Genomic DNA, 56792 nt, shown 5'->3' with positions numbered 1-56792 from the left:
AGACCACTGCCCATCGGTACCAAAGAAATCATCATACTCGCCATCATCATCCAAGTCCCAAGCAAAGCTGAGAAGATCGTTGATACCCGGATCAGTTGCGGTAGCACCAAAATCAAACAACTCACCTTCTAAAACACTAATAGCCTTGGTGATGCTGGTAATTGTCGGCGCAACGTTCTCCACTGTGACGTTAAAAGAACCGAAATCAAAACCACCATCGCCATCGGCGACTCGCAACCCCACGGAATTGACACCTACATCTGTATAGGCATATTTTCCAGTTTGACCCCTGTAGTCATCATACCTACCGTCGCCATCCAAATCCCAGCGATATCTGAGAATATCGTAGATTCCCGGATCGGTAGCAGTAGCGGCAAAATCGAAGGATTCGCCTTGTTTAATAGTTAAATTTTGGGTGAGGCGGGTAATTGTGGGAGCAACGTTCTCCACTGTCACGTTAAAAGAACCGTAATCATACCCACCATCGCCATCGGAAACTTGCAGTTTGATGGGATTAGAACCCTCATCCGCAAAGGAATGTCTGCCCCTAATGCCAGTGCGATTATCATACTGACCGTTATTATCCAAGTCCCAATTGTAGGTGAGAATATCATTGATACCCGGATCGGTGGCTCTAGCAGCAAAATTGAAGCGATCGCCTTCTTTGATCGTGATATTTCGGGTGAGTCTATTGATGGTAGGAGCGACATTTAAAACAGTTAATGTCCTCGTGACAACACTTGCTTCACCTTTATCGTCCTGTACTTGCGCCGTTAAAGCATGGGTTCCTTCATCAGCATAAGTTCCTAAAGGCACAGTCACAGAACTGCTTCCAGCAGTATTTACCGCACTGCCAATAACATTGCCGTTCAGCCAGAAAGTAAGCGGATCGTTATTCGCATCACTGCCATATACAATTGGCGATACCGATTGACCCTCATTGATCGTGTAATTGTCCAAACTCACTATCGGTGCGACGTTTGGTGGTGGTGGCGGTGGTGGCGGGATGACGGGTGGCGGTGGTGGTGGGATGACGGGTGGCGGTGGCGGTGGCGTGATAGGTGGTGCTGGCTCTCGCGGCTTAACCGGATCGTTTGTGGTGCCGCTATCAGTATCGGCGATAAATGTCATTGTCCCGTTAAATCCGCTGTTCCATACCATTGCGAGACGTCCAAACAAGTCTCCCCGCGAAATATCAATCGGTACAGAGTAAGCGTAGTTATCGGGCCTTTTTCCAGATAACACCTCGAAGTTCCAACCATCTGCTGAGTTCGGCGTATATTCGCTATCTCTACTTCTGATCTGATCGAAAACAGCATTTCCAGAAATAGCATCAATCAGTAAAGAGTTAAGCGAGTTGCCACCAGAGTACGAAAACGTCCAGCCGTAGGCGTTATTATCGGAACTATAACCGTATGTATCGCCACGTTGGGTGAGTGACCAGCCAGTACCAAACGCTCCTCCTGAATTAGAGCCTGTGGCACCCCAGGTTGCAATTTCGTAGCTTCCATCAAGGAAGCCAACCTTAACTTGCATCCCACTCATCATATTTCCGGTAGTTTTATAGCCAGTGAGAGTTGTTGCCTGGGAGGGTGTGGCTGTGGTTCCTATGACAATAAAACTTGCCCCAACAATAGCAGTTGCTAGATTCCTCAAAGAGATATTCATAAACCCGGTTGCTCCTTAATGGTAGATTTTTGAAATTGTTAAGATGCGGCTGATTTTATAAATAAAAATCTACCTCCTTTTTTTCTAAAAAAGCTTAGTACAACAGGCTGAGCCAAGGCTTATTATTAGTAATATTCTAATAAATTTTTTAGCCAGCCAAAGCCTCGGAAAGAGTAAACACCCTTTTCTAGACGTAATAAGAAATATTGAAGTTCCGGAAAATTTATAAATTTCGTTATATTTTTTAGAGACCTAACGTAATTTTTTATATGCAAAAATTAGAGCTGTTAGGCTCTAATAAAAAGCAAAACTTTTTGCTTTTTTACTTTTAATGTCTTACCTTTTATAAATGTTGAAAATCTTCTGACTTCCAACTTTATTTATTTGCATGAGCGATGTACTCAACGCCAGAAATGCAGTCTCTATATAAGCTGCAAAGTTAACCTATTTGTTGTTTGTAGCGCAGGCGTCTCCCCGACAAAAGGCTCTTTTGCCTGTCTTACATACAAATGAAATAGGGCTGCTATAATGCAGCTTTTTTTATTTATGATCTTTATCTCCGATAGAGCTCGCAACTTAGAAAAGTGTTGCATACCTTATCTGGAAAAAACCAGTAGTTCTCGGTAATCTTTATAAAAAAAATATATTTAACTTGGTAAAACTCAGGTTAAAACATACAATAAATCAGCCAGATAGCTGAGCTTACATGATTTGTAAGCATCCTACCCCTAAGTGATTGTACTGAGATGATGTGAAGCTTCAGTAAAGGCTGACGTGAAGTGCGGGATGTATGGATACCTTACGGGTATCTACGCCATAAACCACGCGATCGCAACAACTCTACTACTTCCTAAAATGACAGAGAAATGATCGCTACTCAGACTCAGCCTTAACGCGGCGGATGGGCAAATTAGCAATTAACGCCGTCGCCCGTTGATTACTTTCTAAAGAAAATTCTAATCCGTCTGTCTCAATTTCAACGTAGCGAGAGACGACCTCCATAATTTCTTTCCGCATTGACTCAACCATCTCTGGCGTTAAGTCAGCGCGGTCGTGAGCGATTACCAATTGCAGACGGCGCTTGACTTCCGCACGGCTGTTGTCAGCACCCATGCGAGGAAAAAGTCGTTCTAAAAGTTCATTGATCATCGAACTGGCAGAAGTGAAGGTTAGATAATCTTAGACCACAATAATTTTCGGATGCGAGAAAAGACGTTTTCCTTCGCAGCATCCAAATCAATAAACTCGATTGGCTCACCTTCCAGGCGGCGTGCAATATTATAAAACGCCATTCCCGGTCGGGAGAGATTTTCAGCCAATACCAGAGGTTCGCCTCGGTTGGTGGAGACAATTACCCGCTCGTCGTCAGGGACAACGCCAATTAGAGGAATCGAGAGAATTTCTTGAACGTCTTCCACTGACATCATGTCATTGGCTTGCACCATTGCGGGCCGAATGCGGTTGACAATCAGGCGGGTGCTTTTGATAGTGTGTGCTTCCAGTAAGCCAACAACGCGGTCAGCGTCGCGCACGGCGGCAATTTCTGGCGTAGTGACGATCAAGGCTTCTTGGGCGGCTGCGATCGCATTCTGGAAGCCCATCTCAATACCCGCCGGAGAGTCAATCAAAACATAATCGTACTTTGCCGCTAACTCATTGACCAACTTCTTCATCTGGTCTGGAGTAACTGAATCCTTAGTTCGATTTTGGGCAGCTGGTAGTAGCACCAGTCCCGGTTGGCGCTTATCTTTCACCAAAGCTTGATCCAGCCGACACTCACCAGCCAGAACTTCAACAGCAGTGTAGACAATCCGATTTTCCAACCCCAGCAACAGATCCAAATTTCTCAGACCGAAATCCGCATCCACCAAGGCAACTTGCCGCCCCAATCGAGCTAGAGCCATGCCCAAATTTGCCGTTACAGTGGTTTTTCCTACCCCTCCTTTGCCGGAGGAAATTACAATAATGCGACTCATGTTGAAAGATTTGTTTTTTGACTTCTGATTTTGTTCTAGGCGCGGTTTATTGCGGCTTTGTTTTTGCCTTTTAAATTATGTTAATGGCTTAGCTATTGAGTTTTGTAGTTGTGATATATAGTTATCACTCAAAAATAATAACTCCTTAACCGAAAACTAGCGCAAAACTTGGTGAGAGTGGGAGAGCGGGAGAGGGGGAGAATGTGGCTAGTTCCCCCTCAGAGACAGGCAACTAGCCATTATTTTTTTGCCTTTTAAGTTTTGCCTGTTTATCCCCTAGCCCCCAGTGATAAAAATTGGGTTTTGGGAAAATCAGCAGCTTTAGCGATGCGAATTCCTTCCGGCGTTACATAAGCAACCTCCGGGTAAAATTGAGCAGGTGGCGTTTCCGGCGATCTGGCTAAATAATCGCCTATTCGCAGCTGAGTAGGTTCCATCTGTAGCGCCATAATCAGACATTGAGAATTCCCCTCAGCACCAGCATGAGCAATTCCCCGCAAGCGTCCCCATACTAAAATATCGCCTGCCGCTATAACGCTACCGCCCGGATTTACTTCTCCCAGGATAACGACGGTGCCGGGATGACGAATTTCCATGCCAGAACGTACAGTAGTTTGCAGATACAAAGGTTCTGTTAATAAAGGTGCTGGCCCCGAAGGCTTTTCATTGAGGGAGGAAACTGGGGGCGACTGTTCCACCGAGTACCCAGCAGTAGCAGCAGCGACAGCAGTTTGACGGCGTGAAGTGTAAACGCGCTTAAGTTTTAGCTGGTCTTCAGAAAGAGCATCAGCGATCGCTTGCAGCTGGCGTGCATCCAACAAGCGATCTTTCGCCACCAAATGCACCGCTGTATTTGGTTGCCAGAAGCGATCGCCTCCATTCAGGCGCTGCTTTAGCTGTTGCCAAAGATCAGACCCGCTGCTAGTAGCAGGTGTCTCCGCTTCTGGGGGCAAAATTAACATTATCCCCCCATCCTCATTTTTGATGCGAACTTGCTCGTGGCAATTCACCTCCCTCGGATTATCGGGAACAACTGAAACAGCTATAGGAACGGAGGAATCAGAAGTCATGGGCGAAAAGTCTGACCTGGGCGGAATTGACTAATTATCCATAATAGAGGCAAGCGGCTTCTGCTGTAGAAATACTGCTGTCGCTTATCCTAGAAACGCCGGAAGCATCTATCTGGGCTGACGATTTTCTAAAGATTCTTAGTCAAACGTCGATAAACCGTGGCTAACGCATCGGCATCTCCTACATTGCCAGGAAACAGCACCACTGGCAAATTAGGAAACTGAGGATGACTCTCTGGAGTCCGCACCATCGAACATCCAGCCAAAATTTGACCGAGTAACCGCGCCGAAGTCAGCGCCAAACCCGTACTCAAGACATCATTGGAAGTAATCCCGCCCTTGCTAATCAGAAAGCCGATATCTGTCGGTAAACCGCGCACGATATCCATCAACAAGGCGGAAACATCTGCCCCAAACTGCAACCTTGTCTGCACATCCTTGAAGCTGAGTTCCTGGCGGCTAGTGTAAACTACTGGCGTTTTACCTGAATTATGCGCCGCTTGAACTTTGGTATGAGTTTCCTTGAGGAGTGTTGCCGACTGATTGATAGAATCATCAACTAAACGCGCCACCTCAACCTCAATGCCCAATATACCCGGTTCTTGCAATAGCTTTTCCAGCTGTTGCGTCGTCTTTTTGACGTGGGAACCGACGATTACCGCGCCCGGTTTGCCACCTCGCACATATTGCGCCATATCCTCGGCGGCGACGGGTTGAGGAGGTAAGGCAGCTAAGGCGGTTAAAATACTGGCAGCACTGCGAAATAAGAAACGTTTCCCTTGACTTGCTGCTTTGAGAATATCCTGGGCAAACTTGTTCAAGTCGTCTTGGGTTTCCCCATCCACAACACCGCACTGATTACCCGTCAGGTTCATCAATCGTTGCCAACTTCCGGCGCGAATATCTGATAATAAAAATCTTTCAACGGTGTTAGCTGAAATCCTGCCTTTCGTCTTTTCTTGGACATAATCGGGCAGGTAGGAATGATGGTAGCCAAAGACAGAATCGCGGGCAAACTCTGTTTCATGAACTGGTGTGGGAACACCATCGATAATCAGATAATGTACGCTATCGCGGGTAATTCGTCCCCCCTCGAAGAAAGCTGGAACCAAAAAATGAGCATCAAAGGGGCCAATTTCTTCAGCAATGATATCCGTTTCGACTGGGTAATGTCCGCGCAGGGTGGAGTCGGAACGACTGACAATTAGAAAATCTTGGATGTCACAGACGGCGGAGTCCTCAGACTGAAGCGAAGCGATCGCTTCCTTCAAGTTATGGCAAACTTCTCTAGTAACAGCCATTGCTTCTTGTGGTGTCAGCGCCCTAGTATTTGTCAGCACAAAGAAAATCGGCGACTCATCAGCTAACCCCAATCGCAAGGTTTCCACGTCCCAGCGCGTCAGCAGCAGGCAGCTGTGGACAGTTTGAGAACCAGTGGGGTCATCATCTAGGACAATAATTTTTGGGTTGGTTGTCATCAGAAAAATGGGAGAAACCCCGTCATGACCGCGAAGCACAGGACGGCTTTACAAGAACTATCAAGCCACAATCAACCCGTTTGAACGACGAATCAATTGCACTTTGCTAGAAGATATTTGTCCTAACCGTTTCCAGTTAGCAACGCTTACAGACACCTGTTTTTCGGTGTCGCCACTGACGTAACCAATCCCTTTCGGGGAGCTGACTAAATCACCTTTACGAACGCCGTGACGAGTTGTAGACCCGCCATACTTCCGACGAATCCCACCTTTACCTGGAACCATCAAATGAAGTTGGCGACGCGAAATTGGAGGACGACGAATCACCTTAAAGGGGGCAACCGTTACCGATACTTCACCCGTCCATTGATGCCCGTAAGCCTTGGCAGTGTGGAAAGATTCGTACTTAATGAAAGCAGAACAAGCCAGTGCAATTCCGTCTACTGCATGAGTTGCGGGAATTGCATCACCTTTTTGATGCTTCTGTTTGTGCAAGCCTAGCTGTGTTCGTAGCTGGGAAGTTTCCCAACCTTTACGAGTTTCAACTGGAGCAAATTCGGCTAGTTGAGTCAGCGCCCATTTTTGACCGACCATCACCGGAGAGAAGGATTTAGAGCCTTTCGCCTCTACAATTTCGTAAACGATGCCAGTGATAGGTAGAACTTTGCACAACTCTTTTACTACTCGCAATTCAAGCTGTCTATTGGCTCGAATGCTAGGAGGTAATTTGCGCTGCTTGCGGTTGCTGAACCTTTTTTGACGATGAGCACGTTGGGAATAGGCAACCTGGCGATTGATTCGCCTATTCCGTCGCCCCCGTCGCATCATGGCGCGTTGCTCCATCCGGTCTTTTACCTTTTGGAATGGCAGAATTAAATGAGCTGTAAACAACGAGACTTTAGAGGATTGGACACCAATGCCCGAATAAAGTTTACCAGAGTCAATGCCAATCACAATCGGTTGAGTTTCAGAGCCAGATGGTTCGTCTACCAATTGGACATAGAACTGTCCTAAGTCGTTAAACTTGGCGACTGCAAAACCCTCTCGAATCCACTTCCTAGCCCGCCTCGGTTTTGTCGGCATAAGTGGCTGATGATTGACTGAGACAACTGGAATACGCATTTAAGAGATAATCCTGTGCGTGAGTTTAAGTCCCTTCGCTCAACTTGATTAAGATGTCTTGGCTTGCCCAACGCCTGAACCAATCAGGCTTAGAGTGAATCAGAACTAGGGAAGCATTCGGAGGTCTGTACCAAATCAAGTCTCATTGAGCTATTCACCGCTTGCGTTGTCCGAATTGGTTCGGTCAATCCTCGTCCCTTCTAGGGCGAGGTTGGTGAACTCTTCTTGTACGCTGACACCAATCTGCAAAGCTTCATTCAATAATTGTCCATATTCACTCGCCTCTTGACTGACTTGCAACGCTCTGACTGCTGCTAAATTATTGTTAAACAGTTCGCAATTTTTAGCAATCAGGTCTTTGTTATCTCGCAAAATCCTTTCGGTTCTCAAAGCCCTAACTAAATCTTCTCTTGTCAGTTGTAGTCCGGCAATTACGTTTTCTCGTTCGCTGAGACTTTCTGACATACTTCCCGCATTTTCCAGCTGATCGTGAATATGTATGGCTTTAATAACGGAATTATATTTATCAACTTCATCAAGCAGATTTATCAGTAATTTTGGACTTCTTTTCTTTACCCAAATCCATCGGCAGATAGATACTAAAATTGGCGTTATTATCAATAAAATAATTACAGCAATAATTGAGTAACCAAGAGTAGGTAAAATAATAAAGGTATAAACAAAGCCACAAATAATAGGAGTAAGCGCTAGTCCGATTAGTAGCTCATTAAATAAAAAATTAAACCGATTTTCAGGTTTTTGGAAAAGTGAGGGTCTGAAGACCTCATCTGTATCAACTCCAGTCAAATGTTTCAGTTCTCCCTTAGTAATTTCCAAACCTTGCAAATCTGGCTGCACAGATTAATACTCCTGGGATATTGAGTTGGCTATTTATGGTATTTTACTCGCGTTTTGCGGAATAAAGGCTATGCGATCGCTTCCGGGAGATTAAGACCGATTGTGTAACTTTTATGGAGAGCAGCCAGGGACACATACCACCATAATCTGAGCGGAAGCGATCGCTTGGCAGAATTGAAACTACAACTGTTCGGGCGTTTGTTATAAGGAGCAACGGCATGAATGATGAGCGATCTAATCGGCGGGGTGGCAACAACTACGAGCATCTAACGAGAAACCTGCTACTAATGACCACAGGGGGTATTTTGCTGGCGACGCTGTTCGTACTGATTGGTATCTGGCGCACGGGTACTCGCTTTGTGGGCGAACTCAATTCTATGTTTAACCCTTCACCTGCCACACCCCAGGTTGATGTACGCTCAGTAGTTGTCCGTCAAGTGAAGAATGCCAGCGAACTAACCACCGCCGTCTTTACAATGGAAGCAGTCGTGCCCACCAGTCAAGATAGAAAATTAGGTGAATATGTTATTGGCACAACCAGACTGCTCTACATTGCTTATGGCGAGGTGAAAGCTGGGGTAGACTTGAGCCAGCTAAAAGCTGACAACGTGCAAATCGTCAACGATACTATTCTGCTGCGTCTTCCGCCACCCCGCATCCTCGACAGCAAAATTGACGTAAATCGCTCTAAAGTATATGACTACGACCGAGGGTTTTTAGGCTTGGGGCCAGACGTAGCACCCCAGTTGCAGACCCTAGCCCAGCAAGAAACGCTCTTGAAAATTATCACCGCCGCTTGTAGTCAGGGGTTGTTAAAGCAGGCAAACGACAGAGCAGAGCTAGTTGTTTCCCAGCTTTTGAATGTAGCAGGTTACAAAGAAGTTTTGGTGGAAACTACTTCGCCCCCACCAGAAAGCTGTAAGTGAAGCGACTGGGGAGGATACACAGGCGTAGAAAATATACAATATAAGCCAAACCCTGAAGGTATCTAGCCACGAACACTGGTTTATAAACTACACATTTATGACAAACCCGTCAATACCTTCACTAATGCCTGACTTTCAGACTTTGTTTGAGTCAATCCCAGGCTTCTATCTGGTATTGATGCCAAATTTTACTATCGTGGCGGTTAGCGATGCTTACTTGCGTGCCACGATGACAAAGCGGGAGGAAATTCTGGGACGCAGAATGTTTGATGTTTTCCCCGATAATCCAGACGATCCCAGCGCTACGGGGGTTCGGAATCTGAAAGCTTCCTTGGAGAGCGTGCTACAAAATCGGGTGGCGGATACGATGGCGGTGCAGAAGTACGACATTCGCCGCCCGGAATCAGAGGGAGGTGGATTTGAGGAGAAATATTGGAGTCTGATTAATTCGCCAATCTTTGGGGAAAACGAAGAGATTGCCTATATCATCCATCGTGCCGAAGATGTAACAGAATTTGTCCGCCTCAAGCAGTTGGAAATTGAGCAGCACAAGCTCACCGAAGAACTGCAAGCACGAACCCAGCAGATGGAAGCTGAGATTTTCTTGAGAGCGCAAGAGTTACAGGATGTAAACAAACAGTTAAGAGCAGCCAATGAGGAACTGGCAAAGGCGCGTGACCAAGCGCTGGCAAAGGCGCGTGACCAAGCGCTGATGGCGCAAGAGGAAGTCACAAGCATTTTGGAAAGCGTGACCGAGGCGTTTGTTGGCTTAGATAGGGAGTGGCGAATTACCTATGTGAACCAACAGACGGCGAGGCTTAACGGTAAACAGCCGGAGGACTTCATTGGCAAAACCCACTGGGAGGTTTGGCCCTGGTCAGTAGGGACTCGCGTTGAGAGGGAATATCGTCGAGCAGTTAGTGAGCAGGTGGCTGTTCATTTTGAAGAGTTGTACGAGCCGTTGAATATGTGGTTGGAAATTGCTGCTTATCCTACCAAAGACGGACTCGGCATTTATTTTCGGGACATTAGCGATCGCAAAGCTGGGGAGAAACAGCGCGAACACTTGCTCTTCCAAGAGCAGCAACACACAACCCGCTTACAAAAACTGGCTGAGGCAACGTTAGCTATTAACTCGGCTTTGTCAATAGAAGAGGTGTTACAAGTAATTACAGAACAGGCACGTTCTGTCATCGATGCACACCAGTCAGTCACCAGTTTGACGGTCGATCAAAACTGGACTCAGGCGATTAATTCGGTTTCGCTTTCAGATAAGTATGCTGCATGGCGAGATTATGATGAAAAGACTGATGGTTCTGGGATTTACGCCTGTGTCTGCCACATGAATCGCCCGATGCGGATGACTCAGGCTCAACTGGAAGCTCATCCCCGATGGCGAGGGTTTGGGGATGCGGCTGACAAGCATCCACCGATGCGGGGTTGGTTGGCGGCACCTCTGACGGGACGGGATGGACGTAATATTGGTTTGCTCCAGTTATCAGATAAGTACGAGGGCGAGTTTACCGAAGAAGACGAAGCGATTGTTGTGCAGCTGGCGCAGATGGCATCGGTGGCGATTGAGAATGCGCGGTTGTACGAAGCCCAACAGAATGCACGTACTCAGGCGGAAGCCGCCAACCGAGTTAAGGATGAATTTCTGGCTGTGCTGTCTCATGAATTGCGATCGCCTCTGAATGCCATACTGGGTTGGGCGCAAATGTTGCGATCGCGCTCTTTTGACCAGAAAACTACATTTCGCGCGTTGGATACAATTGAGCGCAATGCCAAGTTGCAAACTCAACTAATTGATGATTTGCTGGATATTTCCCGGATTATTCAGGGTAAGCTAAGTTTGAATGTCTCCCAGGTGGATCTAGTTTCACCGATTGAGGCAGCAATTGAAACTATGCGTTTAGCTGCTGAAGCTAAGTCGATTAATGTTAAATTTTTGATTTTAGATTCTGAATTTCAGGTAAACAAAAATCCCAAATCCCAAATCCCAAATCCCAAATTTCTAGTTGCAGGTGATCGCAATCGATTACAACAAGTTATCTGGAATCTACTCTCCAATGCCATCAAGTTTACATCTTCTGGGGGAATTGTAGAAATTAAACTTGAGGCTATAGGTTCAAACGCGCAAATTAAAGTCAAAGATACAGGTGTTGGAATAAGTGCTGATTTTCTGCCTCATGTCTTTGATTACTTCCGCCAAGCTGATAGCAAAATTACCAGATCGTTTGGTGGCTTGGGATTGGGATTGGCGATCGTGCGTCAGCTGATAGAATTGCATGGCGGAACTGTTAGCGCCGAAAGTCTTGGAGTTGGGCTTGGGGCAACGTTTATCGTGCAATTACCGCTTATTAAAGATGAAAGCATAAGTAAGGATGAATTTAATTCATCCCCCATCCCTGATTCCTCATCTTTACCTCTTGAGGGCGTGCGGATACTTGTTGTGGATGATGAAGCCGACACCCGCGAATTTTTGACCTTTGCGCTGGAAGAATATGGTGCGGAAACGATGGTAGCTGCATCAGCAGCAGAAGCGCTAAAAGCATTGGAATTGTATCATCCAGATGTGTTATTAAGCGACATCGGAATGCCAGAAGAAGACGGCTATAGTTTGATCCGCAAAGTGCGATCGCTTTCTTTAGAACGTGGCGGAAGCATAAAGGCTGTAGCACTGACAGCTTACGCTAGAGAGGAAGACCAGGAACGGGCTATCTCTGCCGGGTTCCAGATGCACGTAGCTAAGCCGGTCGAACCAGCAGAGTTGGTGGCGGCGGTGTCAAGTTTGGCGTTTGGTTCTTGAAAGTCATCTATCATCGCAATGGCACTTCAGCTGAGGGGAAAAAATAGTCGCAAGTAAGTGGATAAAATTTCTTTCCCCCAAAAAGCTGTTAAAACCGCTCCCAGTGCCAGAAATGGGCCAAAAGGTATCGCTTGACGGCGCTTTAGTAAACCGAGTGCTAAAGCCCCTCCGCCACCAAATGCACCCACCACACACGCTAAAAACCCAGCTAGAAGCAAATACTTCCAACCCAACCAGGCTCCCATCATCGCCGCCAGTTTAGCATCTCCGCCACCCATCGCTGCTTGCCCAAAAACTAATGCTCCGACAATGGTAATGATGTCAAATAACCATATTCCGACAACTGCACCAAAAATACTCGATGACAAATAATTTACCAATCCTACCCAACTTGCCTCTGGGAGAAAACCTGCGATCGCTTGAAACACTAATCCCAAAATTAATCCCGACTGAGTAAGTGGATTTGGCAACGTCATTGTGTCTAAATCTATCAAAGATAGTGCCAAAAGCCAGCTGAAAAAAGCCCAATACCCTAGCGTTTGCCAGGACATTCCAAAAACCAAGAATACCAGCAAAAATAGCGCCCCAGTTGCTGCCTCAACCATTGGGTAACGCAGGGAAATCTTACTTCTACAGTGGCGACATCGCCCCCGCAGCAACAGCCACCCGAAAATTGGTACATTCTCGCGCTTACCCAGCCGATGCAAGCAATGGGGACACCGAGAAGGAGGCCAAAGAATAGACAAACCCGCTGGTAGCCGATAAACAACTACATTCAGAAAGCTGCCTATTGCGGCACCCAAGGCAAAGACAATGAAAACAGCAGGCAACGCCAATAGGGTATCCATAATTGGGGATTGGGGGCTGGGGATTGGGGATTGGGGAAGATAGGAAAGCAAATTCTTAATCCCTAATCCCCAATTATCAGGTTCTTCGTGAAATTAGTTTAAATATTTTCAAAAGAATGATACTTTTTCTGGTATTCTTATAATATGATTAATTACTTTTAAATGATTTTCTTCATAATCTAAATCTAACCAAAAATTCAAAAAATGCACAGATTTCCATTGTTTAAGTATACATTAATAGGTCAACCAGTAGAGCAAAACTGGATACAAAAAAGTTTTTTTGCCTTTTTCAAATTTTCGCGGCAATATCAATAAATTTCAGATTCAATCTGACTAAGAGGTACAAAACACTCTTGTGGCAGGAGAATTGGTTTATTGTAAAAAATCAACTTTCCGCGACAAGTGTATCGGTCAATTGCCACACCCAAAGGGCGCTGTACGCGGTCTGGATGAACTTCCGAGTAAGTGCGATAGATTTGTCTGGCTGCTCTGATGATACTGGGATCTAGCAACACGGGAATCTCTATCCTTTCAGTCCAAGTTTCTGTTCGTTGCTGTGAAGCGTAAACCACTTTTAACCCCTATTGTTTTTTGTTAGCTGTTAATCAAGAGCGTGCAATGGCATCAATCAAGCATGGCAATTTTAAGTTTTGGGAAAAGTTTAATTAGGACTCCTCCAGTGCTTGAATCAAACTATCACCCATTGCGCGGCACCCTAAAAGATTCATTCCTTCGGACATGATATCGCCTGTACGATCGCCTTTATCGAGAACTTGCAATACCGCTTGTTCAATTTTATCTGCGGCAACAGGCTGATTTAAGCCGTAGCGTAGCATCATTGCGGCACTGAGAACCTGGGCTAGAGGATTTGCCTTATCTTGCCCAGCGATATCGGGGGCAGAACCGTGAACGGGTTCAAAGACACCGGGGCCAGACGCACCTAAACTGGCAGAAGGTAACATACCAATACTGCCTGTAAGCATAGCGGCAGCATCAGAAAGGATATCACCAAAAAGGTTGCCTGTAACAATTGTGTCGAATTGTTTAGGTCTACGGACAAGTTCCATAGCGGCGGCATCGACATAGAGGTGAGAAAGCTCCACATCAGGATATTCTTTAGAGAGGAGAGTAATGCGATCGCGCCAAAGTTGCGACACCTCCAGCACATTCGCCTTATCCACAGAGCATAGCTTACCGCCGCGTTTTTGCGCTGTTTCAAAAGCTACTCGCCCAATTCTGTCAATTTCCGCCTCAGTGTAAGCCATCGTATTTACACCGCGTTTTTCCCCAGTTTCCGTCTCAAAAACGCCCTTTGGTTGCCCGAAATAAATTCCCCCAGTAAGTTCGCGTACCACCATCATATCGACACCCTCGACAACTTCCCGCTTCAATGACGAGGCATCAACTAGCTGAGGTAATATTTTAGCGGGACGCAAATTAGCAAATAAACCCAATCCCGCCCGAAGTCCCAATAATCCGGTTTCTGGGCGTTGATGGCGAGGTAAATTATCCCACTTGTAACCGCCAATTGCTGCCAGTAAAACAGCATCGCTATTGCGGCAAGTTGAGAGAGTTTCGTCGGGTAGTGGTGAGGAGGTAGCATCAATCGCTGCACCGCCGAGGAGTGCTTCTGTGAATTCAAAGCTTAAATCGAGTTGCTTCCCTACGACTTTTAAAACATCTACCGCCACTGCCATAATTTCAGGGCCAATGCCATCGCCGGGTAAAAGAGTAATGCGGTAGTTCTGTGCCATAGCTCGTTATGGGTAAATGTTTAATCTGCTGAAAGTGGTTGCAGAGTAAATATAATACACAGCAACTGTACCGATGGAGTTTTTAATCTACTTAGATTTAGATGTTTTGTTTAAATTTCGGAAACGCTGATGGCAAATGCTGTAGGTAAAGGCTACGCTATGGTCAATCTAGCGGTCTGTAAAGTCAACCCCCAGCAGCTATGGCAAAAGAACTGGCAATACGTACTTGTGGACTCACCAAGCAATTTGATCGGCATATTGCAGTTAATGATATAGATTTACAGGTAAAAGCCGGGGAAGTCTACGGACTAATTGGGCCGAATGGTGCCGGAAAAACTACGCTGTTGCGGATGTTGGCGGCAGCTGAAGAACCAACAACGGGTGAAATTTATATTAATGGCGATCGCTTGCAAAGAGATCACTCTAACCCAACCCTGAAGCGGCGACTCGGCTATCTTCCCGACGATTTTCCCCTGTATGACGATTTGACAGTCTGGGACTACTTAGACTATTTTGGACGACTTTATCGCTTGCGAGAGCCACATCGCAGCCAGCGCCTGCGAGAAGTTTTGGAACTGGTGCAACTCACCAATAAGCGCAATAGCATTATTTCCACCCTCTCGCGGGGGATGAAACAGCGCCTGAGTCTTGCCCGGACGATTATTCACGAGCCAATTTTGCTACTGTTAGATGAACCAGTTTCCGGCTTAGACCCAATTGCCAGGATGCAATTCCGGGAAATCATCAAAGTCTTGCAGGAAGCTGGGATGACAATTGTGATTTCTTCCCATGTCCTTAGCGACTTAGCGGAACTTTGTACCTCAGTCGGCATCATGGAACTAGGTTTTTTAGTGGAAAGTGCGCCGCTAAAAGAACTTTATCGCCGTTTGTCGCGACAGCAGATTTTCCTGTCAACATTGGGTAAGCTAGAAGCACTTATTACCCAACTGAAAAACCATCCTTTAGTCGAAGAATGGGAGGTGGTGCCGGGACAAGAGCGAGTACGTCTTTATTTTACCGGGAGTCAGGAAGAGTGTGCTAAGTTATTGCGATCGCTCGTAGAATCCGGCATTGAGTTGACCGAATTCCACTGCACTCAAGAAGACCTGGAAACTATCTTTCTCAAACTGGGACACCAGCAAGCCTCATAGATTTTGGATTTTAGATTTTGGATTTGATTGGAAATTTAAACTCTAAAATTCCGTTGATTCTGGAGAATTTTTTACTCATGAAAGTTAATTGGACAGATCGGCTGGGAGACTTAAACCCCCAGTTATTGCGAGAATTCAAAGGGCGTTTAAAACCCCGTAACGTACTGATTGCAGTAGGTATATCCCTGCTGGGGCAGATGCTACTGCTAATGAGTTATAGCACCATGTTGCCTCTTGATACTGGTAACACCGACATTTACAACAGATATTGCAGAGGAAAACTTGGCGATACCAAATGCTTGCGGGATGCCCTTGGCAATATTGACATTAACTGGCAACTGTGGTGGCTAGATGTATTCGTCTCGCTGAGTGTTATTGGTTTCTTAACCGTGTTAGTGGTTGGCACCTATATGCTGATCAGCGACCTGGCGCGGGAAGAAAATCGCGGTACGCTTAACTTCATTCGTCTGAGTCCCCAGTCTACTACCAGCCTTTTCAGCGGCAAACTTTTGGGTGTGCCGATTGTCATGTATCTTTTGGTAGGTTTGGCGATTCCTTTGCATTTATTCGCGGGACTGTCGGCAGAAATTCCTTTAGCCCTTCTTTTGGGCTTTTACGGGGTCGTCGTTGCTAGTGCCGCTTGCTTCTACAGTGCGGCGCTACTCTATGGCTTAGTCAGCGGTGGACTAGGTGGATTCCAAGCTTGGTTCGGCGGCGGCATCGTGTTAGCTTTTCTGAGCATGATGACTGCCATGAACCTTCACAACGGTTCAGTAGCCGGTAATAATGCACTAGACTGGCTGCAAGTATTTTCTCCTTCAGTTGTACTGCCATATCTAATAGATGCCAGTCCTCTAGGGAAAATGTATTCTTTGGGAATGGAGCAGCGACAAGCGTGGCAATGGTTTGGCTTACCATTGGGTGCCAGTCTTTGGAACATGGCCAGCTTTAGCTTACTGAACTATGCTCTGGGAACCTTCTGGTTTTGGCAAGGGCTGAAACGTTGCTTCCACAACTCCGGTGCTACTCTACTGAGCAAGCGTCAAAGTTACTTGATCACAGCTTGTTGTGAAGTTGCGCTAATCGGATTTTCTCTGCAACTACCAAAATGGTTCGAGAATCCAGACGCTATACCAGCAAGACTGTTCGAGAATTTTGGCGCTTTACTGCTGTTGAATCTGCCGCTGTTTTTGTGTCTAATGGCAGCTTTGTCACCGCACCGCCAAGTCTTGCAAGATTGGGCGCGTTACCGCCGCGAGGGGACATCTTCTCGTGGTAAGAAACTCGTTCAAGATTTGGTTTGGGGTGAGAAAAGCCCCTCACTGGTGGCAGTGGCGCTGAATTTGCTGATTGCCTCACTAATAGTCGTACCCTGGATATTGGTTTGGCCTGATAGCGACTATAAGCTATCAGCACTAATGACTGTAGTGCTGAGCGTGAATCTAATCTTGATTTATGCAGGCGTAGCGCAGCTGATGCTGTTTATGAAAACACCGAAGCGATCGCTATGGGCTGCCAGTACAGTAGCTGCATTGATTATATTGCCGCCTGTCACCTTCGGCTTGCTGTCCATCGAACCTAATGAAATTCCTGGTTTGTGGCTGTTTTCCGCCTTCTCTTGGTATGCGGCAAAAGACGCTGCGATAACGACCGTTTGTTTATCAGTGCTGGGACAGTGGTTGGCGTTCAGCTTATTGAGTATTCAGACAGCCCGACAACTGCGGTTGGCTGGTGAGTCTGCCTCGAAAGCTCTGATGTCCGGGCGTTCTGCTTTACCTAGCTAATCCTTCTCATTCCCAGGCTTAGCCTGGGAATGACTATCGGAGGCTCTAGGAGGCTCTGCCTCCCGAATGCGTTCCCAGGACGCAGCCTGGGAACGAGATTAAATAATAAAGGAAAAAGGCAATGAATCTACCTTGGATAGAGCGGTTAGGCGACTGGAATCCGCAGCTGTTGCGAGAACTAAAAGGACACCTAAAAAACCGTAATTTACTAATAGCAGTTAGCATATCTCTGCTAACACAGTTTTTACTACTGACCTATCTCTACGAACAGGCGCATTATTCTTTTTGGGAGAGCTTATTCTCTACTCTCAACTGGATTTTGCCGCTTATTCTTTTGCTGGCAGGTGTCTATATGTTAATCACTGACCTCGGCAAAGAAGAACGTCGAGGCACCCTAAATTTTATTCGGTTGAGTCCCCAATCTAGCCAAAGTATTTTGATTGGCAAGATGTTAGGAGTTCCAATTATAGTTTATTTGGGTGTAGCTCTTGCAGTGCCGTTGCATTTGTGGACTGCTATTAGTGCAGGTGTTCCTTTTATTTTTATTCTCAGCTTTTATCTCCTCATAGGCGCAGGTTGCTGTTTCTTTTACACTGCTGCTCTGCTCTATGCTTTTTTAGGAGGATTTCAAGCTTGGGCAGGCACTTTTTTGAGCTTTGTATTTGCTTGGCCTTTGCTACAAATACTAAATTTTGCTATGGACTTGGTGAGGAGTAAGGATTTCGATTTAACCAGCATCAATATTTACAGTTTGCAATGGTTCCACTTACCACTTGGTAGTGTAGTGTTGGCCGAAGGTTTTATAATGCTGAATTTTGGTTTGTGGACTTACTGGATTTGGCAAGCATTAAACCGACGTTTTTCTAATGCGAATGCTACTTTAATCAGCAAAAAACAAAGTTATTGGATAACGGGTTGTTTTGAAGTTCTGCTTATAGGATTCTGTCTGCAAAACAATGTTTTGAACCCAGCAAGAACCTCTGATTACGGGTTTTTGTCACTATTGACCTTAGTTTTTGAAATAATAAACTTGCTTTGGTTTGTAGGGTTAATTGCTGCTTTGTCACCTCACCGTCAATCGTTGCAGACTTGGGCGCGTTACCGCCGAGAAAGGGTTTCTAAACGCCGAGGGTTCTGGAAGAGTGATTTAGTTCAGGATTTGATTTGGGGTGAAAAAAGCCCAGCTGTTGTAGCAGTGGCGATTAATTTGGGAATTAAAACAGCAGTTTGGGGGGCTTGGATTTTATCTTGGCCGGCAAATTCTGAGAAGATGCAAGCAATTTTAGGTTTGATACTAAGTCTAAACTGGATTTTGATTTACGCAGTTATAGTTCAGAGTCTGTTGTTTATGAAAACAGATAAGCGATCGCTCTGGGCTAGCATGACTGTAACAGCTTTGATTGCATTCCCCCCGGTCTTTTTCGGCTTGCTGTCGATGCCATTTTATAAAAATCCTGGTGTTTGGCTGCTTACCGCTTTTCCTTTGATGGCTGTAAAAGAAGCCTCCGTGATTACTGTTTTTATGGTGATCTTGGGGCAATGGAGCGCTATGACATTGTTAAGCTTACAATTGAGGAGACAGATGCGGCTGGCTGGTGTATCTGCATCAAAAGCGCTGTTTGCTAAATAATCTGTTGTTGATTGGCTGACCATGATTGATAGCGATCGCTCTTTGCAAATAAAGACGCGATCGCTATATAGTAATCCGGGGTAAACGCATCTAAATTAACTTGACAATAGAAAGTAGATGTGTTACCTAAAAAGCTCACTGCTGGCGAATGACATCAATGGCACTCTTGAGCGAATCAATATAAGTTTGTTCTCTTCGCATTACCAACTCCAGTACCAGGCGTTGCATAATCTGTTCGCGACTAGCAGCTTTGTCGCCCAGAGTTGGTAAATCAATATTCTCACACTCAGCCAGCTTTTCGCGACGTGCAGCTAGCTGCTGTTCTAGCAGATTAATAATCGCATCATTTGATAGCTGTGCAGCGAAATACATTTGAATGAGTAACGGTTCTCTTACCGTTGCTAAAGGCTGAGGACATTGAAGCCACCGGATTAATTCAGCTAGTCCTGCCTCTGTCAAACTGTAAACTTTGCGATTGGGGCGATCGCTCTGAATTTCTACAGTACAGGTAATCCAACCTTGCTCAACCAGTTTATCCAGGGTTCTGTAGATTTGTGCTTGGTCTGCGGGCCACAAGTGAGCAATACATCCATCGAAGCAGCCTGTTTTCAGGTCGTAACCCGTCCTCTCTTGTTGCTGAAGTAAACCCAGAATTGCGTGTGCCAGAGACATAGACGGTTTTCCGAAGAATGAAGTAGTGGAAGCTCTATTGGTTACTTATGATCTTATGCTAATATATGAGTAATCACATATAGGAGCAATCAAAGTAAACGAAATGAATGATGTGCTCCGACAAAGAACCTAAAGGCATCAGCTTCTTGCCGTCTGGGGTTTATGACCTAATTTAGATAGGCTTTCATACTCTGCAAGTGCTGGTTATCCGCATATTCTTCGCCAGGGTTCTGATTAAACTGAAAACTAAGGCATCAAGGAGACAGTTGATGACGACTCAAATACGAACGATGCGAACGGTTGCAGGCATCATTAACAGTGTCGAAACGCTGGAGGGTGAAGGGATGCTTGTGCGTCGCCCATTCCCCAAAAGCAGCTTTTCCCACTTCGACCCCTTCCTCCTCCTTGATGAATTAGGGCCGGTTGATTTTGAGCCAGGTCAAGCAAAAGGAGCGCCGGATCATCCCCATCGGGGCTTTGAGACGGTTTCCTATGTCCTTGAGGGGCGCTTGGAACACAAAGATTCACAGGGTCATGCAGGACAGTTAGGTTCCGGTGATGTGCAGTGGATGACAGCAGGAGCGGGTGTTGTGCATTCAGAAATGCCAGAGCGGGAATTTGCCCGGACTGGCGGACGGCTTCACGGACTGCAACTTTGGGTGAATCTGCCTCAGCGGGACAAGATGATGAAACCTCGTTATCAGGAAATCTCGGCGGAGCAAATTCCCACGGCTCAGACTGATGATGGCTTGGTAACGGTAAAAGCGATCGCTGGAGAAGCGCTGGGAGTGAAGTCAGCGATCGCAACGCAGACTCCGATAATGTACCTGCACTTCACGCTCCAACCAGGCGGAACAGTGGTTCAGCCGGTGCCAAAAGAATACAATGCCTTTACATACGTGCTAGATGGAGAAGGTTTGTTTGGTGCAGACAAGGAACGTGCAGGAGATGGGCAGATGGTGTTGTTTGCACAAGATGGTGGGGAAGTAGCGATCGCCAATCCATCAAATGCGCGATCGCCATTGGATGTGCTGCTCATTGCAGGCGTACCGCTAAACGAGCCAGTTGTCCGCTACGGGCCATTCGTGATGAATACCGAAGCAGAAATTGTTCAAGCGATTGAAGATTATCGTAACGGGAGGATGGGTTCAATTGACTTCTAACACACTTTTACAACGAATACATCAACATCAATATCTGCGCGATCTGCGGAACAAATTGCTGCACCTCCACCGGATGTTGCTTGACACAGAACGCATCACCTACGAACAGGTGCGCGGACGAGTCTCAAACACAGAACTTCTTCAACTCGTCATTGAGCATGAGCAATTTGCTTGGCTGCATCGCATTTCGGAGCTAGTTGTGCAGATTGATGAAATGCTCCAAGCTGATGAACCCGTATCCCTGGAGGATGTCCAGAATTTGATTGGATATGCTCGCACGCTGCTAACTCCCTCAGAGATAGGCAATGGGTTTGCCCGGAAATACTACAACGCTTTCCAGCGCGAACCTGGTGTTGTGTTGGCACACGCAGCGGTATCAGAGCTTCTTGCATCTGATAAATAAGGACAAGTGAACGAAAAGCACCGCGAAGTAACTTCGCGGTGCTTTTCTATGGGTACGGAAATCTTTGAGAGTCCTTTAGTGCAAGCAAGGATCTAGGCTTCATTTGAGAGAAGTATGCGATCGCTTGAGCAGCTTTTGGCATCTCTTCAGACAGGCGCTGGGCTTTACCCAATCGCACTTACCGTTACAAAACAGAAAATCTGCTTTCGCTAAATCGCTGCTTCAGGTTTCCACTACTCCGCATTTGCCAAATTCAGCTAAGCAGGTTAATCTACAAGATTAGGATAAAACTACATGAATTTATATTAAAAATATGAGAAAGCGCTGCCTCGGCTGCATTTGCAGTAATGTAGGCTATTCCAGTAGTTATTGTTATAAAAATGCTAAGTAACCTTCTTAAATAAAATCGAACTTTATCTTATAACTTTTGCATAAACTCCACTTAACCTAAATTAAACTTATAGCTTTATTAGTATAAAGGATATCCAGTATTTCTGCGGCTCTTCGCTCAACGAAGTGGGTGTATGCCTAAAGGTACAGACAAATTATTAGAATACCCTTTATAGTTGTTAACAAGAGACAAAAAACTAGGTAAAAAACTTGGCTAATATCGTAGATACCGCCGTTCAGGCTGGTTCATTTAACACCCTAGTTGCTGCCGTCAAAGCTGCTGGTTTGGTTGATACACTACAAGGCGCTGGTCCCTTCACTGTGTTTGCGCCTACTGATGAAGCTTTCGCTAAACTTCCCGCAGGTACAGTAGATTCCTTGCTTCAAGATATTCCGAAGCTTAAGCAAATCCTGACCTATCATGTCGTTTCCGGCAAAGTGATGGCAGCTGACGTAGCTAAGCTAAAGTCAGCTACTACAGTTCAGGGTTCAGATGTGAAAATTGATGCTTCCAATGGTGGCGTCAAGGTGAATGATGCAACAGTTGCAACAGCCGATGTTGCTGCTGATAATGGTGTCATCCACGTCATTGATACAGTATTGCTTCCTGCGTAAGTAACGCAAGAAATAGTTAATACTCTGTGTGGGGCAGCGATTATTTATAATCGCTGCCCCACAACTATTTGAATAGGTTTACTCTATGGGAAAGTTGCGAGTACATTTCTCAAGCGATTCTTAGGGTTAATATGCGATCGCGTTACGCTGACTCGTCAGTTCGCATAGGCGAATATTGACCTGATACAACTTACGAGAAGAACCGCTCATAATCGTCGTGGCTACCGATCCAGAACCATGTAACTGTATCGCCTTCTAATACTCCAAGCGCCCGATAACCTCGCGTCACTCTAACAGACCAAATATCCTCTTGGCTATTGATGCACTTGAAATGCAAAGATGGGTGAAATGGATTCTTTGCCCACAGACGATAAGCTTTCCTGGCACTCTGCCTGAGATCATTACTTAACTGCCGATATTCAACCCAAAAGGAGGGAAGGGCTGCCGACTTCATAGTTGGTCGTAGTCCATCACAGTAGCTTGCCCTTCAGCAATCTCCTGTTTGGCACGTTTTGCAGCAGCAATAAGGTTTTGTTCTGTTCTCTGGAACGATTCATTCCATTGAATTTCATCTTGCAAGTCGTCAATATACTCTCGAAGATGCTCTGCAACTTTCTCCTGTACATCAACAGGCAAAAACTCCATCATCTTTACTACTGTAGCGATCGCTGCTGATGACATAGTGTGCTGCTCTCACTTGACATTCTGTATTCTAGTATGAGCGATCGCGCTTCTACGTGCAGCGAAAATTTAGCAAGGATGCGATCGCGTTGCGCTGACTTGTCAGTTCGCGCAAGTTTATTTGAAGTTGCGATCGCTTTGGCTGGAGATGGAGGCGATCGCTGTTGAAGGGAACTGAGAAGTCATGCTGAGTGTCATACAGGTTAAAGCATCGCACACTCCAATCTTTTTTCCTTTTATTAATAGAAACCGACCATGAAGACTCTGCTACTCGCCGGTGTATTCACTTCTTTTTTGGCGTCTAATCCCTTGAATGTGTCCTCAACGAATACCCCTTCTCAAGCAGACTGGTTTCGTTTCATCGTTCAACCCGGTACGCCTGGACAACAGTTAAACCGTCCTTTGGTGAGTGCAAGAGGCGGCGCGGGAAATATTACGGTTCGTGCAGACCTATCTACATCAACTCCTTGTCAGAAGCTCAGCGGTGCGGCGGAACGGAAAGGCAATAAAGTGACGATGCGCGTTACCATCCGTCCACCTGAGACTGGTGGATGTATCCTCATGGTCGGCAATTTCCGCTATGAAGCTACTCTTAACAAGCTTACCCCTGGCAAGTACCAGGTTGAAGTAATCCACGAATATCCGGATAGGGGTTCGTTAAGTGAGACAGTATTCAAGCGTAAGGTGAGCGTAAGATAAGACAGAAAATCTTCCACGAAGAGCGATCGCTTGCGTTTGTTTGAGGATGCGATCGCGCTTCTACGTGCAGCGAAAACTTAGCAAGAATGCGATCGCGTTGCGCTGACTTGTCAGTTCACATAGCGTACTATAGTCTAGTCATGCGGCTTATGACCTATTAAGTCATGCCTCAACGAGATGCGATCCATAACATCATCAGGCAAGCTCTCATCAAAGAGGGTTGGGAAATCACGGACGATCCCTATGTCATATCTTATGGTGAGAGATTTCTGTTTATTGACTTAGCAGCCAAATTAGATGCCGTCAGCGGTATTGTAGGGCGATTTATTGGTGCGAGACGCGGTAGTAGTCGAATTGCAGTTGAAATCAAGGAATTTCGAGGCAATTCGGCAATTGCTGATTTGGAGCAAGCGATTGGTCAATACGTTCTTTATCGACTTCTACTTGAACAGGTCGATCCAGATCGTGAATTATATCTTGCTATTGCAGACACAACCTTCGACGGGATTTTCAGCGAACCGATTGGAGAGTTGGTGAAGCGTGAGTTACCGATGAAATTGCTTATTGTAAATATAGCGGTGCAAGAGGTGAAGCAATGGATACCACCACTCAAGAACGGGACATTGTAAAGCAAGTAATTCAACGATATGCTCAGTTTAAGCCTTCTCACGGTGATATTCGGCTCGATACGGTATTTGACGACACGCAAAACCGCTATGTGCTGATGCAGGTGGGTTGGGATAGAGGACGACGAGTTAGAGGCAATTTAATTTATGTGACTCTGAGTGAGGGTAAGGTTTGGGTGGAATATGACGGAATGGAACAGGGAATCACCAAAGACTTAATCGCCGCAGGCATTCCAAAAGAGCGAATCGTTCTTGCATTTCTGCCTGAAGAGCAAACTGCCGCAACGGCTTAAACTCAAAGTATGGCCAGGTAGCGATCGCGCTTCTATGTGCAGCGAAAACTTAGCAAGGATGCGATCTCTCTGTTTGTTCGGGTTTGCGATCACGTAGCATAGTGGAGGCGATCATCGCTTCATCCAAGTTGAGTCTTTTTTCATCACCAGCGAATTTGCTAAGTGGATTAATCATGCATTCTACCTAGCTTTGTATTGCTGTCCATACAATAGTTGTGTTAAAACTAACATAGGATTTTAGTACAAAAAGCTCTGATGTCATAAAAATCAAGCTGATAAGAACTATACAAATTATTTTTTGTTTAGATTCTACACGCTCAAATCTATGATTTTCGCTCATTTATTCTATCTGAGACCTAAAACATCTACCTACGATAATTATGCTTTTAGAAACTTTAGCAGCTAAATCTGTGGAGTACTTTATATTGCAAGTTACAGGAGGTGCCTTGCAAAAGCTGGGAGCTGATTCAAAAGATTACCTTCAAAAATTAGTAGGTGTTATATATACATACTTTGCTGCTAGGAAAGAAGTTCAGGAGGCTACACAAAATCCGGAAGCACTAAAAGCAGCAATTATACGAGAAGCTCCAAACAATATTGTTTTTCGAGAAGAATTAGAGAGTCTAGTCAGTAAGCTCATTCAAATAGAAGAAACTCAAAATAGTGGGACGGTTAACCAAGTCTCTAGTGGTTTCGGAGCAAATATTAATGCTCCACAAAATCAAGGTTATATAGCAGGGGAAAACCAGTACTTTCGTTGAAAAACTGCATGTCCATCTTACTCCCAGCGCCGAACCACCGAGTACAGAAATCCCTGAACACTTGAGGTTTAAATCTTTTGGGAGAAAGTTATGTAATTATGTAACAACTTTATTATTCTTATTCATAGCGTTAATTGCTTGGTTTTTCCTTGGATTTGCTGCAAATCATGCTTTTCCCTTATGGCTTAGTGAATCTTTAATAAGCTATCTGTTCAGTGGTTTTAAGGTGCATAAATGGACACTAGACAAGGCACTTGATCAATCCCTGAACGATGTTTGGCAAGGAATTAAAACACAGCTTAGTAATATTCCTACTTCTAAATCAGTTATTGCAACAGGCAATAGGGGAGAAGCTAGAGAACTAAATAGGCTTGATTCTGGATACTGGCTACTCATAGCAGCGATCAAATTACTTTCAACAGGCATTGAGCCTTCTGACAAAAGCTTAATTGATTGGAAGTTAAGTGAATTAGATGAACAACGAGATGTCATTCTTGATAGGTTGCGGCCTCTCAAGAGTAAACATTATCGATGGTTGAGTCAGCTTCAAACCATCTGGAACTCATGTTATGAGGTTTTTACTCTTAAAGCTGTAAGACGAGAAAGAGAATTAAAGAAAATTGAAAAAATATTTAATGATTTAGTTGGTTTATATCTTCAACAGGAACCTTCTTCAAGAGAGGTTATACAAGAAATGCTAGAAGTATTGGATGAAAAAGTGACAAATAATCCAAAAATTAAAACCCTATACAAGGCGTGGCGTTTAATTAATTGGGTTTACTCGTATATAGAAAAATCAACCGCAGTAATTACTGAAGATCCAATTTACAAAAAGTATCCAGTTAGGGCTTTACGGGGGAGACCTCGTTACCATCTTCCGAATGGTTGTAGGCTTTATCCTCGTGTTGAAAAACCTGAAAATAGTGAAGGAATTAGGTTCTTTAAAACTGTTGAAGAAGCTAGATCCGAAAATTTAGATTTATGTGGAAGATGCAAAAGTATTCTCAGGAATGAATAATCTTTTTTGTAGTTGTTAATCAACTTAAAGAAGAATTTTATAAAATTAAACAATACTTTTAGAGACTAATAGGAGACGCTAGCAAAGTAAAATGTCCTTCCATCTGGCGGCATTACACTCCCTGTTAAACCCGTGTCTTACGACTATTTGGTACAAGTTCAGGCTACTTTCGTGTACGATGTTGACCAGGAATCGCTCCTGAAATATACCCCAAATCTGTCTGTGCGGCTGAACAATAAACTTATGCTCATGCGAGAGGATATGCAATCAGTCTTTACCTTCAAGCTGCGGACTGCTAACAACTAGCATGATTTTAGTTTTTGATTACTCTAGCTACTTTGAGCCGCTGATGTAACTGGAGCAGATAGCAACCCTGACATCTCTAACACGCGGTCTGACCAAATTTTAGCTTGTTGGGCAACTTTCGTTCGTTGTACATCATCTGCCCAAATGTTTGACCAGTTTAGTTGCCAACGAGCCAATTGCACTTGTAATTCAACTAACTCTGCTGCAATATCTATTCCAGCATCGATTGCTGTCCACTCGATAAAAAACTTGCTTTCCTCTATCAAATGGGCAACGGCATCGCGGTTGAGGTCGTTATTAGAAAATGACTGAATTCGAGCTAAGTTTGCAGCGAGTTCTCCTAAACGAGTGGGTACAGATTCACGCAAATAACGCTCTCGCTTTGTAGTCCAATCTTTCATACGCCTCCTAATAACTCCTGAGTAATTTGGGCAACTTGCTCTCGAATGCCTGAGTCAAGAATCTCCATTGAGCGATTATTTTGACGAGGGCGGATATTAATCAGCGATTCATAGAATACTTCCTGCGTCAATGGGTTCCAACTCGCTCCCCATATATTTTCCTGCCTACTCCCATCTTCCAGCAACACGGCTTCGCAATCTGCATGAAGCTCCCCACCACCTGCAAGAATGCCACGCTCGATATCTACTGCTAGTTTAATGTAGAAACGATGAGCATCCAGCATTTCATCAATTTGCGCCTTTGTAGCGCGATCGCGGATGATGAGAATCATTCAAAGTCCATCTGAGTAAATCGCTCCATAGTTTATCAGGGGTGGGGACGTGGAAGCGATCGCGCACTCTGGATGTAGACAATGAACAGTGAGAGCGATCGCTCAAGATTGAAACTGGAACAATAACCAAACATTCAGTTTGTCATAATTTATTTACCGACTTAGCCAAAAGGTCTATCCCAATAGTGTAATTTGCGAACCTAGAAACAATGATTATGCAAGCTGAAGATAAAAAACTTTACACAGATGAAGAATACCTTGAGTTTGAGGTTAACTCAGAAGAACGGCATGAATATATTAATGGTGAAATTGTCCTGATGACTGGTGGAACCCCAAATCACAATCAAATTACTGGCAACTTTTACGCGGCGTTGAATTTTGCGCTCAAGCATCAACCTTATCGAGCATTCGTCACCGATCAGCGTCTTTGGATTCCTAGAAAACGCATCTATACTTATCCTGATGTCATGGTAGTTCAGGGTGAATTGCAATTACAAGAAGGACGGCGAGACACAATTACTAACCCCTTGATGATTGCTGAAGTGTTGTCAGCATCTACTAGAAGCTATGACAAAGATGCAAAATTTACCGCCTATCGTACCATTCCCGGTTTTCAAGAATATCTCTTAATTGACCAATACACTATGCACATTGAGCAATACTTCAAAACCGAGCAAAAACGCTGGACATTTATTGAGTATGACGATGCCAATGAAATAGTATCTCTAAACTCCCTTTCGTTCCAAATATCGCTGGCAGATATATATGACAAAATTGAGTTTGAGTCATTAGAAGTAAGCACCTGAAGATATTATTGCTGAACTTATTTCAATGTCTTGATTTTTGCTAATAGCGATCGCGCACTCTGGATGTAGAGGATGAACAATAAGAGCGATCGCACTTCTACTTGTAGTTAAAATCAACCAAAATGAGCGTTATCCTCATTCACGCTGGCGATCGCAATATCACCCGAATCGCTTAGGGAGTAGAAACAAAGCAGTCGAGAAGTTTTCGGGCAATGCTTAGTTTAGGAGGAATCAGCGGTAGACTGTCTTTACTAAACCAAGCAGCATCTTCCAATTCTTGCGGGTCGATGACGATATCTCCACTCGCATAGGTAGCTGTGAATCCAATCATCAGCGAGTTTGGAAAAGGCCAAGGTTGCGAACCAAAATAGCGAATATCCTTGACTTCTATCCCAACTTCCTCTCGGACTTCGCGCATGATGGTTTCTTCGAGTGATTCTCCCGGTTCCACAAATCCAGCAATCAAACCGTACATTCCTGCTGGAAACCGAGAAGCGCGAGCTAACAATATCTCATCACCACGGGAGATGAGTACAATCACCGCAGGCGAGAGACGAGGATAATTGACTAATCTACACTTAGGACAACGCTTGGCACGTTCGTTGGGTAATTGGGTTGTCGGAGTCGCACATTGTCCGCAATACTGATGGGTGCGATCCCATTCCATAATCTGAATCGCACGACTGCTGAGCGCATACAAGTCTTCGTCTAAAGTGCCGTACAATTCGCGCAGTCCTTGCAAAGTCATGCCATCGGCTATCACCGCATCTTTGGGTAGTTCCGCCGAGTAACAAGGTCTATCATCTAAGGTGCCGAGAAATTGCGATCGCACGGGTATCAAGCCAATCTCGGTTAGGCTGATTAGATTGGGAATATAGCTCACCGTTCCTTCAACGCGAACCAGCAACTTATTTCCCGCAAATGCAAACCACCAAGCGGGTTGAGATTGTACTTCCGGTGGAGCAATGCCAGGGATGAAGGTTCGATGCATATTTAATCAAGTGCGATCGCATAGTGTGCCGCAGGCGATCGCTTTTATCGTATCACCGCCATTCAGCACCTAGCCGATCATTGTGACCGCGGGCGTTGAACAATAGCAGTCACAATGCCGATGCCGAATGCTCCGAGGATTGCAAAGCCTAATAGTAACTGACTACCTTCAAAGATTCCAGCACCAGCAGCGACCCAAAGCGGTTTGGCAATCACAATGCTGACGATGAGGGCTAAGAAATAGCTTTGCCAACGCATTGTAGTCATTCCGGCGGCATAAGCGACGAAATCAAATAGTCCAGTCATCAAAAGACCCGTCATTAGGAAAAAGTTGCCTTCTAAATGTTGTTGAGCCAAACGATCGACTTTTTCCATAAATTGCTGACCGACAAATCGCTCTACTAAACTCCGTCCATAACGACGAGCAATATAGAAATTGAACGTACAAGAGGCTAAATCTGCCAACGCAACCACTAGCAATCCTTGCGCGAACCCAAAAAGACCTCCGGCTAAAATTGCGTAAGCCGTACCTGGAAGCACTGGCACGATGATACTGGTAAAGCGCAGCCCAAACACGATTGCGGGTGCCCAGATGCCAAACCGATCCACCTGTTCTCGAACTTGCTCAATCCCAAATTTGTTGAGCAGCCAGATTGCTAAAGTAATGAGAATTCCAATCGCAAACCAGCGCAGAATTTTTATCCAGTTGTATTTCATACGGCTCAACTACTCGAATCCTCTCTGGTATGGTTGCATGAAAGCGATCGCACCGTGATAGAGCGATCGCAGTTGAAGGGAACTGAGAAGTTATGGTGAGTGTCATTCACAGTAAAGTATTGCGCTCCAATCTCTTTGCTTTTATCATCGGAAACCGACAATGAACACTTTGCTACTTGCCAGTGTATTCGCTTCTGTTTTGGCATCCAATCCCTTGAATGTGGTCTCAGCTGACACATCCTCTCAAGCAGACTGGTTTCGTTTCGTAGCTCAACCGGGCCCCCTTGGGGAACAGTTAGAACGTCCTTTGATGAGTGCAACAGGTGGAGCGGGTAGTATGGCGATTCGTGCAGAGGGGTTATCTACCCCCTATCCTTGCCAGAAACTAAGCGGTGCGGCGGAACGGAAGGGCAAAAAAGTGACGGTGCGCGTTACCATCCATCCACTTGAGGGTGGATGTATCGCTACAGAGGGTAATTTTCGGTATGTAGCTACTGTTAACAAGCTTACCCCTGGCAAGTATCAGGTTGAAGTAATCCACAAATACCCAGGAACTGGTAGGTCAGGTGGAACGGTATTCAAGCGTAAGGTGAATGTAAGGTAAAAGGCAATCGTCATACTGACCTGGGATAAAGCGCTACATCTGGTACTTCCCTTTAATCAGCAAAGAAGTCTATCACCGCATCTTTCGCCAGTTCCGCCGAGTAAAAAGGTTTATCGTCCAGGGTGCCGAGAAATTGCGATCGCACGGCTTATCGAGCCAATCTCTCCTAAACTGATAAGATTGGGAATTGTGCTGAGTGTCCCTTCTAGTCGAACCAACAGCTTATTGCCGACAAATGCGAACCACCACGCAGGTTCAGATTGTACTGGAGGTGGAGCGATGCCGGGGATGAAGGTTCGATACATATTCAGTAGAATGCCGCAAAGCCTATGCGCCTAGGGTGCCGTAGGCAGTCGCCTTCATCGTATCATTGCGATCGGAACATCATTTCCCTTAGCAACGGAACATGGCGTTGCTATATCGCCGTGAATATCTTGGCATCATGATGAATTATTGTTGTTTAAAGCAGGGGGAACTTAAATAATGCGATGTGTAATTAGTAGTCGTGCGGGGCAAGTTTTGGCAAGGGGCCGCCTGATTCTTCACAAGAGCGATGATGGGGAATTGCGATTGAATTTGGAAACCGAGGGAGGGAGGTTGCTTGAGGGCGGAATCATTGATCCGGATGGAGATATGGCATCAGCCAGTGAAGTGTTATTTCGTCAATTCTTTGAAGTTTGGGGTATGAGCGATTTGACCTTGAATGTAACAGTCCGATAAGCGATCGCTCACAGACAACTTCCTTGAGTTCTTGCTCCAGACGTGGGACTACTTCAACAGATGCGTATGTCTGAATTTTAGTATGAGCGATCGCACTGATGCCTACGTGCAACGAAAATTTAGCAAGGATGCGATCGCTCTGTTTGCTTGAGGATGCGATCGCTCACAGATAACTTGCAATTCTTTTTCTCTTTGAGTTCTTTCTAGCGTTTATTAGTGGGAATCATTCAAAGTCCATCTGCGTAAGCCGCTCCATAGTTAATCAGGGGCGGGGCGCAGGGAGCGGCGCTCAAGATTGAAAATTGTAACCTTCAACGATGAGAGCGACTTTGTGTTCTTAAAGCTTGATAAATAGATACAGCAGCAAGCCCCTCCAATGCTGCCATATTCCCAGTACGAGCGGTGCAAACCCATATGCAGCTAAACTCTAAAAGAAGGTTTCCCAGAATAATTATTAGTGCAGCAGTCAATACCAGCTTTGTGAAATGTTTAGGTACAACAAAAAGCCCCAGCAAAATTAAGCCAGTGATCGTAGACCCGGTAAAGCCTTGCTGCCATTCTACAAACTCCCGAAATTGCAACGTCTGCGGGAGCGCGATCGCTTTGACAGGCATAAATATCGCTAAAAGCAACTTTGCCGACCCCACCCCAAAAATCCAGCCATTAGCGGTCGATAAACGTTGTTGGGGGTTAAGTATCAACCCCGGCAAATCCCGCCCATCCAAACTCAGGTGTAGGTATGGCTGAAACCCCATTCCCAAGATTTTGAAACTTGGAATCTGCTTAATCTTTAACCGCGAACCGTCCTTTAGAACAAATTCATGTGGTTTGCTAAGTTTAGCTCTGGGAATGCTGCCAATTTCCTCACCATCTAAGCGAATTACAATCTCTCGGCTAAAAAATCCCCAGGGAATTGCCAAGCGTGGGGGTTCGCCTTCTTCCAAAGCATAGAATTCTTGCTGATCGAACATAACAAGGCTAATAAATCTTGCTAGTTTTTGATTTTAACTGCGGGAAAGATAAATTGATGCGATCGCACTTGCAACGCCAACCAATTTTCCAATTATTAGCACAGCATAGCTCACAGAAAGATTGAACCGCTAACATTAAGATATCCGACTCGAAGAAGTCGGGTATCTCGGTTACACCAGATGAATCAACGCCTCAACAAGTATCTGATTTTGCTCATCAGTCCCCACTGTAATGCGAAGTTTATCCTCTAAACCAGGTTGCTTGAAGTAGCGCACTAAAATTCCCCGTTCCTTTAGCGCCAGATAAATTTGCTCTGCATTGCCTTTGGGGGGTTGTGTCAAAAAGAAATTAGCTTGAGAATCCCACAGCCGGTATCCCAATTGCTTGAGAGCTACCCCTAAAGTTGTCCGCGATCGCTTCACCTTTTCGGCACACTCGTTTTTATAAGCTTGATCGCGCATCGCCGCCGCACCAACCAAACAAGCGATCACGTCAATGTTGTAGCTATCTTTAACCTTAAATAACCCGCTCAAAAGCTTTGGATTTGCAATCCCAAAGCCCAGTCGCAACCCCGCCAGAGAATAACCTTTAGATAACGTGCGGATTACAATAACATTTTCAAATTCCTTCACCAAGGGCAACGCCGTTTCGCAAGCAAAATCAACGTAAGCCTCATCAACAACTAAAACGCCAGACAACCTCGCCGCCAACTGTCGAATCTCGTCAATGGGAACAATATGCCCTGATGGACTATTGGGCGTTGCAATAAACGTCACCGCACCGTTTACCGCCACCAATTCTTCAATTGGCAAACGATAATCTTCCCCATAGGGAATTTCGACACGCTCCGCAGGCTGGATATCCGTCAATGTACGATACAGTACATAAGTCGGCATCGGATAAACGACCTTGCGCCCCGACTCCGCACAAGCACGCACTACAACATTCAGCAATTCATCGCTGCCATTGCTAACAATAATCCACTCGAAGGGAACCTCCAACGCTTGTGCGATCGCAAGGCGAAATTCGTTGGCGTAAGGATCTGGGTAACGTCGCAGCCATTCACTATCCAGGTTTCGCAAAACTGCGATCGCATCTGGTGAAGGCGGATAAGGATTCTCGTTGGTGTTCAGTTTGATGATATTTGTCCCCGGCTTGGGCTGTTCGCCGGGAACATAGCCAGTCATCGCCTCAACACTGGGGCGGAAGTAGGTAGTCATGGACTTTGCTGCGTGTGAAAAAATTAATTATTGGAAGCAGAAACCAGCTAACACAAGCGGTAAGACTATAAAGGCAAACACAATCAGAACAACGGTTCCCTCATCAATGTCGATAGTATTCTTCTGGCGATCGCGCATCTGACACCTTCTATAAAATCTGCATATTTATTCAGGCTAAAGGATGTTGGTTCGTTTCTCCAAGCCCCATCAGATTGATAATTACTGGCCGCATAACAAGACTTTTGGAAGCTTCATCAATCAACCTTTTGGAAAATCACCCAGAACAAGATAGCAATCTTTATAGATTGCTCTTTGCAAACTCCTCGCACCAGCAATACAATCGGCTGTAGGGTGAGATGTTGCTGAAAGACCCTGTAATTAAGCTCTCATTCCCAAGATTCTGATTTAGAGACGCTGGCGCGAACACCCTCATGCTTCAACCAGAACAAGTAATTCACAATCGTTACCAACTCAAGCAAAAACTAGGACAAACTGCTGGGCGACAAACCTGGCTGGCAGAGGATATCTCTGTGCCAGATGCTGAACCTATCGTAGTGAAGTTATTGGCGTTTGGCGATGAGGTGCAATGGGACGACGTGAAATTATTTGAGCGGGAAGCGCAGGTACTCCGACAACTAGCTCATCCCCAAATTCCCAAATACCGGGATTCGTTCTCAGTTGACGACCGCCTGCTATCGGCTGTAGGGTGAGATGTTGCTGAAAGACCCTGTAATTAAGCTCTCATTCCCAAGATTCTGATTTAGAGACGCTGGCGCGAACACCCTCATGCTTCAACCAGAACAAGTAATTCACAATCGTTACCAACTCAAGCAAAAACTAGGACAAACTGCTGGGCGACAAACCTGGCTGGCAGAGGATATCTCTGTGCCAGATGCTGAACCTATCGTAGTGAAGTTATTGGCGTTTGGCGATGAGGTGCAATGGGACGACGTGAAATTATTTGAGCGGGAAGCGCAGGTACTCCGACAACTAGCTCATCCCCAAATTCCCAAATACCGGGATTCGTTCTCAGTTGACGACCGCCTGCTCTGGTTTGGGCTAGTGCAAGATTACATCCCCGGTTCCTCCCTCAAACAATTGCTGGCTCAAGGCAAACGCTATACGGAACAACAGGTACGCCAGATTGCGGCTGACATCCTCCATGTACTGACCTATCTACATGAACTCAGTCCGCCTGTCCTGCACCGCGATATTAAGCCCAGTAACTTGATCTGCGGCGAGGGCGATCGCATCTATCTGGTTGATTTTGGTGCGGTACAAGACCGAGCAGCAAGGGAAGGAGCCACTTTTACGGTCGTTGGTACTTACGGCTATGCGCCAATCGAACAGTTTAGCGGACGGGCGGTGGCGGCTTCTGACTTATATGCTTTGGGTGCGACGCTGATCCATTTGCTAACTGGGATTTCTCCATCTGAGTTGCCTCAGAAAGACCTCCGCATTCAATTTGCCGATCGGGTGAGTCTCACTCCCCGCTTTGTGCAGTGGATTGACAAGGTTGCCGAACCTGATGTAGCAAAACGGTTTCAGACTGCTCGACAGGCGTTAGAGGCATTGCGTGCCGATAGCAGCATTTCCTCAGATAATAAGTCCGCGGCGCGATCGCCTTCTACTTCCCAACACAGCGAACTTGAACCATATAAGGAGCGAGCGCTAACACCTCCATACAATAGCCGAATTGAATTGAATCAAACTGCTGATGAACTGTTGATTACAATTCCTGGCGCAAGCCTCTGGAATCTTTTAATGTTAATTCCGATTGCGATCGCTCTGATTGCCTTTGTCCCAATTGTGACATATTCTATTGCGGTAATCCCTATTGAATTTAGATATATTCTCTTTTTTCTCCTAATTGTTATCACCATTAGCGGAAGCGTTTCTTGGGAATTCTTGCCAACCTTTGTACAGTTTAATCGATCACAGTTCTCCATCTACCAACGTCGTTTCGGCTTCACTAGGACGAGGATACGCGGTTCAACGGCGGACATTGAAGATGTGTTCCACACGATGAAAACGGTTCGGAATGGAAAAGAGAAAAGGGTAGTCACGATCCAGACCAACCGTAGAGAATATTTCTTACCTGAAGGAATGAGTAGGGATGAATGTAGCTGGTTAGCTAATGCGATCCAATACTGGCTGGATTTACGCTAACCCTGTTCAATTAGCGCGATCGCATTCATAGAGGTGAATGGTAGGAGGGAGTGCAGTTGCAAGTTGGCTACATCTGTGCGCCAGGGAACTTCATTTTGAGCATCCGCAATTGGCACAACCTCCTACCTTTAAGAGCAAAGATGTCGTTTTAACGACATTACTTTTTGAGTGCCTTTTCCACCAAGTCTGGAATTTGAGAAGGACGGTCTGCTATGGGGATTTTCGCTTGCTTAAAAGCGGCAATTTGGCGCTCTTCCGGTGTTAGTTCAGATGCTAGTCCATCTCGCTGAGAGGCGAACATCATTTCCCGATGCCGAAGACTAATAGCATTCGCGTGACCTATTAGTTTCTTTTGAGATTTACGGACTGCAAGGTAAGCAATTACTGGTTTGTCAAGTTCCTCAACAATGTATTTAGCAGCCGTATCTTCACAGGGTACACCGATATGATTGACTAAAACAATTGCCTTAGTGTTTTTATCCGCAGCCAAAATTTGCAACCACTGCACAACCGAAGATCCGACAATTGGATCGCTGCCAATGCTAACAGCAACCGACTGACCGAGATTTGCTTGTGTCAATTCCCAAGCAACTTCATAGGTTAGAGTTCCGGTGCGACTAATGATACCGATGTTACCGGGGGTATAAAATTTACTTTCGTGGGTGCCTAGTAAAATTTTCCCTGGAACAATGATGCCTGAAGAGCTGCTCCCTAGGACGAGGGTTTTGGTAGCTTCTGCCTTTCTCAGCAGTTTTACCATGTCCAGGGGAGGGATACCACCGGTGATGAGAATAATTTGTCGGATGCCAGAAGCGATCGCTTCTAGTGCTGCATCTAACACCTCATAAGCTGGTACAAAAATAATGGTAGTGTCAATCGCACCGACTTCCACGATTGCCTGTTCTACCAGGTCAAAAACTGGTATGCCGTGCAACAGCTGCCCACCATGTCCGGCGCTCGTTCCGGCGACTATATTTGTACCATAGGATTTCATCCGAGCGGCGTAGATTGAACCTTGTTCTTCCGAAATGCCCTGTACCAGGATTTTATTGTCTGGCGTTACATTCATGTTTTAGCAGTGGACTTTGCTAGAGAGACGGCTTGAGCGATCGCATCCTCCAGGTTATCGATCCAGTTTACAGGCATTGAGGCGAAATGCTCGCTTGAATAATCAATTTCGCTCCCAAGCAGGCGCACGATAAACTGGGGAAGACTTTTTTGCTCGTATCTGCGATCACTTCCACGGGGGCGAAAGCGGCGAGTTGCCTGCGAAGGAAGTTCTGGAATATCGTTAACTTTTCGTTGCAGGTAGTTGACAATTGATGAAGCTACTTCTTCATTAACTGCGACACTACCGACAATATTAACCAGTAAAACTTTGATATTCTTATTTTGAACAAAGCGCTCCAACTCTTGTTCAAGCTTTTCGCCGCGAGATGCTGCACTTAAATCTCCACTTGCCTCCTCACTCACACTCAGGCATAAACGAGGCGAACCGCCAGCGCGAGTTACTAAATCGGCCATTGCGATCGCTAAATCGCTACCATTGCACAGAATCCCAATGTTGCCGTCTCGGTTTACCCAGTTGAGACTTGATTGAGAAGCATTATTGTAAGTTTCTAGTGGCGTTTCTTTAGTCATCTCTGACTCTGGCATTTCTGCTGCCAGCATTGCCAGATCCGGGTGACGGTTGAAAGCAGCATCATTAACAGTAATTTTGCCATCCAGCGCCATCACTTCACCTGTGGCGCTAACACCCAGAGGATTAATTTCCAATCCATCCAAGTCTTTTTGAACAAACAGCTGGTACATTTTTTCTAAAATGCAGCTGACCGATCCGATAAGATTACCTTGGAGTCCCATTTTCACCGCGAGACGGCGGGCATAGAAAGGGGAAAATTCTTCATCGACTATAACTTGCTGCATTTGCTCCATCACTGCTTCCACATTCATTCCTCCCTGAGAGGAACCCAGCAGCACTGGGCGACGAGCGTTATAGTCTAGTGTTACTGCCAGATAGAATTCGCGGGTGACATCATATTTTGCTTCTGCCAGCAACACTTGGGGATACTCACCGAGAATTGGCAGATTAAAAATTGCTTGAGCGGCTGCGATCGCATCTATGGTATTTTCTGCAAATCGCACACCTCCAACTCTACCCCGTCCACCAGCACGCACTTGAGATTTTAGGACAACCGGATAGGGAATCTGTAACCTCTTCAAATCTCTCGTATGGTCGATGCGTTGCGAGGGCAAAACTGGAATGCCCATTTCGCGAAATAATTCTTTAGCTTGGTATTCTAATAAATCCATAAGTTGGGGATTGGGGATTGGGGATTGGGGATTGGGAATTGGGAATTGGGGAGGAACAGGGAACAGGAATTGGGGATTGGGGAAGAGGAAAAGCCTTACCTAGTCCCTAGTTCCTAGTCCCCAGCCCCTAGTCCCCAGTCCCTAGTCCCCAGTCCCCAGCCCTAACCCCTGTTTTGCCAGTCTTTGGCAACTTCATTAATGCCGTAGAAACGCTTCCAGAAAGCATCAACAGCTCTGGTGGGTAAAACTTTGTTCATTAAAAACAGCAAGATATCCCCACCTGTAGCGGCAATATAGCGCGGACGGGGGTTGCGGTCTGTGAGCGATCGCACAATTACCTGTGCCACCCGTTCGGAAGTCCAAGCACGAGAACTGGTTCGTTCCTCAAGTCCTTCTAATCGATTAAAGGCAGCACGATAAGGCGTATCTTGAGGATTTTTTACAGCTTGCTCCACTCTTTCGGCGGCGACGGCGAAAAAGTCTGTGGTAACTGGCCCAGGCTCAATAACGCTGACTTTGATATTAAATGGATCTAATTCCATCCTGAGAGCGTCGCTGAGTCCTTCCAAGGCAAATTTCGAGGAGCTATACAAACCCCCAAAAGGAAACGCCAGCCGTCCTCCCAGAGAACTAATATTAATAATTCTTCCTCCTCCTTGGTCGCGCATCACTGGAACTAAAGCTTGAATCAAAGCCAAGGGGCCTAGTAAGTTTACTTGAAACTGCTGCTGTACCGCCTCAGTGGGGATTAACTCTACTGGCCCCATCTGTCCGTAACCAGCATTATTAACTAAAGCATCAACTCGCCCAAAATGCTCAACAGCTTTATTAGCTAAAGCTTTACCCTGCTCAAAGATAGCTATATCTGTTGGAACTACCAGGACATCTGCACCCGCTTTGCGACAGTAGGTAGCAACAGTCTCCAGTTTCTCCTGATTTCGAGCTGCCAGCACTAACCGTATTCCCAAAAACTGGGAGGCTAGATAGTTCGCTAGAGCAGCACCAATTCCCGTGGAGGCTCCCGTAATCAAGATAACTTGTTCAGATAGCGGTGTATAGGTTTTCATAGGTAGTTGATAGTCCGTTGGAAGGTTGGAAGGTGGGAAAGTTGTAGAACCTGACAACATTTCAACTTGACAACTCTTCTGTGACCAATTATTAATGACTTTTTGAGCAATTTTTTATTATTGCAGCTACAACTGATGCGATCGCTCTACTGAAAAGTAGAAAATTAAGTCCGATTTTCAGCTGCGGTGCTTCAAAATGGAATAAAGTTTAACGGAAGGGGTTGCCGTATGCCAACAATAGCCCGCGAAAGCGAATTACAGGTACTGGGGCGAATTTTGCAGAATCGTCTGCAATCGGCTAAACACGAGCATATTCCCTTTCAGGTTCGCTGTGCCACCCCACAGGAAGCGCTGATTATTCTGACTCAGCATCCACCCGACTTTGCCCCTGACGCGCAACAAACTTTTAGAGAAATAGAACAAACTCTCAAGACTCTGCGCCCGGAATTTGCCAACCAGGTACAGCTTTACCTGAGAATCGCTGGGCAAAAGCAGCCTTATGCGTTTCACTCTTTTACCGTAGAGTCGCCTGTTTTGTCAACTGTAACTGCCGATTCCGTTGACCAGGGAGTAGTCTTTGATACAGCCGGGGTTCCTTCGGCGGTAAAGGTGAGTGCAACCCAAAGTAGTTTGGGTGATACTGATGCGACAGATGTCGAGGAACCACCAGCGAGCACTGAATCTTTATCAGGTTCTGAGGATGCACCTGTATCCCCTGCGGTGCCGCCACAAGGCTCTAAGGGCAAGGCATTGCCGCTGGTAACTAAACTGCGGCAGTTGCCATTACCGCTATTGGTGGCGGGAGCTGGAGTGGGTTTGTTGGCTTTTATTCTGCCTTTTTATGCCCTGACCCGTCCCTGTGTAGTCGGCCCGTGTGTCGCACTCACGGACGCAAAGCAACTTTCCCAAGAGGCAGCTGTTTCCCTTCAGAAACCAAAATCTGGGCAAGAAATACTAGAGGCAAGAGAGAAACAGCAAGAAGCTATCCGCCTTTTGGAGACGATTCCATTTTGGTCATTTTCTTACCAAGAAGCGCAAAATCAGTTGAAAGATGATTCTCAGCAAGCACAATTGTTGGAGCAGTTGGTAACAGGTTTGAGCAAGGGATCGACGGCGGCGCAAAGAAGCCAAAATCCTCCGCATTCAGTAGCAGAATGGGGAGAAATTCAGCAGATGTGGAGAGAAGCGATCGCGCTTTTAGAACCAGTTCCCAGAAATAGCACTGTCTACCAACTAGCGCAGCAGAAAATTAAGGAGTATCGAGTTAATTTAGCGGCGATTAATTGGCGGCTAAATGCCGAAAGAAAGGCACTCCAAGACCTCGATGCTGCCAAAGAAGCCCTGAAGGTGGCAGAAGCCCGTCAAGGGGTGGCTCAGTCGCTAACAGATTGGCGGCTAGTGGAAACTAGCTGGGATATGGGGATGAATCGCCTCAAGGGGATTCCTGTGGGTACAACGGCGCACGCAGAGGCGCAGCAGATGATAGCAGCTTATTTGCCAAAGTTGGCAAATGCACGCGATCGCAAAAACAGAGAACAAATGGCTATTAATAATTACAAAATGGCTCAGAACCTGGCACGCAATGCCAAAAATACTGAGCAGCTTAATCAATGGACATTGACAGTGCTTAACTGGCGCAATGCGATTGTCAACCTGCAAAAAATTCCCAGAGGAACTTTTGTATACAATCAAGCAGATTCTCTACTAAATTCTTATAAAGAGGCTCTCAGACAAGCTGAGATCAAACTAAGCTACGCCAACCTCCTGCAAAAAGCACGTAACGATCTGAATCGAACCTGCTCCGGAGCGCCTAAAGTCTGCGATTACACTGTAACCGATGGGGGCATTAGAGTTCAGTTGACACCTGCTTATATGCAGATGGTAGTTCAAACTACAAACACAGCCAAACAACGGGGAGATTTTACTGCCCAACAAGGGATTGCGACTCACCTGCGAACGCTGGGAGATGCCCTGGAAGCAATTAGCGATAATGCTAGGGTTCCACTACAACTTTATACCCCCGATGGAGCGTTGATTAATAGCTATCCTCGCTCTGGCTAGAAAAAGGCTAAGAGTGACAAGTTAACAGTAAGGAGTGAGTATTCCCATTGGCTTATGATAATATTTGTCGCTATCTGGCAGTTGAGTATCCAGTCGCGTTTGCAAGCTGGCTACTCGATACGGATGCGATCGCTATTCAACCCCTTCCAACTGAACTGAATCTTGAACCCATCCGTTCTGATGCCCTTTACTTTCTGCCAGAACGAAACCAGATTCTCCATCTAGAATTTCAGACTGTGCCTGCTTCCAAACCACCTATGCCTTTGCGGATGCTAGACTATTGGGTTAGGCTGCATCGTCAGTACGAGTGTTCAATTGAGCAAGTGGTGATTTTTTTGAAAGAAACCTCTTCAGAAGCAGTCTTCGTTGAGCGGTTTGCTTTTGAGCGAACTTTCCACTCTTACCGAGTCTTGCGGATATGGGAGCAAGATCCAGCTCGTTTACTGAGTAGTCCCGGACTTCTTCCTCTAGCAGTTTTAGCTCGGACAGACTCACAGACAGCGTTACTAGAGCAAATTGCTGCCAGAGTAGATACGATCGAAGAACCAGACCGACAGCGAAACATTTCTGCTTGTGTGGAAGTTCTGGCAAGGCTGAAGTTTGAAGAAGGTTTAATTCGACAATTTCTCAGAGAGGATCTTATGCGGGAATCACCACTGTATCAAGAAATCTTGCAAGAAGGTTTGCAGCAAGGAATTCAACAAGGAGAGGTCTCCTTAGCTCTGCGTCTACTCACGCGGCGACTGGGGACGCTTCCACCGCAATTGCGATCGCAAATTCAGCAGCTTTCCACCGTCCAGGTGGAAGCACTCGGTGAAGCTTTGTTAGATTTCTCCACAACACAAGATTTAGTAGCTTGGTTGCAGGCTTACCAATAAACCCTACTTCAGTTGGGCGTTGTTATTGAAAAACTGGCTGCAAAGTCCCTGACTAACTAACAGGGTTGTTACCAGGTTGGTGAAGGCAAGCATAAACATAATTAATATCTGGTAAGATGCAGCGTTCAAAGGGTCAACGCCACTTAATAGCTGACCTGTGATAATTCCTGGTAGCGTCACCACACCTACAACCATCATTTGGTTCAGTGTGGGAATCAACCCGGCTTTGATGGCATCTTTGCGATATTTTGCTACAGCTTGTTGCGGTGTAGCACCTAAACTCAGGTGCGTTTCAATCTCAGCGCGACTAGCGTTGACGGTGCTAACAAGACGTTCGCCTGCGATCGCTGCTCCATTCATCGCATTTCCCAGTACAATTCCCGCTAGGGGAATCAAATACTGTGGTTCATACCAAATTGGCGGCTGAATTATCACCAGCGTGGTATAACCCAAAGTCAGGGCGCTACTAGCTAAAATTGACCCCCAAACTACGGGTAGAACTTGGGGAATTTTCTTGCCAATGCGATTACGGGCGACAATAGCGGCGATGCTTAGCATTACCATCAAGATTGCCAGAACTGCAATTGGATTTTTCCAGGCGAAAACGAAGGCAAGGACGTAGCCGACACCCAAAAGTTGGATAATTGTACGACCAGTTGCGATCGCAAGTTGCCCTTCTAATCCCAGTTTTTGCCAACTGGATAAACCGATGGCAATTGCCATCATGCCTAATGCCCAAGCAAGGTCGGTAATGTCAAGTGTAATTAAAGAATCCACAGTTCATTAGGATTAGGGATTGGGGATTGGGGATTGGGGATTGGGGAAGAGGAAAAAGTCTTACCTAGTCCCTAGTCCCTAGTCCCTAGTCCCCAACCCCCAACCCCTCTGCGAAACAATTTTACAGCTTCAGCATTCTGAAATGATGTGGGATGGTAAGACCATTCATTTTGCGCGTGTTGTGGCAACCCTGGAATTGTTGAAACAGTCTATAGCTAAAGGTTTCACAATCCAAAATCAAAAATCCCAAATTCAACATGGGGTGAGGTGCGGATTCCCTTTCTGAACAAAATTTGGTTCTATGTATATAAAAATTTGTGGTGTAAACGAGTGAGTAACATTCCCCCCTTAGACTTGTCTCGCCAGTACAAAAACATCAGTGAAGAGGTGAGTGCAGCTGTTCTTGATGTTTTGGCTTCTGGTCGTTACATTGGCGGTTCTCTGGTTCAAGGCTTTGAGCAACAGTTTGCAGCTTACGTGGGCGTTTCTGAGTGTGTGGCGTGTAATTCTGGCACAGATGCCCTCTATCTAGCTCTACGGGCTTTGCAGATTGGTTCTGGAGATGAGGTGATTACCACACCATTCACCTTTATTGCCACTGCTGAGGTAATTAGTGTGGTGGGAGCGAAGCCCGTTTTTGTTGATATTGATGCCGAGACGTTTAATTTTGATGTCTTGCAGCTAGAAAAGGCGATTACGGATAAAACGCGCGCTATTATTCCAGTTCACCTATTTGGGCAACCTGTGGATATGACCGCAGTTATGAGGATAGCTGAGTCTCACAATCTGGCTGTGATTGAAGACTGCGCCCAAGCCACAGGTGCCGAATGGGCAGACGCTAAAATCGGCAGCATCGGTCATATTGGTTGCTTTAGTTTCTTTCCCACAAAGAATTTGGGTGCTTTTGGTGATGGCGGTGCGGTGACAACTAACGATCCGGCGATCGCTTCCGCGATCCGAATGCTGCGAGAACACGGAATGCGCGATCGCTACTACCACGAAGAAACTGGCATTAATAGCCGTTTGGATACCATACAAGCGGCTATTTTGCAAATCAAGTTGCGTCATCTAGATACCTGGAATGACTTGCGCCGTTCAGTTGCTGAACGTTACCATCAATTGCTGGAGCCTGTGCCTGGGGTGGTGAAACCGCAAGAAATAGCAGGGGGGCGCAGTGTCTGGAATCAATACACGATTCGGCTTACCCACGATAGCAACAGCGCTTTCCGGGATAATGTTCGCACTCAGCTAGCCGCTAGGGGCATTAGTTCGATGGTTTACTACCCGTTGCCTTTGCACTTGCAGCCTGTTTACAAGGATTTGGGCTACCAAGCAGGGGATTTCCCTGTTACTGAGAAAGTCTGCCACGAAGTTTTATCTTTGCCGATTTTCCCAGAACTGTCCCCAGAGGAGCAAGAGCAAGTGGTCTATGGTTTGAAGGACTGTTTGCTAATGGCTAATGGCTAATAGGAACTAGGGACTAGGAAAAATACTGCCCAAGTACCCAGTCCCCAGTCCCCAGTCCCTATTTTATGCCCGAACTTGCTGACGGCTGACTTGGCTTAAGGCTTCCACCAAGCTGCGAACAGCTGCCACCATTGCCACTTCGCTATTCAGCTGGTTGATAGCGCTTCCGACACCGACACCAGCAGCACCAGCAGCGATCGCCATCGGTGCTGTAACGTTGGAGATGCCCGAAGCGCACAAAACTGGCACGGAGACAGCACGGGAAATTTCGTAAGCTGCTGCCAAGGTGGGAGCGGCTTTTTCAATCAATCCCAGTGTTCCGGCGTGGGTGGGGCTGCTGCTGGTGCCTCCTTCAGTTTGGATAATATCAGCACCAGCTTTTACTAACGCTTCTGCCAACTGCACTTGCTGGTCTAGCTCTAGAATGTGGGGAACGGTGACAGACAGGGTAATTTCCGGCAGGAGCGATCGCGTCTTTTGTGTCAACGCCATCACTTCCGGGGCTTCAAACCGCCGTCCCTGAGCATAAAAACTATCAAAGTTGCCGATTTCAATCAAGTCAGCTCCTGCTGCAACAGCTTTCACAAACAGCTCTGGCTCTACCGCAGATACACAAATTGGCAAATCTGTCAATTCCCGAACCATCCGCACCAAGTCGGGGTCAGCAGCAATATCCAAGAAGGTAGCGCCGCCCAGAGTTGCAGCCTTGACGGTAGCAGCAACAGAAGAGAAATCAAAGTTATTCAAGCCAGTGATAATTTTTAAGACATTGCCTTGCTCAAAAGCACGGTGTAGAGTAGTATTCATGGTCATAAGCCCTATTTGGCTCGCTAATTTTTCATAATTCATTGTACAGACCAGATCGATATGGTCTCTACTTTTAAACTGATTGGGTACTTCCTCCGATGGTTGTGCATCTGCAAGGTGTGGCAATACCATCAAACAACAAAGCGCTAAGAGAGCTTTTTCCCAAAACCGGGATCTAGACTAGGAGCATAGTGCAGATACTACCCTCCTCCAGCCAGTGACGAGCCATGAATTTCCCTCCCACGAATTTGTCAACTTTTCACTCCGATGTTCTGGCACAGACTGAACTCGGTCAGCTGTGCGGTTCGGAACAGAGGTTTCGCGATCGCTACGAGATCCTGCGGATGCTGGGTAGAGGTGGCTTTGGTGTCACCTTTTTAGCGAGGGATGCAACACTCCCTGGACAGCCGTTGTGCGTGATCAAGCAGCTGTGTCCGAAGTTTAGCGATCCGGCTGGCTTAAAAACGGCGCAGAAACGCTTTGAGCAAGAGGCGAAAACTCTTAGCAAATTGGGAAGCCATTCTCAGGTTCCCATGCTACTAGACTACTTTGTAGAAGAGGGAGAATTTTATCTAGTTCAGGAATATATCCGAGGTCATACCCTGGCTAGACTGGTGAGGCGCGGAGGTTCGATATCTGAAGAGGGGGTGAAACAATTCCTCCGTCAGATTCTGCCATTGTTGCAGTACATCCACCGCAATAACGTAATTCATCGCGATATTAAGCCGCAGAACATCATCCGCTGTCAGGACGATGGTAGGCTGGTCTTGATTGACTTCGGAGCTGTCAAAGAGGAAATTTCCCAGTTAGGGCAATCTGGTGTAAAAGGGTCAACTACCCAGTTCATTGGGACAGTTGGGTTTGCGCCACCGGAACAATTTTCTCTGCGACCAGTTTATGCCAGCGATATATACGCACTGGGCATAACGTGCCTTTACTTGTTGACTGGCAAAGCGCCGTTGGAGTTTGAAAGCGATCGCGCCACAGGTGAGATTCAGTGGCAGAATACAGTGGTAGTCTCGCAAGAGTTTGCCCGAATTCTCAACAGAATGCTGAAAATCTCTCTAAAAGAGCGCTTTCAGTCGGCTGGAGCGATTATGCTGGCATTTGGTTGGGAATCGCAAGACAATTTATCGCAGTTTATGACAACTGTACGCCGTCCAGAAAAAAGCCCAGTTGAGAATCAACCGCAAGCGAGTCCCCCAGATTATATTCCTCCCACCGCCCGAACTGCGATCGCGCTGCGAGACTGGAAAGCGAGATTGCAGGCAAAACAAAGGCACCAAAGAAGAAGCGATCGCGGTAGACTTAGCAGTTCTGGTAATTCTCGTTAAAGCTGGGTAGGACTGGCATTCTCCACCCTTGGAAAAGGATATCGTGTCCGGCAAATTGCCCTTAAGAAGAGAACCCCACTAAAACCTGCGGCTTTAGTGGGGTTCTGATTCCAGGGTGTGGGCTAATTAACGGGACAAGAAATCCAATTTATGGGGGTTGGGGATATCCTATCTATAATCCTGCCTTTGAATATCTCGCAAACGTGCTTCAGGACGCTTAAAACGATCCAATTGACTTTCAAAGAAAGCTCGATTTGCTTGCAGATGCTTTGGATTTGGGTCGTCTAAAGGATAGAGAAGGGCAGTTCGCAACGCTTGAATTACAGCGGAAGTAACGCAGTACATTGAACGTTGAAAAGTGATACCAAGCTGAATTAACATATCATCTTCACCGCGACAGTGTTGACGATAGTAATCTTTGAGATAGTCAGGGAGAAAATGCAGCATATCCTGCATTAACAATGTTGGCGGAATGCCAGCTGTACCTACGGGAAATACATCAGCATAGAGAATTCCGTAGTGGAAGTCTTTTTGCTCTTCAGGTACTTGCTTAGCTTGAGCGTTGTAAGACTTCGTACCCCGGAAAGGCGCGGTGCGGTAAAAAACAGCTTCCACATAAGGTAACGCTGCTTCATATAACCACATAAAACCCTTCGATTTTGGAATAATTTCGTACTTTTGTCCACGAATATAAACGTGGTGGTAGATGGGACGACCTGCTATGGCAAAAATACCATTTACCAGAAAATTCATCGCATCCGGTACACCTTTAAATCCGCCTTCATCATAGATATCGGACATTTCAAAGAAAACCGGAGCCATCACCTCCCAGAACAAGCCTAGATTACTGTAATAGGACATTTGCCGCACCTGTTCCAAGAACATATCTGGAAACAGCTTATAAAGTCCCAACATTGCCGGATTACCCTGGAAATAAGCCTTAATTGCCCTATCAGCATTTGCTTTGTATTCTTCAGAGTCCAGGTAGGCATCAAATTGTCCCCAACCCATATCTCTACCGTGCCAAAGCATAGCTTGCATACAAGCTTCGGCAAACTCCATGTTTACTCTGTCGTGCCATAAGTGGTGAAACAACTTAGGCATTTTTTTATTGAGTTCACCTTTTTCGATAAACTCCAAAAGTTCCGGATGTGCAGTAGCTTCCCCACGCCATATCCGCAGATCCGCATCATCACCAGCGTAGTGATTATGCAGTTCTAAATACTCTTTTGGGATAAAGTATTTAAAGAAAGGAAACGGCTCTAAAAACACCCTTTCAGCAATATAAAGTAAGTCCCGCCAGTAGAAATCCATCGGCACAGCATAAGCCTTATAAATGCCGATGATTTGCATCAAATTTTCCGGCGTATCAGGTAGCATGGCACCGCCAGCTTCCAGACGATGAATTATAGGCGCAAATTCATGCCGCGAAGGAGGTAACTTTGTTGTGGGTTTAGGAGGAGTTTGTACCATTTTCAGTTCCTTTAAATAAATTGCCGTATTTATCCGATAATTCTTTGAAAAACTACTTTTCTTTCCTCTGCGGTTAATTAATCCTCACTTGTCAACTTTTGGCGTAAGTCAATCGCGTGAAAAATACTCAAAACATCATGCGTCCACGTTGGCAGTATCAGCGTCATGACAATTTCTTCTACACTGTGAATCGTGCCAACAATACAAGTCAGCCATAAAGTAATTCCTGCGTAATCAAAACCAAACAGCGCCACTGTAGCAATGAAAAGAGTTATTCCCCAAAACTTGGCTGAATAAGTGTGATAGCTGGCGGGTTTTCCATACTTCACCAAATTAACCAACCACCAGGTTAACTGAGCAACAAGCACCATCAACAACGGGACGCGAAAGTTAATGAAAATATCGGGGCGTACTAACCACGCACTAGCGACTATAGAACCGTAAAGACAATTATCAGCCCAACCATCAGCTTGACGTAGTTTAGCATTGCTGACACCTAATTTTCTAGCAAGGATGCCATCGAAAATATCTGATAGAAATGCTGCCACAAAACCGACGATAAACCAAATGCTTGTTTGGCCATCAATTGCATCCCATAAGAGGAAGGGAGCAATAATAGCGCGAAAGGCTACAAGTAACCCAGGAAGAGATTCAAAAAAGCGGTTATTGTTTTGTTGTGATTGGGGTGAAGGTGTCATAAGGGAAATGAACCGCGTTAGGGAAGCCATGCGCGATAGCGCTTTAAACACAAAGAAAGCGAAGGGAAGATAAGAAGAAGTTGGTTCACGTTGAGGAATGAAACCCGACACAACTTATAGATTTGTTAGGTTTCATTCCTCAACTACAACTATTTTCAACCGAAACGCATTGGGGTAGGTATTGCCTAGCTTGGGTTTAATTTTTGGCAGCTACTTGCACGTTGCTAGTAGTGGTAATTGTGGCACCCATTGCAGTTGTTGTGGTTTCACTTAAGCGTACTAGCCAAGCGGGTTGCAATCCTAAAAAGAAAATCAGGGCTGCTAATACTAACGCTGGCGTGCGTTCTACCCATTGCACCTTTGGATAGTATGCGGTGGCGTTGTCTAGTTTGCCGAAACAGGTGCGATTGAGCAGAATCACGAAGTAAACTGCTGTTAAACCGCTACAGAGGACACAAACTAGGGTAGGGATGGGGAAAGCAGAGAAACTGCCCTGAAGTACCAAAAATTCAGCGATGAATCCCACCAAACCGGGGATACCAGCACTTGCCATTCCGCCCAACACTAGCAAACCAGTTGTGAAAGGTAAACCTCTTTGGGGACTCAGCAAGCCATTGAGGACATCTAAATCGCGGGTGCCGACTTTGGTTTCGACGATGCCGACTAGGTGAAAGAGGATTGCTAAGATTAAGCCGTGGCTAAACATTTGTAAGACGGCACCGAGTAGGGAAAGAGGTGTGGCGGCGGCGGCGGCTAAGAGGATGTAGCCCATATGTCCGATGGAACTATAGGCTACCATACGTTTGATATCTTTTTGCGCGATCGCACTCAGCGCTCCATAAGCTGCACTAAATGCTCCGATAATCGCTAAACCAGGCGCTACAGTTACCCAAGCTTCCGGAAACATCCCCAAACCAAATCGCACTAAACCGTAAGTTCCCAATTTTGCCAGTACGCCTCCTAAAAGAATCGCTATGGGTGGGGAAGCTTCAACGTAGGCATCTGGCAACCAAGTATGCAGAGGCACTAAGGGGATTTTGATGCCGAAACCTACTAAGAGCATTGTCAGTAGAATCAGCTGGGTATTTAAGGATAAACCTTGGGTAACTAGAGGATTGTAATCAAAGTTGGGAGCGTTACCTAGCCACGTTACACCTAAGAAGGCCGCCAAAATCAAAATTCCGGAAACAGCGGTGTAGATAAGGAACTTCATCGCTGCATAGCCGCGTTTTTGGGTTCCTCCCCAGATGGCAATTAACAGGTACAGGGGGATAAGTTCCAACTCGTAGAATAAGACGAATAGCATCAAGTTCTGGGAGAGGAAGGCTCCGGCAATTCCCGCACTTACCAGCAAAATTAAAGAGTAATAAAGGCGGGGGCGAGTAATCTGCTCTGAGGTACTGTAAATAACAATCCACGTCAGCAGACTATTTAACGCCAGTAGCGGGACAGATAAACCATCAACGCCGAGGCTGTAATTCAAGCCTAGAGTATCAATCCAGGGTATGAACTCAGAGAACTGGAAACCTGCATTACTAATGTTGAATTGAGTGAGCAGAAAAAGTGTCCAGACTATAACACCACTGGCAATACTCAAAGCCAGCAGACGGGCGCGATTAGCAGATAAGTTAGGCAAAAATCCGACAATGGCGGCACCTAAAAATGGCACCCAAATTAAACTGCTGAGCATAGTTAATTCTTAGTTGTTAGTTTCTCGTTCCCTGGCGACCGATTGGGGACGCAATTCTAGAGGTGTCTTGATTACAGGAGGCGACCGCCTCCTGTAGGCATTCCCAGGTTCAGCCTGGAAGAGATTATGTGTTGGCAAAGACGAGGGAAAGATGAGATAGGAAAGGCCAAGATAACAGCATTCCCATGAGAACTATTCCCAGTAGGATAGTCAGCGCGTAGGATTGGGAGCGTCCGGAGGTGCTGTATTTCAAGCTTTCGCCACCGAAAATGGAAGCAAAGCCGACAAGGTTAACTACGCCATCAACTAAGTAGCGGTCAACGATGTCGATGATACGGGAAACCAGGTCAACTCCGAATACAATACTCACGCGGTAAATTTTGGCTGTATAAAAGTCGTATGCGAAAAGGTCTTGTAGGGGTTTCCAGGGAAGTTGAACGGGTTTTTGCCACATTCCACCCAGGTAAATGACACCGCTGATACTGCTACCAAAGATGCTAGACCAAATCAGCATGAGGGCAACATCTTTATTTAAGGTTGCCCAAGTGGGAAGTAATGACAAGCTTTGCAAGACTAAGGGCAGGTGGAGGGCAAAGGCTAGCAAAACTATCATAGGGAAAGTTATAGGCCAAAATGCTTCAGGCGATCGCACTGTCATCTTATTTGGTTTACCGCCAAAAATTAGCCCAAATACTCTGGTTAAGCTGAAGGCTGTTAAAGCATTAACTAAGACCACTAAACCGACTAGCCAAGGTTGAGTCGCCCACAAACCATCTGCTAATTCCACCAACGCCCAAAAACTACCAAGGGGCGGAAATGCGATTAATCCCAGCGTACCGACTATAAAGGCTAAACCGGAGATGGGACGACGCGACCACAAACCGCCGAGTTGGGTTAAATCTTGGGTGATATTGTTCCAAATTATCGCGCCGACGCTCATTACTAAAAGCGCCATTGCTACAGCATGGGTCAAGACCAACAATAACGCGGCATTCTCTTGTCCGCTACCTACGGCGATAAACACCAATCCCATGTATGCACTGACAGAATAGGATAAGGCGCGTTTGATGTCAATTTGCGCGATCGCAATTGCGGAAGCGCCTACCGCCGTCACCGCACCAACCAGCACTGTAGCCGACAAAACCAGAGGTGACAGCGCTAATACTGGTTGTATCTTAATCAATACCCAAGCACCAGTCGCTACCACTACCGAGTTCCGTAAAATTGTGCTGGGAATAGGGCCTTCCATCGCCTCATCCAGCCACAAATGCAGGGGAAATTGAGCGCATTTGCCCATCGGTCCGGCAATTAAAGCTAAACCTAGTAAAGCGGCAACTTTTGGGTCTAAATTTGCAGTCTTTGCCCACTCTGCTAGTTCAGAATAATCCCAAGTTCCTGCCAAGGGTAACAGTGCAATCACCCCCATAAGCAGCAGTAAGTCTCCTACCCGCTTAGTTAGGAAAGCATCTCTAGCACCTGTCACCACCAACGACTGACTAAACCAAAGCCCCACTAATAGATAAGTACCTAGTGTGAGGATTTCCAGAATCACATAGCTAAAGAATAAGGAGTTGCACAAGGCTAAAGCGCACATTCCTGCCTCAAACAGTCCCAGCAAGGCATAAAAACGCGCCCAACCCCAATCCATCTCCATGTAACCGATAGCGTATGTCTGCGCTAGCACGTTCAACCCAGTTACCAGAACTATTGCTCCGATATTAATCGGTGAGATTTCGATGGGACAGGTTAAATTTAAACCAGCTGCATTGAGCCACGTAAATGATATTTCTTGTACTGGCTGATTCCAGATTGCTTGCAGAGTAAGCAATCCATGAATGAATGCCAACAAAGTCATCAATAAGTTAACGTAACCAGCTGGCCGTGGCCCTGTGCTACGGATTATACCGGGCGACCAAAACACTGATGAAATGGCACCGATTAAGGCATAGCAAGGGACTAACCAAATGGTATCGACGAGGAACTGAACCATTGGAACTAACTACCTGTAAAATTGCCGCAAAGTTAGGGACGCTGAAAAATGACCCCAATACCTCCCCGCTACTTGAGGGATTGGAGCGATCGCAAATTCATTATTTTTTAATGGTTTTGTTTAGCTTAATCTTTTACCAGTCAAAAGGGAACTGCTGAATTAGAAAATTAAGCGATAAAACCTCTAACTGAAACTTATATCACTCGGCTACTTGGTTGGGTTATTGAGTCCATAAATCAGCGTTAATGGATTATTTCTATAATAACCATAGATTAATCTCTATATATGAAGATTTATTGATTTTGAAAATGATCCGGGTAGGGGGGATTAATACTACGGAGGTTGGGCTTCGCTTTCCCACGGAGCTTACCTACAATTATTCTTAATGGCAACGGCATGGGGTTCACCTCTACTTCTCTAGTGGATAATTAGTGGCGCTTGTTGCTGACCATTCCCACATTGAGCCAGCATAATTTCTGACATTTGTAAAGCCTAAATCAGCGAGTACCGCGACAAAAAAAGCCGAACGAATACCGCCTGTGCAATAAGCAGCAATGGGATGACTGCTTTCAATTCCTAAATCTTCTAACTTATCCATAATTTCGTCGCGGGGGAGTAAATTCCCATCTTTATCTAACAAATCTTTAAAATAAAAATGCACAGCACCAGGAATATGTCCTCCCCTCTGTTCCCCGTAAGGAGTAGAACCTGTATATTCTCCTAGTTCGCGGGTATCAATTATTATAAAATTTTGCTGGGAAAGACTGGCTTTAATTTCATCACGCTGAATTTCCCAGAATCCTGTTCGCTGTACAACAAAATCCCCCATTTCTTGATGGTGACTAAATCCCCAAGTAGTCGGAACGCCCGCCTTCACAAGCGCTGAATATCCACCATCCACAAAAGCGGCTTGAGAATGTCCCAGAGTGCGTAACATCCAAACAATGCGGCCTTCTTCACCAAAATTGTGAGCTGGATTGCCAACTACAACGACAGGTTTATGATTGAAAATACCTAGAGCGCGGAGTTGTTGTTCCAGAACATTTATATCATCAATTAGTTTTCCCTTATCGGGCAATTTTGGTTGCGAAAATTGCTGCCAAGTAACATGAACAGCCCCCGCTATATGCCCAAATAAATATGCAACTTGATTGCGAACATCCAAAATAGTAGCATCTTCTAAAATCAGCTTTTTAGCTTTTTCTGCACTAAGCACCCAGTGAAAAGTCATAAAATACCTTTGCCTTAAAAAAAAATCAGCGAAAAGCTAAAATATATTCTGCTGTAATCTGAGGCTGCTCCAATTGAGGAACGTGTCCGCAATTTGCGATCCAGATTAGTTGAGAGTTAGCGATCGCATTCTTAAACCTTTGGGCATCAGCAGTTCCCAACATATCATCAGACTCCCCCCACAAAATCAGTGTTGGCTTGTCAATCCGAGAAATTTTATCTGCCAAATCCCAATAACCACCACTTTTAGTAAAACTGCTTGTGGCTTCGTGCCAACCAAACATTTCCATGTGCAGCATCGCACATTTTATCGCCTCAATTTCGTTTGGTTTCAAGTTGCCAAAATGACTTCCCCATAACAACGCCTGGACTTTGCGCTGTCGCCAATATTCTACTGCCAGAAAGTCAAAAGGAGGAAAAAGCAACGCGCCCAGAGGAAAGCTACCACTAAAACCCACACTGTTAATTAGAACCAGTTTTTTAACAGCGTGGGGGTAAGTTAGAGTAAAGTCAATTGCTGCTGCACCTCCCATCGAAGCCCCTACTAATATCATTGGCTCTTCGATCAGATTCCAAAAGTAGTAGAGATGAGTTTTGATAGCGGCGGGGTTATAAGAAATTCCCTGCACTCGTTCCGTAAAGCCAAACCCCAACAAATCAACCGCCCACGTTTCATTTTCAGCGGCGAGTAGTGGAAATAGGCGACGAAATTCTAGCACGGAACTATCAAAACCTGGAAGCAACAAAATCGGAGTGCCACCGCTACCCTGATGGACGTAAGCTGTAGCAATCTGCTGCGGTGAAAGGGGTGTTTTGATTGCAGTTCTCTGGATGCTTTGAGCTAAAGCAATTGACTGAGACTCCTGCAACTGCTCAACTTGGGATGGTAGAAAATTGGGGAACATAGACGGGAATGGGGAATGGGAAATTGAAGATGCGAACTAACTGAATTATTCAGTACACTGCAAAATATGTCATTGTCTGTCCTCCTGCTCCTCTCCCCCTCACACCCTTCTCCCCATGTCAGACTCTTTATCTTTGCGCGATCGCTACCTACAATTAATCGATAAAATTGTTCAAACCACTCTCAAAGGGCAGATCCGCTCTAAAGAGCAGGTTTATAAAATGCTTCTTAAAGAAGTAAGCCTGGGAACCGGCGAAATTTTTGAACGAGCTTTGAGCGAAAGTCTCAGCACCGCCCAAGAACAGGTAGATACTCTAAAAGATGAAATGAAGCTGGCAAAGGCTACTCGTAGCCTGAGGGCGATTCAGACGGTCAAGGGGGAATGGGAACGAGCGCAGTCACAAAATCGGGCGGCGGATGCGATCGCGATCGCGGTGCAACAAATTGTTAAAGCACAAACTGGCGATCGCTTGGCAGCTTTTTTGCAGGTAATAGATCCCAACCAAAAGCAAGTCTTGAGTTTAGCTCAACTTCAACAGATAGCATCATTGCTTCAGCAACAAATACAGGAAACCACCAATCCTGAACTTTACCAGGAAGTGCAGCAAATCGTGCAAGGCATCACTCGCGGTTTGGAATCTTGGCAGCGATTGGAAGGACACCTGGTAAGCTGGATTTACGACCAAAGCCGGGGGCCGTTAGGGTTCGAGGGCGCACCCGAACAAAATGGGCCTTGGGCGGTATGGGCAAAGCAAGTAAATAGCCCGTACCCGCAAGCACTTTTTCAGACTCTTTCCTTAGATCAATCGGTGGCAGAATTTGCGGCAAAACACCCGCCAAATGTAAGTTCCTTAGTTGAGTTAGCGGTGATTTTGCCTTTCTTACAAAAGGGTTTAGTAAACTGGTCTGATAAGCTGATTTACGACTCCAAAGTAGGAGCAAAGCTGTCGATTTCTATATTTCTGACTTTTGCGGTAATTTGGTCTGCGATCGCTAATGGGTTGAATCAAGCGACGAGTCTGAATTCAACTTCACGGGAATCCTTAGTCATGGGTTGTTTTCAAATTACCCTACAAATTTTTCGCACCTTTTCCCAAAGAGAATACTTTCCCCTTTACGGTGGAATTTTCGCTTCGTTCTCTGGTAACTATCTGCGCTCTACCCTAAACTATCTAGATGCACCCCTGCGACAAGTAGCCGGAACTCAGGAAAAAGCGCGAATTTTGACATTAATGGGTTATTCCCTACGGGCGCAAGGTCGCTACGATGATGCAATTGTATTGCATCAACAAGCTGTAGAGATAGCCAGAGATGCAAGCGATCGCGCTTGTGAAATTGCCAATCTCAACCACCTCAGTCGCACCTGCGTAGCTCAAAAAAATTATGGCGAGGCAATTAGCTATAGTCAAAGAGCATTAATTCTCTCTCGTCAAAATGGTGACAGGTTGGGAGAAGCCAACGCTTTAGCTAATCTCGGTTATAGCGAAGTCTTCCAAGCTCAACAGATGGAACGGGTAGAGCCAGAAACTTATGAGTCAGCAATCAACTACTTACAACAAGGGTTGCAGTTGTCGGAAAGATTAGGCGATCGCCAAAGTCAAGCCCTTTGTTACAGCAGTCTTGGTATTGCTCTGTTAGTAGTTGAACAACCCGAAGAAGCCCTGAAAAACCTAGAAAAAGGTTTAGAAGCCGCCATGATTTCTGGGGATTTATACTTACAAGGAATAAACTTGGCATACATAGCGGAAGCTTACTATGGAATAAAAAATTTCAAAAAAGCCATCTTCGCTGCCAGTTTAGGTATGTATTACTTAGAAAGAATTGCCTCTAATCAGTGGCGACAATCGGCGGGATTGCTAACAATTTTACAAGGTCAGTTGGGAGCTGAAGCTTTTATAAAAGTAATTCAAGAACATCGCTCTTTACTGGTTCCTGCTATTGGGGTGGATGGATTTGACTACATTCCGGAACTGCTGGAACAATACAAGCGGTCGATGTAGTGCAGTCCCTTCTAGGCTCCAGCCTGGGAATGCTAACACCAGATCCTCTTAACAGACGTTCCCAACAAAAAAGCGCCCCTCTTGGAGCGCTTTTTTAGCTAGAAAAACTAGCGATTAACCATTGATGCTAGGAGCAACCAGAGCAACTGGGGTGGACTCACCTGCTGCCAAGTCGAGAGGGAAGTTGTGAGCGTTACGCTCGTGCATTACTTCCATACCCAGGTTGGCGCGGTTGATGACATCAGCCCAGGTGTTGATTACACGACCTTGTGAGTCGATTACACTCTGGTTGAAGTTGAATCCGTTCAGGTTGAATGCCATCGTGCTGATTCCCAGCGCGGTGAACCAGATGCCGATTACTGGCCATGCACCCAACAAGAAGTGCAAGCTGCGGCTGTTGTTGAATGAAGCGTATTGGAAGATTAACCGACCGAAGTAGCCGTGGGCTGCAACAATGTTGTAGGTTTCTTC

General features: G+C 45.8%; 59 protein-coding genes and 3 pseudogenes (1 of these 62 running past the window's edge). 25 read left to right on the top strand and 37 right to left on the bottom strand.

Features of this window, described 5'->3' with window-relative positions; all coding sequences use genetic code 11:
- The 8 genes from H6F63_RS15215 to H6F63_RS15180 form a co-directional block, all read right to left on the bottom strand.
- Positions 1 to 1668, bottom strand: partial view of a PKD domain-containing protein gene (locus tag H6F63_RS15215; protein WP_190638438.1) — the 5' portion only. Its footprint begins 186 nt before the window's first position; 1668 of the gene's 1854 nt are visible here — the first part of the coding sequence; its start codon is at positions 1666 to 1668; its stop codon lies beyond the left edge, outside the window.
- An 873-nt stretch (positions 1669 to 2541) separates the two neighbouring features.
- Positions 2542 to 2817: a cell division topological specificity factor MinE gene (gene minE, locus H6F63_RS15210; protein WP_190638437.1), complete on the bottom strand. Its 276-nt coding sequence runs from the start codon at positions 2815 to 2817 to the stop codon at positions 2542 to 2544.
- 20 nt (positions 2818 to 2837) lie between these two features.
- The gene (minD, locus tag H6F63_RS15205; protein ID WP_190444794.1) at positions 2838 to 3644 is read right to left on the bottom strand and encodes a septum site-determining protein MinD; all 807 of its coding nucleotides are present in this window, start codon (positions 3642 to 3644) and stop codon (positions 2838 to 2840) included.
- A gap of 269 nt (positions 3645 to 3913) precedes the next feature.
- On the bottom strand, positions 3914 to 4714 hold the full coding sequence (gene minC, locus H6F63_RS15200) for a septum site-determining protein MinC (protein ID WP_190638436.1): 801 nt from the start codon (positions 4712 to 4714) through the stop codon (positions 3914 to 3916).
- Between the two features lie 128 nt (positions 4715 to 4842).
- Complete coding sequence (locus H6F63_RS15195; protein ID WP_190638435.1) at positions 4843 to 6192, bottom strand: four-carbon acid sugar kinase family protein; 1350 nt, start codon at positions 6190 to 6192, stop codon at positions 4843 to 4845.
- Positions 6193 to 6252: 60 nt separating this feature from the next.
- Entirely contained in the window at positions 6253 to 7275 is a 1023-nt protein-coding gene (locus tag H6F63_RS15190) for an RRXRR domain-containing protein (protein ID WP_242019810.1), read from the bottom strand.
- A 189-nt stretch (positions 7276 to 7464) separates the two neighbouring features.
- Positions 7465 to 8172 carry a hypothetical protein gene (locus H6F63_RS15185; protein ID WP_199298055.1) on the bottom strand — a complete coding sequence of 236 codons (708 nt, stop codon included), beginning with the start codon at positions 8170 to 8172 and terminating at the stop codon, positions 7465 to 7467.
- A 68-nt stretch (positions 8173 to 8240) separates the two neighbouring features.
- Positions 8241 to 8438 carry a hypothetical protein gene (locus H6F63_RS15180; RefSeq protein WP_190638460.1) on the bottom strand — a complete coding sequence of 66 codons (198 nt, stop codon included), beginning with the start codon at positions 8436 to 8438 and terminating at the stop codon, positions 8241 to 8243.
- A 21-nt stretch (positions 8439 to 8459) separates the two neighbouring features.
- Between H6F63_RS15180 and H6F63_RS15175 the strand changes: the two genes are divergently transcribed.
- Both H6F63_RS15175 and H6F63_RS15170 read left to right on the top strand, forming a co-directional pair.
- Complete coding sequence (locus tag H6F63_RS15175; RefSeq protein ID WP_242019808.1) at positions 8460 to 9098, top strand: DUF4230 domain-containing protein; 639 nt, start codon at positions 8460 to 8462, stop codon at positions 9096 to 9098.
- Positions 9099 to 9222: 124 nt separating this feature from the next.
- On the top strand, positions 9223 to 11907 hold the full coding sequence (locus tag H6F63_RS15170) for an ATP-binding protein (RefSeq protein ID WP_190638432.1): 2685 nt from the start codon (positions 9223 to 9225) through the stop codon (positions 11905 to 11907).
- A 26-nt stretch (positions 11908 to 11933) separates the two neighbouring features.
- Here H6F63_RS15170 and H6F63_RS15165 read toward each other — a convergent pair whose 3' ends face one another.
- The 3 genes from H6F63_RS15165 to leuB form a co-directional block, all read right to left on the bottom strand.
- Entirely contained in the window at positions 11934 to 12755 is an 822-nt protein-coding gene (locus H6F63_RS15165; protein ID WP_190638457.1) for an A24 family peptidase, read from the bottom strand.
- A gap of 308 nt (positions 12756 to 13063) precedes the next feature.
- Positions 13064 to 13327, bottom strand: coding sequence for a hypothetical protein (locus H6F63_RS15160; protein ID WP_190444788.1), 264 nt, complete (start codon positions 13325 to 13327; stop codon positions 13064 to 13066).
- A gap of 93 nt (positions 13328 to 13420) precedes the next feature.
- Complete coding sequence (leuB, locus tag H6F63_RS15155) at positions 13421 to 14509, bottom strand: 3-isopropylmalate dehydrogenase (protein WP_190638431.1); 1089 nt, start codon at positions 14507 to 14509, stop codon at positions 13421 to 13423.
- Between the two features lie 200 nt (positions 14510 to 14709).
- Between leuB and H6F63_RS15150 the strand changes: the two genes are divergently transcribed.
- The 3 genes from H6F63_RS15150 to H6F63_RS15140 all read left to right on the top strand — a co-directional run bounded on the left by H6F63_RS15150 (position 14710) and on the right by H6F63_RS15140 (position 19074).
- The gene (locus H6F63_RS15150) at positions 14710 to 15660 is read left to right on the top strand and encodes an ABC transporter ATP-binding protein (protein ID WP_190444786.1); all 951 of its coding nucleotides are present in this window, start codon (positions 14710 to 14712) and stop codon (positions 15658 to 15660) included.
- Between the two features lie 77 nt (positions 15661 to 15737).
- On the top strand, positions 15738 to 17444 hold the full coding sequence (locus tag H6F63_RS15145; RefSeq protein WP_190638430.1) for an ABC transporter permease: 1707 nt from the start codon (positions 15738 to 15740) through the stop codon (positions 17442 to 17444).
- A 121-nt stretch (positions 17445 to 17565) separates the two neighbouring features.
- Complete coding sequence (locus H6F63_RS15140; protein WP_190638429.1) at positions 17566 to 19074, top strand: hypothetical protein; 1509 nt, start codon at positions 17566 to 17568, stop codon at positions 19072 to 19074.
- On the opposite strand, the gene H6F63_RS15135 is transcribed toward H6F63_RS15140, so the two are convergent.
- Together H6F63_RS15135 and H6F63_RS15130 are read right to left on the bottom strand one after the other, a co-directional pair.
- A complete protein-coding gene (locus tag H6F63_RS15135) occupies positions 19067 to 19213 on the bottom strand; it encodes a hypothetical protein (RefSeq protein ID WP_190638428.1) in 147 nt (48 codons plus the stop codon). The genes H6F63_RS15140 and H6F63_RS15135 overlap by 8 nt on opposite strands.
- Positions 19210 to 19746: a PadR family transcriptional regulator gene (locus H6F63_RS15130; RefSeq protein ID WP_190638427.1), complete on the bottom strand. Its 537-nt coding sequence runs from the start codon at positions 19744 to 19746 to the stop codon at positions 19210 to 19212. The genes H6F63_RS15135 and H6F63_RS15130 overlap by 4 nt, the downstream gene beginning before the upstream one ends.
- 269 nt (positions 19747 to 20015) lie before the next feature.
- Here H6F63_RS15130 and H6F63_RS15125 point away from each other — a divergent pair, with 269 nt between their 5' ends.
- From H6F63_RS15125 to H6F63_RS15115, 3 genes are all read left to right on the top strand, one after another.
- Complete coding sequence (locus tag H6F63_RS15125) at positions 20016 to 20909, top strand: pirin family protein (RefSeq protein ID WP_190638426.1); 894 nt, start codon at positions 20016 to 20018, stop codon at positions 20907 to 20909.
- Complete coding sequence (locus H6F63_RS15120) at positions 20899 to 21312, top strand: hypothetical protein (protein WP_199298054.1); 414 nt, start codon at positions 20899 to 20901, stop codon at positions 21310 to 21312. Before H6F63_RS15125 ends, H6F63_RS15120 begins: the two co-directional genes overlap by 11 nt.
- 600 nt (positions 21313 to 21912) lie before the next feature.
- Positions 21913 to 22317, top strand: coding sequence for a fasciclin domain-containing protein (locus H6F63_RS15115; RefSeq protein ID WP_190638425.1), 405 nt, complete (start codon positions 21913 to 21915; stop codon positions 22315 to 22317).
- Between the two features lie 190 nt (positions 22318 to 22507).
- Here the strand turns inward: H6F63_RS15115 and H6F63_RS15110 are convergent, their stop codons facing one another.
- Entirely contained in the window at positions 22508 to 22771 is a 264-nt protein-coding gene (locus tag H6F63_RS15110; RefSeq protein ID WP_190428887.1) for a hypothetical protein, read from the bottom strand.
- The gene (locus H6F63_RS15105) at positions 22768 to 22998 is read right to left on the bottom strand and encodes a hypothetical protein (protein WP_190638424.1); all 231 of its coding nucleotides are present in this window, start codon (positions 22996 to 22998) and stop codon (positions 22768 to 22770) included. Before H6F63_RS15105 ends, H6F63_RS15110 begins: the two co-directional genes overlap by 4 nt.
- Before the next feature lie 3 nt (positions 22999 to 23001).
- Here H6F63_RS15105 and H6F63_RS15100 point away from each other — a divergent pair, with 3 nt between their 5' ends.
- The 4 genes from H6F63_RS15100 (at position 23002) to H6F63_RS15085 (ending at position 24616) form a co-directional block, all read left to right on the top strand.
- Complete coding sequence (locus tag H6F63_RS15100) at positions 23002 to 23166, top strand: hypothetical protein (RefSeq protein WP_190638423.1); 165 nt, start codon at positions 23002 to 23004, stop codon at positions 23164 to 23166.
- An 87-nt stretch (positions 23167 to 23253) separates the two neighbouring features.
- Positions 23254 to 23697: a hypothetical protein gene (locus H6F63_RS15095; protein WP_190638422.1), complete on the top strand. Its 444-nt coding sequence runs from the start codon at positions 23254 to 23256 to the stop codon at positions 23695 to 23697.
- A gap of 164 nt (positions 23698 to 23861) precedes the next feature.
- A complete protein-coding gene (locus H6F63_RS15090) occupies positions 23862 to 24326 on the top strand; it encodes a XisH family protein (protein ID WP_190638421.1) in 465 nt (154 codons plus the stop codon).
- Complete coding sequence (locus H6F63_RS15085; RefSeq protein ID WP_190638420.1) at positions 24293 to 24616, top strand: XisI protein; 324 nt, start codon at positions 24293 to 24295, stop codon at positions 24614 to 24616. The genes H6F63_RS15090 and H6F63_RS15085 overlap by 34 nt, the downstream gene beginning before the upstream one ends.
- Before the next feature lie 49 nt (positions 24617 to 24665).
- Here H6F63_RS15085 and H6F63_RS30565 read toward each other — a convergent pair whose 3' ends face one another.
- Entirely contained in the window at positions 24666 to 24791 is a 126-nt protein-coding gene (locus H6F63_RS30565) for a hypothetical protein (protein ID WP_277876421.1), read from the bottom strand.
- A gap of 205 nt (positions 24792 to 24996) precedes the next feature.
- Between H6F63_RS30565 and H6F63_RS15080 the strand changes: the two genes are divergently transcribed.
- The 3 genes and pseudogenes from H6F63_RS15080 to H6F63_RS15070 all read left to right on the top strand — a co-directional run.
- Positions 24997 to 25377, top strand: coding sequence for a hypothetical protein (locus H6F63_RS15080; protein ID WP_190638419.1), 381 nt, complete (start codon positions 24997 to 24999; stop codon positions 25375 to 25377).
- Positions 25378 to 25438: 61 nt separating this feature from the next.
- Positions 25439 to 26395: a hypothetical protein gene (locus H6F63_RS15075; protein WP_190531085.1), complete on the top strand. Its 957-nt coding sequence runs from the start codon at positions 25439 to 25441 to the stop codon at positions 26393 to 26395.
- Positions 26396 to 26527: 132 nt separating this feature from the next.
- Positions 26528 to 26698, top strand: a pseudogene (locus H6F63_RS15070) (threonine ammonia-lyase, biosynthetic); the annotation flags it as partial.
- A gap of 26 nt (positions 26699 to 26724) precedes the next feature.
- Here H6F63_RS15070 and H6F63_RS15065 read toward each other — a convergent pair.
- The 3 genes from H6F63_RS15065 to H6F63_RS15055 are packed head-to-tail and all read right to left on the bottom strand — an operon-like array spanning position 26725 to position 27564.
- A complete protein-coding gene (locus H6F63_RS15065; RefSeq protein ID WP_190638418.1) occupies positions 26725 to 27102 on the bottom strand; it encodes a hypothetical protein in 378 nt (125 codons plus the stop codon).
- Entirely contained in the window at positions 27099 to 27434 is a 336-nt protein-coding gene (locus H6F63_RS15060; RefSeq protein ID WP_190638417.1) for a DUF5674 family protein, read from the bottom strand. Before H6F63_RS15060 ends, H6F63_RS15065 begins: the two co-directional genes overlap by 4 nt.
- On the bottom strand, positions 27391 to 27564 hold the full coding sequence (locus H6F63_RS15055; protein ID WP_190638416.1) for a hypothetical protein: 174 nt from the start codon (positions 27562 to 27564) through the stop codon (positions 27391 to 27393). The genes H6F63_RS15060 and H6F63_RS15055 overlap by 44 nt, the downstream gene beginning before the upstream one ends.
- 79 nt (positions 27565 to 27643) lie before the next feature.
- Between H6F63_RS15055 and H6F63_RS15050 the strand changes: the two genes are divergently transcribed.
- A complete protein-coding gene (locus tag H6F63_RS15050; RefSeq protein WP_190638415.1) occupies positions 27644 to 28240 on the top strand; it encodes a Uma2 family endonuclease in 597 nt (198 codons plus the stop codon).
- 172 nt (positions 28241 to 28412) lie between these two features.
- On the opposite strand, the gene nudC is transcribed toward H6F63_RS15050, so the two are convergent.
- The 3 genes from nudC to H6F63_RS15035 form a co-directional block, all read right to left on the bottom strand.
- On the bottom strand, positions 28413 to 29231 hold the full coding sequence (gene nudC / locus H6F63_RS15045) for an NAD(+) diphosphatase (RefSeq protein ID WP_190638414.1): 819 nt from the start codon (positions 29229 to 29231) through the stop codon (positions 28413 to 28415).
- Between the two features lie 77 nt (positions 29232 to 29308).
- Complete coding sequence (locus H6F63_RS15040; RefSeq protein ID WP_190638455.1) at positions 29309 to 29947, bottom strand: VTT domain-containing protein; 639 nt, start codon at positions 29945 to 29947, stop codon at positions 29309 to 29311.
- A 5-nt stretch (positions 29948 to 29952) separates the two neighbouring features.
- Complete coding sequence (locus H6F63_RS15035; RefSeq protein WP_190638413.1) at positions 29953 to 30108, bottom strand: hypothetical protein; 156 nt, start codon at positions 30106 to 30108, stop codon at positions 29953 to 29955.
- Here H6F63_RS15035 and H6F63_RS15030 point away from each other — a divergent pair.
- Positions 30108 to 30551, top strand: a complete 444-nt coding sequence (locus tag H6F63_RS15030; protein WP_190638412.1) for a hypothetical protein — start codon at positions 30108 to 30110, stop codon at positions 30549 to 30551. The two genes, H6F63_RS15035 and H6F63_RS15030, sit on opposite strands and share 1 nt — an antisense overlap.
- A 110-nt stretch (positions 30552 to 30661) precedes the next feature.
- Here the strand turns inward: H6F63_RS15030 and H6F63_RS15025 are convergent, their stop codons facing one another.
- The gene (locus tag H6F63_RS15025; protein ID WP_190638411.1) at positions 30662 to 30856 is read right to left on the bottom strand and encodes a hypothetical protein; all 195 of its coding nucleotides are present in this window, start codon (positions 30854 to 30856) and stop codon (positions 30662 to 30664) included.
- 178 nt (positions 30857 to 31034) lie between these two features.
- On the opposite strand from H6F63_RS15025, the gene H6F63_RS15020 reads away from it, so the two are divergent.
- Positions 31035 to 31271, top strand: a complete 237-nt coding sequence (locus tag H6F63_RS15020; protein WP_190638410.1) for a hypothetical protein — start codon at positions 31035 to 31037, stop codon at positions 31269 to 31271.
- Between the two features lie 311 nt (positions 31272 to 31582).
- Here H6F63_RS15020 and H6F63_RS15015 read toward each other — a convergent pair whose 3' ends face one another.
- Together H6F63_RS15015 and hisC are read right to left on the bottom strand one after the other, a co-directional pair.
- Complete coding sequence (locus H6F63_RS15015; protein WP_190638409.1) at positions 31583 to 32242, bottom strand: hypothetical protein; 660 nt, start codon at positions 32240 to 32242, stop codon at positions 31583 to 31585.
- Positions 32243 to 32413: 171 nt separating this feature from the next.
- Positions 32414 to 33463 carry a histidinol-phosphate transaminase gene (gene hisC / locus H6F63_RS15010; protein ID WP_190638408.1) on the bottom strand — a complete coding sequence of 350 codons (1050 nt, stop codon included), beginning with the start codon at positions 33461 to 33463 and terminating at the stop codon, positions 32414 to 32416.
- A gap of 431 nt (positions 33464 to 33894) precedes the next feature.
- Between hisC and H6F63_RS15005 the strand changes: the two are divergent.
- Together H6F63_RS15005 and H6F63_RS15000 are read left to right on the top strand one after the other, a co-directional pair.
- Positions 33895 to 34158 (top strand): annotated as a pseudogene (locus tag H6F63_RS15005) (serine/threonine protein kinase); the annotation flags it as partial.
- Between the two features lie 91 nt (positions 34159 to 34249).
- Entirely contained in the window at positions 34250 to 35632 is a 1383-nt protein-coding gene (locus H6F63_RS15000) for a serine/threonine-protein kinase (RefSeq protein WP_190638407.1), read from the top strand.
- 157 nt (positions 35633 to 35789) lie between these two features.
- On the opposite strand, the gene H6F63_RS14995 is transcribed toward H6F63_RS15000, so the two are convergent.
- The 3 genes from H6F63_RS14995 to H6F63_RS14985 form a co-directional block, all read right to left on the bottom strand.
- Positions 35790 to 36701, bottom strand: a complete 912-nt coding sequence (locus H6F63_RS14995; protein WP_190638406.1) for a CoA-binding protein — start codon at positions 36699 to 36701, stop codon at positions 35790 to 35792.
- A complete protein-coding gene (locus H6F63_RS14990) occupies positions 36698 to 37945 on the bottom strand; it encodes an ATP-grasp domain-containing protein (RefSeq protein WP_190638405.1) in 1248 nt (415 codons plus the stop codon). Before H6F63_RS14990 ends, H6F63_RS14995 begins: the two co-directional genes overlap by 4 nt.
- A 161-nt stretch (positions 37946 to 38106) precedes the next feature.
- Complete coding sequence (locus H6F63_RS14985) at positions 38107 to 39012, bottom strand: SDR family oxidoreductase (RefSeq protein WP_190638404.1); 906 nt, start codon at positions 39010 to 39012, stop codon at positions 38107 to 38109.
- A gap of 228 nt (positions 39013 to 39240) precedes the next feature.
- Between H6F63_RS14985 and H6F63_RS14980 the strand changes: the two genes are divergently transcribed.
- Together H6F63_RS14980 and H6F63_RS14975 are read left to right on the top strand one after the other, a co-directional pair.
- Positions 39241 to 41073, top strand: a complete 1833-nt coding sequence (locus H6F63_RS14980; protein WP_190638403.1) for a hypothetical protein — start codon at positions 39241 to 39243, stop codon at positions 41071 to 41073.
- Between the two features lie 47 nt (positions 41074 to 41120).
- A complete protein-coding gene (locus tag H6F63_RS14975) occupies positions 41121 to 41951 on the top strand; it encodes a DUF4351 domain-containing protein (protein WP_190638402.1) in 831 nt (276 codons plus the stop codon).
- Positions 41952 to 41954: 3 nt separating this feature from the next.
- Here H6F63_RS14975 and fetB read toward each other — a convergent pair whose 3' ends face one another.
- The gene (gene fetB, locus H6F63_RS14970; RefSeq protein WP_190638401.1) at positions 41955 to 42728 is read right to left on the bottom strand and encodes an iron export ABC transporter permease subunit FetB; all 774 of its coding nucleotides are present in this window, start codon (positions 42726 to 42728) and stop codon (positions 41955 to 41957) included.
- Between the two features lie 330 nt (positions 42729 to 43058).
- On the opposite strand from fetB, the gene H6F63_RS14965 reads away from it, so the two are divergent.
- Complete coding sequence (locus tag H6F63_RS14965; RefSeq protein WP_190638400.1) at positions 43059 to 44195, top strand: aminotransferase class I/II-fold pyridoxal phosphate-dependent enzyme; 1137 nt, start codon at positions 43059 to 43061, stop codon at positions 44193 to 44195.
- Positions 44196 to 44258: 63 nt separating this feature from the next.
- Here the strand turns inward: H6F63_RS14965 and H6F63_RS14960 are convergent, their stop codons facing one another.
- Positions 44259 to 45008, bottom strand: coding sequence for a DUF561 domain-containing protein (locus H6F63_RS14960; protein WP_190444144.1), 750 nt, complete (start codon positions 45006 to 45008; stop codon positions 44259 to 44261).
- 221 nt (positions 45009 to 45229) lie between these two features.
- On the opposite strand from H6F63_RS14960, the gene H6F63_RS14955 reads away from it, so the two are divergent.
- Positions 45230 to 46336: a serine/threonine-protein kinase gene (locus tag H6F63_RS14955; RefSeq protein WP_190638399.1), complete on the top strand. Its 1107-nt coding sequence runs from the start codon at positions 45230 to 45232 to the stop codon at positions 46334 to 46336.
- A 168-nt stretch (positions 46337 to 46504) separates the two neighbouring features.
- On the opposite strand, the gene H6F63_RS14950 is transcribed toward H6F63_RS14955, so the two are convergent.
- The 6 genes from H6F63_RS14950 to H6F63_RS14925 all read right to left on the bottom strand — a co-directional run bounded on the left by H6F63_RS14950 (position 46505) and on the right by H6F63_RS14925 (position 54322).
- Positions 46505 to 47809: a CO2 hydration protein gene (locus tag H6F63_RS14950; RefSeq protein WP_190423095.1), complete on the bottom strand. Its 1305-nt coding sequence runs from the start codon at positions 47807 to 47809 to the stop codon at positions 46505 to 46507.
- Between the two features lie 77 nt (positions 47810 to 47886).
- Positions 47887 to 48507 (bottom strand): CDP-alcohol phosphatidyltransferase family protein, encoded by a 621-nt coding sequence (locus tag H6F63_RS14945; RefSeq protein WP_199298051.1) that lies wholly within the window; start codon positions 48505 to 48507, stop codon positions 47887 to 47889.
- A gap of 196 nt (positions 48508 to 48703) precedes the next feature.
- Positions 48704 to 50197 (bottom strand): NADH-quinone oxidoreductase subunit M, encoded by a 1494-nt coding sequence (locus H6F63_RS14940; RefSeq protein ID WP_190638398.1) that lies wholly within the window; start codon positions 50195 to 50197, stop codon positions 48704 to 48706.
- A gap of 124 nt (positions 50198 to 50321) precedes the next feature.
- The gene (locus H6F63_RS14935) at positions 50322 to 52187 is read right to left on the bottom strand and encodes an NAD(P)H-quinone oxidoreductase subunit F (RefSeq protein ID WP_190638397.1); all 1866 of its coding nucleotides are present in this window, start codon (positions 52185 to 52187) and stop codon (positions 50322 to 50324) included.
- Positions 52188 to 52596: 409 nt separating this feature from the next.
- Positions 52597 to 53418, bottom strand: coding sequence for a rhodanese-like domain-containing protein (locus H6F63_RS14930; protein WP_190638396.1), 822 nt, complete (start codon positions 53416 to 53418; stop codon positions 52597 to 52599).
- A gap of 25 nt (positions 53419 to 53443) precedes the next feature.
- Positions 53444 to 54322: an alpha/beta hydrolase gene (locus tag H6F63_RS14925; protein ID WP_190638395.1), complete on the bottom strand. Its 879-nt coding sequence runs from the start codon at positions 54320 to 54322 to the stop codon at positions 53444 to 53446.
- 115 nt (positions 54323 to 54437) lie between these two features.
- Here H6F63_RS14925 and H6F63_RS14920 point away from each other — a divergent pair, with 115 nt between their 5' ends.
- A complete protein-coding gene (locus tag H6F63_RS14920; RefSeq protein WP_190638394.1) occupies positions 54438 to 56321 on the top strand; it encodes a tetratricopeptide repeat protein in 1884 nt (627 codons plus the stop codon).
- 114 nt (positions 56322 to 56435) lie between these two features.
- Here the strand turns inward: H6F63_RS14920 and H6F63_RS14915 are convergent.
- Positions 56436 to 56792 (bottom strand): annotated as a pseudogene (locus tag H6F63_RS14915) (photosystem II q(b) protein); the annotation flags it as partial.

Source organism: Trichocoleus sp. FACHB-40, from assembly GCF_014695915.1.
GTDB lineage: Bacteria > Cyanobacteriota > Cyanobacteriia > Cyanobacteriales > FACHB-T130 > Funiculus > Funiculus sociatus.
This window is presented reverse-complemented; position numbering and strand designations above follow the sequence as displayed.

Coding starts and splice junctions, on each gene's coding strand:
- minE (WP_190638437.1), bottom strand. CDS start 2,817: ATGATCAATGAACTTTTAGAACGACTTTTTCCTCGCATGGGTGCTGAC.
- minD (WP_190444794.1), bottom strand. CDS start 3,644: ATGAGTCGCATTATTGTAATTTCCTCCGGCAAAGGAGGGGTAGGAAAA.
- minC (WP_190638436.1), bottom strand. CDS start 4,714: ATGACTTCTGATTCCTCCGTTCCTATAGCTGTTTCAGTTGTTCCCGAT.
- H6F63_RS15195 (WP_190638435.1), bottom strand. CDS start 6,192: ATGACAACCAACCCAAAAATTATTGTCCTAGATGATGACCCCACTGGT.
- H6F63_RS15190 (WP_242019810.1), bottom strand. CDS start 7,275: ATGCCGACAAAACCGAGGCGGGCTAGGAAGTGGATTCGAGAGGGTTTT.
- H6F63_RS15180 (WP_190638460.1), bottom strand. CDS start 8,438: ATGCTCGTAGTTGTTGCCACCCCGCCGATTAGATCGCTCATCATTCAT.
- H6F63_RS15175 (WP_242019808.1), top strand. CDS start 8,460: ATGACCACAGGGGGTATTTTGCTGGCGACGCTGTTCGTACTGATTGGT.
- H6F63_RS15170 (WP_190638432.1), top strand. CDS start 9,223: ATGCCTGACTTTCAGACTTTGTTTGAGTCAATCCCAGGCTTCTATCTG.
- H6F63_RS15165 (WP_190638457.1), bottom strand. CDS start 12,755: ATGGATACCCTATTGGCGTTGCCTGCTGTTTTCATTGTCTTTGCCTTG.
- leuB (WP_190638431.1), bottom strand. CDS start 14,509: ATGGCACAGAACTACCGCATTACTCTTTTACCCGGCGATGGCATTGGC.
- H6F63_RS15150 (WP_190444786.1), top strand. CDS start 14,710: ATGGCAAAAGAACTGGCAATACGTACTTGTGGACTCACCAAGCAATTT.
- H6F63_RS15145 (WP_190638430.1), top strand. CDS start 15,738: ATGAAAGTTAATTGGACAGATCGGCTGGGAGACTTAAACCCCCAGTTA.
- H6F63_RS15140 (WP_190638429.1), top strand. CDS start 17,566: ATGAATCTACCTTGGATAGAGCGGTTAGGCGACTGGAATCCGCAGCTG.
- H6F63_RS15130 (WP_190638427.1), bottom strand. CDS start 19,746: ATGTCTCTGGCACACGCAATTCTGGGTTTACTTCAGCAACAAGAGAGG.
- H6F63_RS15125 (WP_190638426.1), top strand. CDS start 20,016: ATGACGACTCAAATACGAACGATGCGAACGGTTGCAGGCATCATTAAC.
- H6F63_RS15110 (WP_190428887.1), bottom strand. CDS start 22,771: ATGAAGTCGGCAGCCCTTCCCTCCTTTTGGGTTGAATATCGGCAGTTA.
- H6F63_RS15105 (WP_190638424.1), bottom strand. CDS start 22,998: ATGTCATCAGCAGCGATCGCTACAGTAGTAAAGATGATGGAGTTTTTG.
- H6F63_RS15095 (WP_190638422.1), top strand. CDS start 23,254: ATGAAGACTCTGCTACTCGCCGGTGTATTCACTTCTTTTTTGGCGTCT.
- H6F63_RS15090 (WP_190638421.1), top strand. CDS start 23,862: ATGCCTCAACGAGATGCGATCCATAACATCATCAGGCAAGCTCTCATC.
- H6F63_RS15085 (WP_190638420.1), top strand. CDS start 24,293: ATGGATACCACCACTCAAGAACGGGACATTGTAAAGCAAGTAATTCAA.
- H6F63_RS30565 (WP_277876421.1), bottom strand. CDS start 24,791: ATGATTAATCCACTTAGCAAATTCGCTGGTGATGAAAAAAGACTCAAC.
- H6F63_RS15080 (WP_190638419.1), top strand. CDS start 24,997: ATGCTTTTAGAAACTTTAGCAGCTAAATCTGTGGAGTACTTTATATTG.
- H6F63_RS15065 (WP_190638418.1), bottom strand. CDS start 27,102: ATGAAAGATTGGACTACAAAGCGAGAGCGTTATTTGCGTGAATCTGTA.
- H6F63_RS15060 (WP_190638417.1), bottom strand. CDS start 27,434: ATGATTCTCATCATCCGCGATCGCGCTACAAAGGCGCAAATTGATGAA.
- H6F63_RS15050 (WP_190638415.1), top strand. CDS start 27,644: ATGATTATGCAAGCTGAAGATAAAAAACTTTACACAGATGAAGAATAC.
- nudC (WP_190638414.1), bottom strand. CDS start 29,231: ATGCATCGAACCTTCATCCCTGGCATTGCTCCACCGGAAGTACAATCT.
- H6F63_RS15040 (WP_190638455.1), bottom strand. CDS start 29,947: ATGAAATACAACTGGATAAAAATTCTGCGCTGGTTTGCGATTGGAATT.
- H6F63_RS15030 (WP_190638412.1), top strand. CDS start 30,108: ATGAACACTTTGCTACTTGCCAGTGTATTCGCTTCTGTTTTGGCATCC.
- H6F63_RS15025 (WP_190638411.1), bottom strand. CDS start 30,856: ATGTATCGAACCTTCATCCCCGGCATCGCTCCACCTCCAGTACAATCT.
- H6F63_RS15020 (WP_190638410.1), top strand. CDS start 31,035: ATGCGATGTGTAATTAGTAGTCGTGCGGGGCAAGTTTTGGCAAGGGGC.
- H6F63_RS15015 (WP_190638409.1), bottom strand. CDS start 32,242: ATGTTCGATCAGCAAGAATTCTATGCTTTGGAAGAAGGCGAACCCCCA.
- hisC (WP_190638408.1), bottom strand. CDS start 33,463: ATGACTACCTACTTCCGCCCCAGTGTTGAGGCGATGACTGGCTATGTT.
- H6F63_RS15000 (WP_190638407.1), top strand. CDS start 34,250: ATGCTTCAACCAGAACAAGTAATTCACAATCGTTACCAACTCAAGCAA.
- H6F63_RS14995 (WP_190638406.1), bottom strand. CDS start 36,701: ATGAATGTAACGCCAGACAATAAAATCCTGGTACAGGGCATTTCGGAA.
- H6F63_RS14990 (WP_190638405.1), bottom strand. CDS start 37,945: ATGGATTTATTAGAATACCAAGCTAAAGAATTATTTCGCGAAATGGGC.
- H6F63_RS14985 (WP_190638404.1), bottom strand. CDS start 39,012: ATGAAAACCTATACACCGCTATCTGAACAAGTTATCTTGATTACGGGA.
- H6F63_RS14980 (WP_190638403.1), top strand. CDS start 39,241: ATGCCAACAATAGCCCGCGAAAGCGAATTACAGGTACTGGGGCGAATT.
- H6F63_RS14960 (WP_190444144.1), bottom strand. CDS start 45,008: ATGACCATGAATACTACTCTACACCGTGCTTTTGAGCAAGGCAATGTC.
- H6F63_RS14955 (WP_190638399.1), top strand. CDS start 45,230: ATGAATTTCCCTCCCACGAATTTGTCAACTTTTCACTCCGATGTTCTG.
- H6F63_RS14950 (WP_190423095.1), bottom strand. CDS start 47,809: ATGGTACAAACTCCTCCTAAACCCACAACAAAGTTACCTCCTTCGCGG.
- H6F63_RS14945 (WP_199298051.1), bottom strand. CDS start 48,507: ATGACACCTTCACCCCAATCACAACAAAACAATAACCGCTTTTTTGAA.
- H6F63_RS14940 (WP_190638398.1), bottom strand. CDS start 50,197: ATGCTCAGCAGTTTAATTTGGGTGCCATTTTTAGGTGCCGCCATTGTC.
- H6F63_RS14935 (WP_190638397.1), bottom strand. CDS start 52,187: ATGGTTCAGTTCCTCGTCGATACCATTTGGTTAGTCCCTTGCTATGCC.
- H6F63_RS14930 (WP_190638396.1), bottom strand. CDS start 53,418: ATGACTTTTCACTGGGTGCTTAGTGCAGAAAAAGCTAAAAAGCTGATT.
- H6F63_RS14925 (WP_190638395.1), bottom strand. CDS start 54,322: ATGTTCCCCAATTTTCTACCATCCCAAGTTGAGCAGTTGCAGGAGTCT.
- H6F63_RS14920 (WP_190638394.1), top strand. CDS start 54,438: ATGTCAGACTCTTTATCTTTGCGCGATCGCTACCTACAATTAATCGAT.